The organism is Psychrobacter sp. D2 (genome assembly GCF_013608135.1).
GTDB classification, from domain to species: Bacteria; Pseudomonadota; Gammaproteobacteria; order Pseudomonadales; family Moraxellaceae; genus Psychrobacter; species Psychrobacter cryohalolentis.
Window position 1 is genome coordinate 1 of the sequence record NZ_JACDXZ010000005.1, and the last position, 57671, is coordinate 57671.

Annotated in this window: 40 protein-coding genes and 2 pseudogenes (1 of these 42 running past the window's edge); 23 read left to right on the forward strand and 19 right to left on the reverse strand. The window is 43.2% G+C overall.

Annotated elements, in window-relative coordinates; all coding sequences use genetic code 11:
- Nucleotides 1-68: 68 nt before the first annotated feature.
- The 3 genes from H0262_RS07930 to H0262_RS07940 form a co-directional block, all read right to left on the reverse strand.
- Nucleotides 69-1288 (reverse strand): IS3 family transposase gene (locus H0262_RS07930; protein ID WP_181209883.1). Its coding sequence is split into 2 segments (ribosomal slippage): nucleotides 69-949 and nucleotides 949-1288, totalling 1221 coding nucleotides; the frame shifts between segments, so codons are not numbered across the junction.
- A 107-nt stretch (nucleotides 1289-1395) separates the two neighbouring features.
- On the reverse strand, nucleotides 1396-2577 hold the full coding sequence (locus H0262_RS07935; RefSeq protein WP_181210365.1) for an aspartate aminotransferase family protein: 1182 nt from the start codon (nucleotides 2575-2577) through the stop codon (nucleotides 1396-1398).
- A gap of 56 nt (nucleotides 2578-2633) precedes the next feature.
- The gene (locus tag H0262_RS07940; RefSeq protein WP_011513735.1) at nucleotides 2634-2831 is read right to left on the reverse strand and encodes a DNA gyrase inhibitor YacG; all 198 of its coding nucleotides are present in this window, start codon (nucleotides 2829-2831) and stop codon (nucleotides 2634-2636) included.
- A gap of 210 nt (nucleotides 2832-3041) precedes the next feature.
- Between H0262_RS07940 and H0262_RS07945 the strand changes: the two genes are divergently transcribed.
- Nucleotides 3042-3707 (forward strand): methyltransferase domain-containing protein, encoded by a 666-nt coding sequence (locus H0262_RS07945; protein WP_181210366.1) that lies wholly within the window; start codon nucleotides 3042-3044, stop codon nucleotides 3705-3707.
- A 159-nt stretch (nucleotides 3708-3866) separates the two neighbouring features.
- Here the strand turns inward: H0262_RS07945 and H0262_RS07950 are convergent, their stop codons facing one another.
- Both H0262_RS07950 and purD read right to left on the reverse strand, forming a co-directional pair.
- The gene (locus H0262_RS07950; RefSeq protein ID WP_181210367.1) at nucleotides 3867-5261 is read right to left on the reverse strand and encodes an AarF/ABC1/UbiB kinase family protein; all 1395 of its coding nucleotides are present in this window, start codon (nucleotides 5259-5261) and stop codon (nucleotides 3867-3869) included.
- Between the two features lie 298 nt (nucleotides 5262-5559).
- Complete coding sequence (gene purD / locus H0262_RS07955; RefSeq protein WP_181210489.1) at nucleotides 5560-6885, reverse strand: phosphoribosylamine--glycine ligase; 1326 nt, start codon at nucleotides 6883-6885, stop codon at nucleotides 5560-5562.
- A gap of 447 nt (nucleotides 6886-7332) precedes the next feature.
- Here purD and H0262_RS07960 point away from each other — a divergent pair, with 447 nt between their 5' ends.
- Nucleotides 7333-12192 (forward strand): NAD-glutamate dehydrogenase, encoded by a 4860-nt coding sequence (locus H0262_RS07960; RefSeq protein WP_181210368.1) that lies wholly within the window; start codon nucleotides 7333-7335, stop codon nucleotides 12190-12192.
- 164 nt (nucleotides 12193-12356) lie between these two features.
- On the opposite strand, the gene H0262_RS07965 is transcribed toward H0262_RS07960, so the two are convergent.
- From H0262_RS07965 to H0262_RS07990, 6 genes are all read right to left on the reverse strand, one after another.
- Nucleotides 12357-16268, reverse strand: a complete 3912-nt coding sequence (locus tag H0262_RS07965) for an AAA family ATPase (protein WP_181210369.1) — start codon at nucleotides 16266-16268, stop codon at nucleotides 12357-12359.
- 66 nt (nucleotides 16269-16334) lie between these two features.
- Entirely contained in the window at nucleotides 16335-17888 is a 1554-nt protein-coding gene (locus H0262_RS07970) for an exonuclease SbcCD subunit D C-terminal domain-containing protein (RefSeq protein WP_181210370.1), read from the reverse strand.
- Nucleotides 17889-18025: 137 nt separating this feature from the next.
- Entirely contained in the window at nucleotides 18026-19597 is a 1572-nt protein-coding gene (gene cysG, locus H0262_RS07975) for a siroheme synthase CysG (protein WP_181210371.1), read from the reverse strand.
- 240 nt (nucleotides 19598-19837) lie between these two features.
- On the reverse strand, nucleotides 19838-20476 hold the full coding sequence (locus H0262_RS07980) for a phosphoadenosine phosphosulfate reductase family protein (RefSeq protein WP_149491658.1): 639 nt from the start codon (nucleotides 20474-20476) through the stop codon (nucleotides 19838-19840).
- An 82-nt stretch (nucleotides 20477-20558) separates the two neighbouring features.
- Entirely contained in the window at nucleotides 20559-21155 is a 597-nt protein-coding gene (locus H0262_RS07985; RefSeq protein WP_181210372.1) for a DUF934 domain-containing protein, read from the reverse strand.
- Entirely contained in the window at nucleotides 21148-22833 is a 1686-nt protein-coding gene (locus H0262_RS07990) for a nitrite/sulfite reductase (RefSeq protein WP_181210373.1), read from the reverse strand. The genes H0262_RS07985 and H0262_RS07990 overlap by 8 nt, the downstream gene beginning before the upstream one ends.
- Before the next feature lie 351 nt (nucleotides 22834-23184).
- On the opposite strand from H0262_RS07990, the gene sat reads away from it, so the two are divergent.
- Nucleotides 23185-24438, forward strand: a complete 1254-nt coding sequence (gene sat / locus H0262_RS07995; RefSeq protein ID WP_181210374.1) for a sulfate adenylyltransferase — start codon at nucleotides 23185-23187, stop codon at nucleotides 24436-24438.
- Nucleotides 24439-24534: 96 nt separating this feature from the next.
- Here the strand turns inward: sat and H0262_RS08000 are convergent, their stop codons facing one another.
- A complete protein-coding gene (locus tag H0262_RS08000) occupies nucleotides 24535-25053 on the reverse strand; it encodes a hypothetical protein (protein ID WP_181210375.1) in 519 nt (172 codons plus the stop codon).
- Between the two features lie 583 nt (nucleotides 25054-25636).
- Here H0262_RS08000 and H0262_RS08005 point away from each other — a divergent pair.
- The 5 genes from H0262_RS08005 (at nucleotide 25637) to H0262_RS08025 (ending at nucleotide 31078) form a co-directional block, all read left to right on the forward strand.
- Nucleotides 25637-26806 (forward strand): sulfate ABC transporter substrate-binding protein, encoded by a 1170-nt coding sequence (locus H0262_RS08005; RefSeq protein WP_041772259.1) that lies wholly within the window; start codon nucleotides 25637-25639, stop codon nucleotides 26804-26806.
- A gap of 286 nt (nucleotides 26807-27092) precedes the next feature.
- On the forward strand, nucleotides 27093-28190 hold the full coding sequence (locus H0262_RS08010; RefSeq protein WP_011513721.1) for a sulfate ABC transporter substrate-binding protein: 1098 nt from the start codon (nucleotides 27093-27095) through the stop codon (nucleotides 28188-28190).
- A gap of 266 nt (nucleotides 28191-28456) precedes the next feature.
- A complete protein-coding gene (cysT, locus tag H0262_RS08015) occupies nucleotides 28457-29341 on the forward strand; it encodes a sulfate ABC transporter permease subunit CysT (RefSeq protein ID WP_011513720.1) in 885 nt (294 codons plus the stop codon).
- Nucleotides 29341-30273, forward strand: coding sequence for a sulfate ABC transporter permease subunit CysW (gene cysW, locus H0262_RS08020; RefSeq protein WP_011513719.1), 933 nt, complete (start codon nucleotides 29341-29343; stop codon nucleotides 30271-30273). The genes cysT and cysW overlap by 1 nt, the downstream gene beginning before the upstream one ends.
- An 82-nt stretch (nucleotides 30274-30355) precedes the next feature.
- Nucleotides 30356-31078, forward strand: coding sequence for a sulfate/molybdate ABC transporter ATP-binding protein (locus H0262_RS08025; RefSeq protein WP_181210376.1), 723 nt, complete (start codon nucleotides 30356-30358; stop codon nucleotides 31076-31078).
- A gap of 115 nt (nucleotides 31079-31193) precedes the next feature.
- Here H0262_RS08025 and H0262_RS08030 read toward each other — a convergent pair whose 3' ends face one another.
- Entirely contained in the window at nucleotides 31194-31517 is a 324-nt protein-coding gene (locus H0262_RS08030) for a helix-turn-helix transcriptional regulator (protein WP_011513717.1), read from the reverse strand.
- Between the two features lie 288 nt (nucleotides 31518-31805).
- Between H0262_RS08030 and H0262_RS08035 the strand changes: the two genes are divergently transcribed.
- From H0262_RS08035 to bfr (H0262_RS08045), 3 genes are all read left to right on the forward strand, one after another.
- Nucleotides 31806-31997 (forward strand): bacterioferritin-associated ferredoxin, encoded by a 192-nt coding sequence (locus H0262_RS08035; protein ID WP_181210377.1) that lies wholly within the window; start codon nucleotides 31806-31808, stop codon nucleotides 31995-31997.
- A gap of 422 nt (nucleotides 31998-32419) precedes the next feature.
- Nucleotides 32420-32908, forward strand: a complete 489-nt coding sequence (gene bfr / locus H0262_RS08040) for a bacterioferritin (protein WP_011513715.1) — start codon at nucleotides 32420-32422, stop codon at nucleotides 32906-32908.
- Nucleotides 32909-32970: 62 nt separating this feature from the next.
- Nucleotides 32971-33444 carry a bacterioferritin gene (gene bfr, locus H0262_RS08045; protein WP_020443555.1) on the forward strand — a complete coding sequence of 158 codons (474 nt, stop codon included), beginning with the start codon at nucleotides 32971-32973 and terminating at the stop codon, nucleotides 33442-33444.
- A 120-nt stretch (nucleotides 33445-33564) separates the two neighbouring features.
- Here the strand turns inward: bfr (H0262_RS08045) and H0262_RS08050 are convergent, their stop codons facing one another.
- The gene (locus tag H0262_RS08050) at nucleotides 33565-34941 is read right to left on the reverse strand and encodes a DHA2 family efflux MFS transporter permease subunit (RefSeq protein WP_181210378.1); all 1377 of its coding nucleotides are present in this window, start codon (nucleotides 34939-34941) and stop codon (nucleotides 33565-33567) included.
- Nucleotides 34942-35326: 385 nt separating this feature from the next.
- On the opposite strand from H0262_RS08050, the gene yghU reads away from it, so the two are divergent.
- From yghU to H0262_RS08070, 4 genes are all read left to right on the forward strand, one after another.
- Nucleotides 35327-36169: a glutathione-dependent disulfide-bond oxidoreductase gene (yghU, locus tag H0262_RS08055; RefSeq protein ID WP_181210379.1), complete on the forward strand. Its 843-nt coding sequence runs from the start codon at nucleotides 35327-35329 to the stop codon at nucleotides 36167-36169.
- Between the two features lie 462 nt (nucleotides 36170-36631).
- Nucleotides 36632-37711 (forward strand): DUF1176 domain-containing protein, encoded by a 1080-nt coding sequence (locus H0262_RS08060; protein WP_259275434.1) that lies wholly within the window; start codon nucleotides 36632-36634, stop codon nucleotides 37709-37711.
- Between the two features lie 651 nt (nucleotides 37712-38362).
- Nucleotides 38363-40027 carry a DEAD/DEAH box helicase gene (locus H0262_RS08065; RefSeq protein ID WP_020443552.1) on the forward strand — a complete coding sequence of 555 codons (1665 nt, stop codon included), beginning with the start codon at nucleotides 38363-38365 and terminating at the stop codon, nucleotides 40025-40027.
- A gap of 281 nt (nucleotides 40028-40308) precedes the next feature.
- Nucleotides 40309-41553, forward strand: coding sequence for a DUF819 domain-containing protein (locus H0262_RS08070; protein WP_020443551.1), 1245 nt, complete (start codon nucleotides 40309-40311; stop codon nucleotides 41551-41553).
- 11 nt (nucleotides 41554-41564) lie between these two features.
- Here the strand turns inward: H0262_RS08070 and H0262_RS08075 are convergent, their stop codons facing one another.
- The gene (locus tag H0262_RS08075) at nucleotides 41565-42965 is read right to left on the reverse strand and encodes a PLP-dependent aminotransferase family protein (RefSeq protein WP_181210381.1); all 1401 of its coding nucleotides are present in this window, start codon (nucleotides 42963-42965) and stop codon (nucleotides 41565-41567) included.
- 175 nt (nucleotides 42966-43140) lie between these two features.
- Here H0262_RS08075 and H0262_RS08080 point away from each other — a divergent pair, with 175 nt between their 5' ends.
- The 6 genes from H0262_RS08080 to H0262_RS08105 all read left to right on the forward strand — a co-directional run bounded on the left by H0262_RS08080 (nucleotide 43141) and on the right by H0262_RS08105 (nucleotide 51508).
- Entirely contained in the window at nucleotides 43141-44091 is a 951-nt protein-coding gene (locus H0262_RS08080; RefSeq protein WP_181210382.1) for an EamA family transporter, read from the forward strand.
- 362 nt (nucleotides 44092-44453) lie between these two features.
- Complete coding sequence (locus H0262_RS08085; RefSeq protein ID WP_181210383.1) at nucleotides 44454-46217, forward strand: hydantoinase B/oxoprolinase family protein; 1764 nt, start codon at nucleotides 44454-44456, stop codon at nucleotides 46215-46217.
- A 40-nt stretch (nucleotides 46218-46257) separates the two neighbouring features.
- On the forward strand, nucleotides 46258-48339 hold the full coding sequence (locus H0262_RS08090) for a hydantoinase/oxoprolinase family protein (protein WP_181210384.1): 2082 nt from the start codon (nucleotides 46258-46260) through the stop codon (nucleotides 48337-48339).
- A gap of 168 nt (nucleotides 48340-48507) precedes the next feature.
- A complete protein-coding gene (locus H0262_RS08095) occupies nucleotides 48508-49578 on the forward strand; it encodes an AraC family transcriptional regulator (RefSeq protein WP_181210385.1) in 1071 nt (356 codons plus the stop codon).
- Between the two features lie 85 nt (nucleotides 49579-49663).
- Nucleotides 49664-50656, forward strand: a complete 993-nt coding sequence (gene rhuM / locus H0262_RS08100; RefSeq protein ID WP_181210386.1) for a RhuM family protein — start codon at nucleotides 49664-49666, stop codon at nucleotides 50654-50656.
- A gap of 96 nt (nucleotides 50657-50752) precedes the next feature.
- A complete protein-coding gene (locus tag H0262_RS08105; RefSeq protein ID WP_181210387.1) occupies nucleotides 50753-51508 on the forward strand; it encodes a zinc-dependent peptidase in 756 nt (251 codons plus the stop codon).
- 126 nt (nucleotides 51509-51634) lie between these two features.
- Here the strand turns inward: H0262_RS08105 and H0262_RS08110 are convergent, their stop codons facing one another.
- Nucleotides 51635-52309 (reverse strand): hypothetical protein, encoded by a 675-nt coding sequence (locus H0262_RS08110; RefSeq protein ID WP_181210388.1) that lies wholly within the window; start codon nucleotides 52307-52309, stop codon nucleotides 51635-51637.
- Nucleotides 52310-52533: 224 nt separating this feature from the next.
- Between H0262_RS08110 and H0262_RS08115 the strand changes: the two genes are divergently transcribed.
- Entirely contained in the window at nucleotides 52534-53007 is a 474-nt protein-coding gene (locus H0262_RS08115) for a hypothetical protein (RefSeq protein WP_181210389.1), read from the forward strand.
- A gap of 806 nt (nucleotides 53008-53813) precedes the next feature.
- A pseudogene (locus H0262_RS08120) lies at nucleotides 53814-54918 on the forward strand (IS3 family transposase).
- Nucleotides 54919-55208: 290 nt separating this feature from the next.
- Here H0262_RS08120 and H0262_RS08125 read toward each other — a convergent pair.
- From H0262_RS08125 to H0262_RS08135, 3 genes and pseudogenes are all read right to left on the reverse strand, one after another.
- Nucleotides 55209-56342: an SGNH/GDSL hydrolase family protein gene (locus H0262_RS08125; RefSeq protein WP_181210390.1), complete on the reverse strand. Its 1134-nt coding sequence runs from the start codon at nucleotides 56340-56342 to the stop codon at nucleotides 55209-55211.
- 200 nt (nucleotides 56343-56542) lie between these two features.
- Nucleotides 56543-56662 (reverse strand): annotated as a pseudogene (locus H0262_RS08130) (IS3 family transposase); the annotation flags it as partial.
- A 95-nt stretch (nucleotides 56663-56757) separates the two neighbouring features.
- Nucleotides 56758-57671: the 3' portion of a BCCT family transporter gene (locus H0262_RS08135; protein WP_181210391.1), read on the reverse strand. Its footprint extends 685 nt past the window's final position; 914 of the gene's 1599 nt are visible here — the last part of the coding sequence; its start codon lies off the right edge, out of view; it ends in the stop codon at nucleotides 56758-56760.

Here is a 57671-nt window from a genome sequence, read left to right on the forward strand (position 1 = left end):
TGTCTCGTCCTAAAATATATTGATAGTTTTTGCTAAGCCAGATACCCTGAATATCTGGCTTTTTTGTATTAAGCAGGAGATAAATAACCGTCATGTACCTCAGCAGGTGTTCTCATATTTAAACTTAAATGCGGTCTGATATGGTTATAGACATAAACAGACTCATCGATCAGCTGTTTAAGCTCACTCATCGTATTGCACTCATACAACAAGAACTCATTCTTTAAAATCCCATTAACGCGCTCAGCCAATGCATTTTGATAACAATCATAGCCATCGGTCATAGACGGTGTGATGTTATTTGCTCTAAGCACCTCTTGATACTCTGATGCACAGTACTGTAGACCTCTATCAGAGTGATGAATCGCTTTATGAGTATAACGCCGCCTTTGAGCTGCCATCTTAAGCGCTTTTACAACCTCAGTCGCTGGCATACTCTCACTTAAATGATATCCCATAATCTGTCTTGAATACCCATCCGTCACTAAAGATAGGTAGTGCGTCCCTTGTTTGGATGTGACATAAGTAATATCAGCCACCAAGGTTTGTTCAGGCTTGATAGGCGCAGGGGCATCTTTCGTTAGATTGGGATGCTTTTTCATCCAGTGCTTACTAAAGGTCGTCTTTGTATAGCTACGTTTGGGCTTAACCAACAAGCGGTGTGCTCTTAGATAATCAAAGAAGCCATCACGGCCAATCTTTATGCCATGAGCCATCAGCTTAGGCTTAATGAGCCAATATAACTTCCGACCTCCTATGCGAGGCATGAGCATTCGATACGCTTGCACCCAGTCTTTGATGACAGTAAACTTGCTTGCTTTGTCATGCTGCCGAATACGATGTTGATATACCGCTTGCGGACTAACACTAAGCAAACGACATCCTTGAGCTAAACTTATTTGTTTGTCTGTTTTGAGTTTCCAAAGGATGCCGTAGAAGACTTTTTTCTAGCATTTTCTCCATAGTCATTTTCAAATACTTCGACTACTTTACTTAAAATAAGGTTATGTGCTTTAGCATCAGCCAGTTCACGCTCTAAACGTTTGATGGTTTGGGCAGGGGTTTCTTTATGCGGCATAGTCTGGCTCTTAAGGGGATGGATCCAGTCTAATTTACCATGCTTTCGCAGCCACACCAAAACGGTACTGCGTCCTTGTATGCCATAAATTGCTTGCGCTTGTTTATAGGTCATGTCGCCTTTTTCTATACTGTCAACGACGGCTAATTTAAAGCCTAAGGTGTAATCTTTTTGAGTGCGCTTAACCTTTACAGTGTCTAACTTGTCCATGAATAAGCTCCTTTTTCGTAAACTTATTTCAGGACGGGACATAATAATGAAAAAAGCCTATAGATAATTTGTCTATAGGCTTTTTTATGTTTTTGTTAAATAGACGTTTAAAACGAGGGTTTTAGTAAATTAACCAAGCGTTCAACCACTTGTAAGCTTTCATCACGGCTCATATTAAGTGGTGGTAGCAAACGAATCACATGACCGCCTGTGACATTGATGATAAGTTTCTGCTCATCACGAGCACGATCGACAAGCTTGCTACAGTCCATGTCTTCAGGCAGGGCAATGCCAATCATCATCCCAGCGCCGCGACTGCTGACGCCATATTGTCCAAATGCATCAACCATGCTATCACGAATAAATTGTCCCTCGTTGACGGCGTTTTGCATGATATCACTGTTCGCCAATACGTCATATACGCTATGTACCACACGACTGGCTAACGGTGTGCCGCCATAGGTTGAGCCATGACTACCAGCTCCAAATAAGCCATTAGCGCGACCACGTACCATACAGGCACCGACAGGGAAGCCATTACCTAAGCCTTTAGCCGTCGTTAATACATCAGGGCGTGCGCTGCTATGCTGATAAGCAAAATACTTACCTGTTCGTCCATTGCCGGTCTGTACTTCATCAAGCATGAACAGCCAATTATGTGTATCGCATACGGCTTGTATCTGCTCAAGGTAAGTAAAGCCGTTAGCTGCCGTATTAAGACCACCTTCACCTTGAATAGGCTCTACGAATACCGCGCAAATATCCTCATAGTCATGAGCTGCTTGTTCAATGGCGGCAATATCCCCAAATGGCACACGGATAAAATCATTATCTAAAGTGTAAAAGCCTTCGCGCGCTTTGGGGTTGGCAGTTGCTGATAATGATAATAAGGTACGACCATGGAAAGATTGCTCCATCACAATGACTTTGGGACGCTTAAACCCTTGCTGATGTGCGTATAGACGCGCCAATTTTAGTGCTGCTTCATTTGCTTCAGCGCCACTATTGGCAAAAAATACACTGTCCATTTGCGCGGCATTACATAATGCTTCACCAGCACGCTCTTGCCAGTCTATACCAAATAAATTACTGGTATGAACCAATGTTGCTGCCTGCTGTTGAATAGCTTCGGTTACTTGTGGATGGCAATGTCCTAAACCACATACCGCGATACCAGTCAATGCGTCTAGATAAGGCGTCTCATCTTGAGTATAGAGCCAGCTTCCTGAGCCGCGGGTAAAACTGATAGGTTGACGAAGATAAGTGGGCATCAGGTAAGTAGCAGACATGTACAGCATCCTTGGAATCATAAAGTGATAAAAGTAAGAGGATAAAGGGCTTAATACTATAGCTCATCAGAAAACGGCGTGGACTCAGCAGGCAATGTATAGTCTTCGTTTGCCCATGCGCCAAGATCGATCAGTTTACAGTGATGACTACAAAATGGCTTATATTTATTATCTTGCCATGTGGTTTGCTTACCGCATTCTGGACAAGGATACGTTTTAGGTGAAAGGCTGGCGTTAGAAGTAGATTCGGTCATAATAAAAGTAGAGAGATCCTTGGTTTTATCAACAAAGTATCCTCAAAAAGTAAGCAGTAATTGATTTTCAAATCATTGCTATATTAATCTGATTGAGAAAGCTATCTGTCGATGAGTAATCGATATCGCGATATTACTATTGGGTTGCATTGACTATATAATAGCATGCAGCCGAATAATGACAAATGACAAATACTTTAAGGACAGCAAATGACTGACAACCTTGAGCTTTCACATCAGCAAGAGCGGGCATTTCAACCTCAACGACTCTCAGCACCACGTGATTTTTTGATGCCAGATGCAACACTTACACCTAAATCATCACTCGTTTTAGAGATTGGCGCAGGGAAGGGCAAGCATGCCTTAAGCTTTGCCATGCAAAATTCTGATAAGCATCTGATTGCGATTGAGCGTACTCGCAATAAGTTTGAGGCATTTGAAAAATTGGCAGCGCAGCAGAATTCTGCCAATTTGACCGCTATTCATGCTGATGCAATTGCATGGATCGTACATGCAATTGCGCCAAATAGTATCGATAGTATCTATATCTTATATCCCAATCCTGAGCAGCACAATCCCAATCAACAATGGCTTAATATGCCGTTTTTTGAGTTTTTACTGTCACGTTTACAGGTAGACGGGGAGATAATATTGGCAACCAACATCGAAACATATATGGACAATGCTGAGCATCAAGCAAATGAGGTATGGTGTTTGCCCAATACGCGTAGTCAGGTTGCAAGCAGCAGTCAGCGTACACATTTTGAAGTTAAATACTTAGCACGGCAAGAAACCTGTTGGGAGTTGAGCATGAAGAAACCTGAAGGTTATCAAACCAGATTCGATAAGTGGATGATAGCTGATGTGAGTATTTAAGATAATAGCCTAAGTAAAAAATAAAAGAATTACATTTGCTATAAAATGCTAAGGTTAAGTTAAAACTATAAAATAGCCTAAGCAATTAAAATCATAATAAATAAAACCGCCCCAAAAAGGCGGTTCAAAAATCCGTTGAGTACGTACGTTAAGATAAGTTTATAAAAACGGTTTTACTAAGTTATTAGAATCCGTACGAGCATCAAGCACAGTCAAAAAAGTATAAGCACCGATAAATTTCCGACTGATAAACATAAACTCTTTAGGTGGTAGATTGAACTCGAAAGACTGCATCGCTTGTGTCGCATTATTTGAGAGGCGAGTATGCAGCTTACTGTTAGCCCAAATATAGCGCTGTTGCTCATCTAGACAATTAGCAGGCATATCAGTGTTTATCACAGGATCACTAAAAGGTTCAGTTGCCAACAAGAACAATGAGGCGATATCTGAACGTACTTTATCACTCATGGTATCAAAAAAGTCATAACCAGTCATGGCACTCATCATAGATTGATGATTATGATAATAACCGGCACGTAATAAATTATGAGCAATCGTCAATAAGTTACTATCGAACTGCCGAATCGCGCCAAAATCTAATAAGACCAGTTTATCAATTTCAGTTTCGTCGCGTGCGACACGGACAAGGTAATTACCAAAGTTTGGATCCGTTTGCATCTCACCCCAAATGAAAATCTCTTGTATCATGATTTCGATAGCCGCCTGACCGATGGCGTTTCGACGCTCAAGAGGGAGTAGTTGCAATGCGTCAGAAACCACACTGATACCCGGCTCATAAGACATACAAAGTAAGCGCTTGGTCGAATAATGGCGATTGATTTTCGGCACTACATAACGTGCATCGTCAATCAAACGGTTATAGAACCGCTCTGTTGTGTCAGCTTCCGCCTCATAGTCGACTTCATGATGTAATAAATCACGTATCTCTTCAAACCATGCATCGAGTGAACGGGTTTGTGGAACGATATTACTAACCTTTAATAGGCTCTTAAAGAGAGCCAAATCAGAGTTGATCGCATCAGCCACACCCGGATATTGAATCTTTAATACCACTTGCTCACCCGTGGCTATAACGGTTGCACGATGAACTTGGGCGAGGGATGCTGTACCAATAGGGACAGGGTCAACCTGAAGATCCTGCAGCTTATTACCCAATAAATCCTGTAAATTCTGCTCGATTTTTGGCCATGCAAGTGTTGCTGTATCATCATTAAGCGTTTGTAAGGCACGGGTAATCTCAGGTGGTAAGATATGCTCACCATAAATCGCCAGCATTTGACCAATTTTCACGACAGAGCCTTTTAATTTACCAAGCTCTTCTGCCAAATAATGCGCCTGTTCTTCCATAAAAATCTGGTTACGTGCTGTACGTGCTTCTTTATTGAGAAACATACCAGACACACTATTACCTGCCCAACGACGACCTATGTTCAATGAGGTTTTGGCAATCGACATACGACGATCAAACCCCGAGGTTTTTAAATTATCGATAGACTGCTTGTTATTAGAAGACCTAGAGGTATTGTTTGCCATAGATATCGTCATTTCATCGAGTTGGTATTGATTTGTGGGTGATGTACCTACAATACAAGGGAGATGTGCTATGAGTGTACAGAATTGTATCATATAAAGAAGGCAGGTTTTGCAGCTTAGCCAAGCGACATTATTTACTTTGTAATTTAGGCTAGCATACTGAAATTCTTAAGCATTTTTTGCCTGTTAGTTTTAGCAGCCTTTAAAAACTATAACCCATCAAAAAATTCAACCTAGCATCACGCTAGGTCGAATTTATCAAAAGTCGCTATAGGTAGGTGCTACTTATCACTACTATTTAAATGCTTTCACGGGCAATAGCATGATGACCGATATCACGGCGATAATGAGCACCATCAAAACTAATGGCAGCAGTGACTGTTAATGCTGCTTGCTGTGCGTCTGAGATGCTATCTGCTAATGCAGTCACACATAATACGCGACCGCCATTGGTCACGACTTCTTTCTCATTGCTAGGAGCATTTTCATGAGAAAAAGCCGTGCCAGCATGAAAGACTTTTACCGAATTTTGATTGTCATTATTTAATTCTGGCAAGCCTGCAATCACATCACCTTTCGATGAAGTTTCAGGGTAGCCTTTTGAGGCGACAACAATACCAAGGGCAGGGCGCTCATCCCAATTGGCTTCTCTCGGTAATTTACCTTCGAGTCCTTGTGCAACCAAATCAACCATCGACGATTGTAAACGCATCAAAATAGGCTGCGTTTCCGGATCGCCAAAACGGCAGTTAAACTCAATCACATACGGGTCGCCCGCATCATCAATCATGAGTCCAGCATATAAAAATCCGGTATAAGGATGACCGGCAGCTTTCATCGCATCTACAACAGGCTGAATCACTTGTGCCATGACTTTATCATGAACCTCTTGAGTGACAACTGGCGCAGGAGAATATGCACCCATTCCGCCTGTGTTTGGACCCGTATCACCTTCAAAAGCACGCTTATGGTCTTGGCTGGTTGCCATTGGCAGGATATTCTCACCATCGACCATACAGATAAAGCTGGCTTCCTCGCCTTGCAAAAATTGCTCAATCACCACGCGGCTACCGGCATCGCCAAATTTATTATCTGCCAACATATCGTCAATGGCTTCATGCGCCTGTTCGATCGTCTCAGCAACAATGACCCCTTTACCGGCAGCAAGACCATCCGCTTTAATGACAATAGGTGCGCCTTGCTCATCGATATAAGCCTTTGCCGCTACTGCGTCGGTAAAGCCCTGATAAGCTGCCGTTGGGATATTGTTTTGCTCCATGAATTCCTTGGCAAAAGTCTTTGAGCCTTCTAACTGCGCGCAATACGCTGTTGGACCCCAAGCTTTGATGCCAGCAGCACGACAAGCATCGACAATGCCTGTTACCAACGGTGCTTCTGGACCAACGATGACCATGTCGATAGCTTTATTCTGACAAAACTTGATAACAGCGCTGTGCTCATCTGCATCAGTGGCGTCTTCCAAAGTGACGTTTTGGCATTTGGGTTCAAGGGCGGTGCCAGCATTACCGGGCGCGATATAGATATTTTTTACATTATTATCTTTTGCGCACTGCCATGCTAGTGCGTGTTCACGACCACCTGAACCAATCACCAAAATATTCATCATACCTCTTGCCCTTAGCATTAAAATTCATAATAAGTGAGTTAATAGCGAGCCAGCAAAATACTGTCCAATATTCTGCGCTATTCTAACAAAAAAACGCCGCCCTTGTCATGACTATGTGTCATAGCTATGCGCCTGTCTGTCTATATTCAGCCGTATCAGATCACAATCGTCTCATTAGTAAATGTTATCGACATCTTACTGATTCATGAAATGATGTTGTACGCTTTAGCTATGACAGCAGGTGCGTTACAATTCCACCTGAGAGATAGCCTTGAGTGAAATTATTTACTCATAGACCTGTTAAACCTCACAAAATAGTTCATATAGCGGGAGTCAGACAAACCATGATTGCTAATGATCAATAAGTTCACACTTAATTATTCACAATACATAAGACATAACACCTAAATAAGAAGCTTATAAAAAAGCGCAAGGACAAAGGATATGCCAAACTCTCTAAATATCGCAAAAGAGCGGATCAGCCAGATAAGCGATATTGCCACCAGTTATGTACAAGCGGACAAATCATTATTTGACCACTTTATTCATAGCTACTATCAGCCATTGCATCAAGAGACTGCAAAGGACATCAGTAATGCTGATTTGGCTGGGATGGCGCTGCATCATTTTACGCTATTAAAAGCCTATGATCGTAGCCATCCGCAGCTTGCCATATTAAACCCCATTGCAGAAGAGCAGCATTTTCACAGCTCACATACCGTTATCCAAATCGTTGCCTATGACCGACCATTTTTGGTCGACACGCTATTGATGAGTCTTGAAGAGCAAGGCATCGATGTGCATCGTACTTATCATATCATCGTCAATGTCGAACGCGATGAAAATGGCGCGATCACTAAAGTTGAAAGCGCTCAAGAAAGTGGCACCTCACACATGTCTTTGATTCATTGTGAAATCTCTTATCAAGACAATGATGAATTGGCGGCATTAAAACAGATGCTGCTGGCAAAAGTAGACACCCTTGATGTCGTCGTTGATGACTGGCAGCAGATACGTGCCAAGCTAACCGATATAAAAGCGGAACTTGCTACAAAAACACTGCCGGAAGTATTTTACTCTCAACAAGAGATTCAAGCATTTTTAGATTGGGTCTTGGACGATCACTTTATCTTTTTGGGATATCGAGAGTACCGCTTAGAAGACGGGCACAGAATCGAGGTTAATAGTGTTGGCAATATAGCCAACCAAGACGACCGTAGTGATTTGGATTTATTTTCTATTGGCAATAGTGGGCTTGGGCTATTACGTGGCGGTAGTGAAGACCAGCTTTCAAAAAGCTTTGACGAGCTGCCAAGCAATCTAAAAAGACTGCTAACAGCGCCGCAAGTATTGGTATTGTCAAAATCAAGCCGAGTATCGCCAGTACACCGTCCAGTTTATATGGATTTTTTGGGCATTCATAAGTTTGATGATAATGGCAAGCTCATCGGTGAGCATCGTTTTATTGGTCTTTTTACAGCGCAAGCTTATCAACTAAGCGTACAACAAATTCCATTATTACGCGAAAAATCCAATAAAATCATGGCGATGGCAAAACTACCACGTGATGGTCATGCGTATCATAAAATGATGCATATCATTAATACCTTGCCGCGCGATGACTTGTTTCAAGCCAGCATTGAAGATCTTTACCCGACAGTACTAGGAATTAGCCAACTACAGGACAAAAAAAGCCTGCGCTTATTTTGCCGTATCGATCATTACCAGCGTTTTGTTTCCTGCTTGGTCTATATTCCGCGTGATAAATTCAATACCGAACTTCGCATCAAGGTACAGAACGTCCTAAAAGAAGCCTATGGTGGTACATCTTCAGGCTTTACAACGGAGTTTAACGAATCTGAACATGCCCGCGTCCATGTACATGTCCGTACAGTACCAGGTCAAGTGCATGAGGTGGATACCGCTGCGCTCCAAGCCAAGCTATCTTTTTTGATGCAGTCGTGGAGTGATAACTATCAAAAAATGCTGCTGGATAATGTCGGTGAGCAGCATGCTAATGCTTTGACGCGCAGATTTTTAAGTTATATCCCCGCCGCTTACCAAGAGCGATTCGATGCACGTACTGCCGTTGAAGATACCAAGCGTTTGGCTGGACTTAGCGATGAGCAGCCGATGATTTGGCACTTATATCAATCGACAGGTGACGCAAGCAATCAGTTGCACTTAAAGCTATATGGTCGTCAAAAAGCAGTTATCTTATCTAAAGTCTTACCCGTACTAGAGAACTTCGGGGTATCAGTTATCTCAGCGCAGACCTATGAGTTTGATTTACCTGAGCAACCTATTTGGATGCAGGAGTATGAGCTGGTCTTAGAGCACGTTGATACCATTGATATGCAAGTGGTGCGTGCACAGTTTGAGGACAGCTTAAAGCAAATTTGGGCAGGACAGGTTGAGAGTGATTCGCTTAACGAACTGGTATTGACCACCAAATTAGATACTTATGATGTGGTGGTACTGCGCGCCTTGTCACGCTATATGATGCAAGCGAAAGCACCATTCTCAAACGTCTATATTCAACAAACTATGGTCAAAAACAGTGACATCAGTGTCGCATTAGGCAGTTTATTTGATGCAAGAATGAATCCTAACTATAGTGAAGAGGAACGTGCCAGCAAAACCAGCCAGATTCGAGCACAGATTACCACCGCATTAGCAGGTGTCAGTAGCTTGGATGAAGACCGTATCTTCCGCTGGTACTTGGATTTAATTAACGCTATGGTACGTACCAACTTTTATCAAAGAGAGGCGAATGGGCAGCGTAAAGATCGTTTGTCCTTTAAATTTTTGGCAGCAGATATTCCAAATCTACCCAAGCCTAAACCAATGTTTGAGATATTTGTCTATTCACCACGCGTTGAAGCAGTGCATTTGCGTGGCGGTAAAGTCGCTCGCGGCGGGCTGCGTTGGTCTGATCGTATGGAAGATTTCCGTACTGAAGTACTTGGTCTGGTTAAAGCACAAATGGTCAAAAACGCCGTTATCGTACCGGTTGGCTCAAAAGGCGGCTTTATCGTTAAAACCAAAACGATGGCGGATGGTCGTGATGTGTTCCAAGCTGAAGGTATTGCCTGCTATCAAACATTTCTTCGCGGTATGCTTGATGTGACCGACAATATCGTCGATGGTGCGATTGTCCCGCCAGCCAATACCGTACGTCATGATGAAGATGATCCGTATTTGGTGGTCGCTGCCGATAAAGGTACGGCAACCTTTTCTGATATCGCTAATGCTTTGTCTGCTGAATATAACTTTTGGCTAGATGATGCCTTTGCTTCTGGTGGCTCGGTTGGTTATGACCACAAAGCGATGGGCATTACCGCCCGCGGTGGTTGGGAGTCGGTCAAGCGCCACTTCCGTATGCGCGGCATGGACATCCAAAATCGTGATGACTTTACCGTCGTGGGCATTGGTGACATGAGCGGTGATGTTTTTGGTAACGGTATGCTCAGATCAACCCATACCAAACTGGTTGCTGCCTTTAACCATCTGCATATTTTCATTGACCCAAATCCAGATACAGCAGCGTCTTTTGCAGAACGCGAGCGCTTATTTGATCTACCTCGCTCATCGTGGGAAGATTATAACCAGTCTCTCATTAGCCAAGGCGGTGGTATCTTCTCACGTCAAGACAAGACCATTGCTATCAGCCCTGAAATGAAAGCGGTTTTTGATATCTCAGATGACAGCTTAGCACCCAATGACTTTATCAGCGCGTTGCTAAAATCGCCAGTAGATCTCATTTGGAATGGTGGTATCGGTACTTATGTGAAAAGTAGTGAGGAGAGTCATGCTGACGTAGGTGATCGTGCCAATGATGCCGTACGTGTCAACGGTGGCGAATTACGTGCGGCTATCGTCGGTGAAGGGGGTAACCTAGGCCTCACGCAGCGAGGTCGTATCGAATATGCCCAAACTGGTGGACGTATTTATACTGATGCTATCGATAACTCAGGCGGCGTCAACTGCTCAGATCATGAAGTCAATATCAAAATCTTACTTGGCAAAGTGGTTGAGCAAGGTGATATGACGTTGAAGCAGCGTAATGAGCTTCTTGAAAGCATGACCGAGACCATTAGCGAATTGGTGCTGCGTCAAAACTATCTGCAACCGCAAGCAATTGAGCTGAGTCAAATCCGAGCAGCTGCAAACTTAAGCGATCATCAGCGCTTTATTCAGATGTTAGAAGCAGAAGGGCGTCTAGATCGAGCGATTGAGTATCTGCCATCAGATGAAGAGATTGCTAAACGCCAAAAATCTGGCACAGGTCTGACCAATCCTGAGCTAGCCGTTGTGATGGCTTACGGAAAAATGTGGGTTTATGACAACTTACTGCTCTCAGATTTACCGGATGCGCCGTATTTCGTTAATGAATTACGCAAGTATTTCCCCGATGAGCTGGCATCGCGCTTCTTTGATGAGATGACTGAGCATCGTTTACACCGTGAAATCATCAGTACGTATATGACCAATAGTGTGGTCAACCGTCTGGGTATCGAAGCATTATTCCGTCTGCATGAAGAAACAGGACAAACGCTTGCCACTATCGTGCGCGGCTATGCCATTGCGCGTGATGTGTTCCATGTCTCAAAAGCATGGGAGCTGCTTGAAGCACTTGACAATAAAGTCGATGCCACTTTGCTGCTTGAGCTTGAACTGCGTCTGCGCGATGCACTCGAAAACGGAGTAGTCTGGTTTATTAATGCCTTTGGACAAGATTTGCAAGTGGCTGATATGATTAGCCGTTTTGAAGACAGTGTCGAAAAGCTAACCAAATCAGGCGGATTTATTGAACAGCAATTTTCACAATACTTGCAAGCCGATACCACAAGCTTGATAGAAGATGGCCTTTCTATCAATGATGCATCGATGTTTGCAATGTTGCCATACCATGTTGATGCCCTTGATGCTGCCCTCTTAGCAGAGCAATACGAACGTCCGGTTGATGAGATTGCCACTTTATACTTTGAGGCCTATCACGTTTTGCAGCTTGATTGGATGATTGATAATATTGCTATCTTGCCGCAGCAAGACCACTGGGATCGCCGTGCCCGTCATGCGCTTGCCAATGACGTATCGCGCAGCTTACGTATGCTGATGGAGACGTTATTGACTCAACCTGATGCCATTCAAGCCTTCAGTGATTGGAAGTCGCGTCATGCTAGCCAGCTTGCAGGCGTTACTGCTGAAATGGACAAACTTGATAGCAATAATGATAGCCAAATCAGCCTCTCAACGTTATCCGTCTTGATGAGTGAGTTAAGTGGTTTAGTGACCAAATAGCGAATCGAGTAAGTAAATAGATAGTTTGATTATAAAAAACCACCGTTATTCGTTAACGGTGGTTTTTTTTATGTTGTTATGCTAAATAGCCTTGCCAGTATCATTTGATAAATGCCTTTAAACGCACTTCTTTATCATATGTCGTCATCAATCCTGCTAACCTATCATACTTTATCACTCATAACGCGTCGACATCCTTGCCCACTGATTTGACTAAAGCCGCCAGAGATTTTTTCAACCTTTATTTGGGTCAAAATGCGATCTTTTAACGCCTGTACGTGAGAGATAATACCAATCAATTTTCCTTCTTGTTGCAAGCCTGTCAAGGTATCTAGAGCAATATCTAACGACTCTTCATCAAGCGTGCCAAAACCTTCATCCAAAAATAGCGAATCCACACGGATGTTGTGACTGGCCATTTGCGATAGTCCAAGAGCGAGCGCGAGACTGATAATGAAGCCTTCACCACCAGATAAGTTTTTGGTGCTGCGAATATCGCCGCCTTGATAGTTATCAATCACATTAAGCTCAAGCGGATTGCTGTCATCATGAATCAGCAAATAGCGGTCACTCATCTTTTGTAGTTGGCTATTGGCATGGCTAATCATCACTTCAAAGGTTAAGCCTTGAGCAAAGGTGCGATATTTCTTACCATCGGCTGAACCAATTAAAGTATGCAGCTGCTGCCAAACTTGTAACTTCTCTTTTTGTGCATTAATGGCTATAAGCTGCGTTGCTTGTTGACCTTTTTGGTTTTCATTGTCCTTGAGCTTTTGAACAATAGCACCAATCTGTTGGCTGAGCTGATCAATCTCCATCTGAATATGCTGATGTTGGGTAGCAATCGTTTCTTGGCTGACATTCGTCATAGCAAGAGATAGGTTCTGCTCTAATGATTGTTGGGTGCTATCTATCTGTGACTGTGCCTGCTGCAAGGCGCTGTCAATCGCAAGCTTACGAGTATGTAAAGCATCACGCTCTTCTTTAGGCAGGCGCGCACGGGTAAAAGCGTCTTCATCCACAAATTGCGCCGCTGCTAGATGCTCCATAAATACCGCTTGTTGCGTATTAAGGGCTGTCATAGCAGACTGCAATTCTGCCAATAGCTGTCGTTGCCTGTTTTGCAATTGCGCTAATACTTGCTGCGTGCTGTCTAGCTGTCTTTGAGCATTTGCTTGTTTGGCTTTTGCGTCATCCACTGTGCGGCGCAGTAGAGTGTCTTCTGACTCTGGGTTCTTATCTGAAAAAAGCTTTGTTCTTTTGCTCTTGAGCAGCTCAAGATCTATATTTTTGTCCGCTATCAAGTGCTCGAGGTTCTGTAGAGCGCTTTCATCCGTGCAAAGCTGTGTTTGCTTAGTATCAATTTGAGCGCTCACTGTACTTAATGTATTGGTTAGCTGTTGCTGGCTGTTTTTTTGCTCGTTAAAATATTTTTTTAGCTGACTTAGCATGCTGCGCTGTTGACGTAATCTATCAATATGACGCTCATAGTCGCTGCTATCTAATACGGTTTTCTTATGAATACTAGCGTCCAATTGCTTAATTGCACTTTGAATGTCTGCTTTTTTAAAATCAATACTTAAGTATTCTGCGTAGTTATCCGCCGGATACTTATCTGCCAAAGTTAGAATACTGCTAGTAATAGGGGTTAATGCCGAAAAGTTGGTGGCTATTTTATCTTCAATGGTCTCTATTTTCTGCGAGTGTAGCTTGGTATCCATCGTCAGGTTATTGATCTTACTCATAAGTGCCTGATGCTGCTTTTCATCATTCTCTATAGCAATACTTAGCGTTGATATGCTTGCCGTCAGATCATCATATTGAAATAATAAGTCTTTAAGACACTGCTTTTGCTCGAGTAGCTTTTGTTTGACACTGTTTAGTAAAGGTAATGGGCGTTCAATATCATTATCAGATTTATTTATATTCACACTCAACTTATGAAGAGGATGGATAATCCCTGCAATCGCTTTTGAATGATCTTTATTGGTATCTAATAGTGAGAGCAGGCTTTCTTGAATATCTTTGCCCAACATCTCGCATTGCTGCTGCAAAGGGGCTAACTGCTGCTGTTGGTTGCTAATGGTTTCATTTTTAGTAGCATGGTCGATATGATGTTTAGATAACGCTTGTCCGAGACGCTCAATGAGTATCTCAAGCTCAGCTATTTTCTGCTGGGTCTGCTGTGTTAGTGGCAACGCTTGTTTATTGTCAAGTTGGCTATCTAATAGCGGATGATGCTTACCATAAGGGTGCTCATGCGCGCCACACAGTGGGCAGGGTGTACCGTCTTTGAGCTCCACGATGTAATCTTCAAGCCTTGCAACTTTTTGCAGTAAATGAAGGTGCGTCTGTTTGTCTTGTTTTTTAAGCTTAGTGTTCTGAATGTCGGCGCGATGAGTGGCAACTAAATCTTCTAAGACCATCAGCTCTTGCTTCAATACCGGTAGCGTGAGATTGATTTTATGGATTTGACTGATCAGCTCAGACCGCTGTGTAATCTTAAAGCTCACCTGCTCAATTTGTATGAGGATTGGATCAATTTGCTCTTGCTCACTACGCATACTGGCAAGGGGCTGCTTTTGAGTGATGATTGCTTGCTGCTGTTGTAGCTTTAGCAGTTGCTCGCGCCGCTTCACTATCAATAAAATATCAGTATCTTGCTGTTTGGATAGTATCTCAACATCAGCTTGTAGCTGGCGGGCATGGCTATGTTGATTAGTCCTAGTGGCTGAAAGCTCAGAGTTATCTTCTAGTAGCGCCCTTAATCGTTGACAGCTACTATCAAAGATTGTCATATCGGTATCAAGGTCACTCATCTCTGGTTGGTCGCTAAAGTACTGGTCAATATTATTTAGCTGAGTTTTGGTGCGATTGGCAGTTTGCTGATGACTTTGGATGGCTTGGCTTAATATCTGTACATTGCCTGCCAATAATTCTTTGTGCTGGTTGTATTCCACTAAGGATTGAGACTGCTGCCTTATATTGCTGTCTAATTCGCGTACCTGTGCGATGAGGGGCAAATTTATTTGAAGGTTGTCTGATGCTTGCTTTTCTAGCGTATTGGCATTGTCTAAATGGCGAGCAGCTTGCGTCAGCGATTCTTGCTGGGCAGGGATTTGACTTAGCAAACTCTGTTGCTCAATATCAAGCTTCTGGACCGTATCACGGCGATAGCTAAGCTCACGAAACTGGCTATCAATCTCTAATGCCTTGTTTGCAATACTTAAACGCTTAGCTTCTGGAATAAAAGCTTGCTGCGCTTGCTGGGCGCTTGCAAACTCGCTCTGATAAACAGACAGATTGCTCTGTAGCTGTTGTATGGTATTTAGCCATTGTAGCTGCTCACTTAATGTCTTAAAGGTTTGTCGCTGCGTGCTTTGCTGCTGATTCAATACTTTTAGCTCGGCTTCCAATAGATTTTCGTTTTCAACACTTAGTAAAGACAAGCCATCAACGCCTGCCTGCAACTTACTGAGCACATCTTCTTCCAAGCGTTTTTTCTCATGAACATTGAGTGAGATTTTGGCATAGATGGCTGTGCCAGTTATTTTCTCTAAAATCGCCGCTCTATCCCCAATATCAGATTTTAAAAACGCGGCAAAACTGCCTTGCGCAAGCATGATGGAGCGGGTAAATTGGCTAAAATCCATGCCAATAAGCGTTTGAATATAAGCAGAGGTTTTGGATTTTTTCTCTTCTAAAATCTTGCCAGACTTGACCTCGCTAATCTCGTGCTTAATCGGTAATAAATTGCCTTTGGCTTTTTTGTGGGCACGATGTTGGTACCATGAACACTGATATCGCTTGGCGTCAATCTCGATAATAACTTCAGCCGAGCACTCTCCTGTACCTTGGGTCATAATCTCATTGGTAGAGCCAGTAATATCACCGAGTCGTGGCGTTTGGCTGTAGAGCGCCAAGCAAATAGCATCCAAAATAGTGGTTTTGCCAGCGCCTGTTTGCCCAGTAATGGCAAAGATACCTTCGTTAAGAAAAGCGGCGTCACTAAAATCAATGTGCCATTCGCCTTTTAAGGAGTTGAGGTTTTTAAGTCTTAGTTCAATTAGGCGCATGGCAGGGTCTTATTTTTATAGATATCAATGATAATTTGCGGTTATCAGGCTTATGAGTTTTAGCTATTATTCAGCTTGAGTATCTGTATGATGCAGGTCATAAACGATCTGACCATAAGCCTCTCGCAAGGTCAATCTTTGCTCATCGGGGATGTTATGAGTGGCTAGACAACGCTCAAATACTTCTTGTTCATTTAAGTCTTGTAGCGTCTCAGAGATTTGTTGCTGATTAAGTACTTTGTTATAAGTGCGCGTATTTTTTATTTTTAACACCTCACACGGCAAGCCTTCTACCATCAATTGAATACTTTCACGCAATTCGCTAATCACCTCATCACCAGTGTAGATAATCTCTAACCAGACCGATTCTGTATCAGACAGAGCTTCAATAACCTTATCAACTTTTTGATTAATAGTCTCCAAATCACCTGATACTTGCGCCAAGTTTTGGAACTTTGGAATAGGGAGTGAGGTAACTTGCATCTGACGTGAAGTATCATGATGCAGTGGCGTGGCGGGTAAAGCGAAAGGAGTGCTTAGAACAACCTCTGCTTGTTTAGATATTTCTTCAATACCCGTTTCACTATGCTGATCACTTTCTATAGACTCGACATCAGCAAATAGGTCATCCATAAAACTTGCCGCCTGATTGACTGCTTTTTTAGCAGTTTTTCCTACGTTTTTGTCAATATCTACAGTGATATTGGAAGGCTGCTGAGAAACACCCTCAGACAAATTTTCTGCTGTTAAGTCTATATTGTTTAACGCTGTGCCAAACTGTATGAGCAATACTTGCTTTTGCTGGCGCGCCTCACCAAAGCCCATTGCAATGGGTGATCCTGAATATCGAATGGTTTCACGCCCACCGACGCGCTGCGGCACATGTAAATGCCCAAGCGCCACGTAATCAAAGCTTTCACTGAACATATCAGCGGAGACTTTACCAAGCGAGCCAACATATAGCTCACGAACACCATCATCATCAGTAGTGGTGCCGCCGGCAGCAAACAGATGCCCTGTGGCAATAATAGGAATATGGCGCTTATGCGATTTTAATAATTCAGCTTGTTTGGCGTTGGCAATCTCTGCGACTTCATCATAGTGCGCGCAGATACCAGCGATGACATTGGCGTCTTTGCTTTGAGCTGACTCGCCAGCCTGACTGCTACGCACATCACGATCACGCAGATAAGGGACAGCGGCGATAATGCAATGCGGTGTACCGGCTGCATCATCTAACACCATCACCTCATCATTTAAGTCATCACAAGCCGTACCAACAACATGGACGTTTAAAAACTTAAGGACATTGCTTGGGGCATCTAGAAATGTTGGCGAGTCATGGTTGCCAGCGACGATGACGACATGCTGACAGCATGACTTTGAAACCTTGCCTAAAAACTCATAATACAGCGCTTGGGCTTTATTACTCGGGGTCATGGTATCAAAGATATCACCAGCGACAATAAGTACATCCACTTGCTGCGCACTAATAGTGTTTTGTAGCCAATTTAAAAAGGCGGCAAATTCATCATAGCGCAGACGTCCATAAAGCCTGCGTCCCAAATGCCAGTCAGAAGTGTGCAGGATAGTAAGAGGCGTAACAGCAGATACAGGCATAATGAGGCTTAGTGGTGAATAAAAAGACAGCCATTATTCTAGCAAGGATTGGAGAAGTTTGCTCTGTTGCAATCAGAAAAAAGCCCTACCACTAGATTGGCAGGGCTTTAAATCAAAAGGGGCTTTTAGGGCGCTTTCTAATCAATCACTAACTGCTCAAGACCACCATCTTCTGTTGCCAAATTAGCAATCATAGATAGCGCATGCGCTTGTTGGCTAGTATTTGGTTTTGGCGTCGTAGCAGTGCCGCCGCGTAACCAGTTATTATCGTTTTCCGAGGTCTTTTCATTATTATACCAAGCCAAATCATGATGTAAGCTTACGACATCACCCATGATGAGTAGAGCAGGCGTAGGTAGTTGATGTTGTGCTTGTAATTCAACGATGCTGGCAAGTGTACCCGTTAATACTTGCTGATTGGGTATACTGGCGTTAGAGACGATGGCAATCGGGGTCTCTGCACTACGCCCGGCATCAATCAAACCTTCCGTCAAGCGCGGTAGCGAATGCAGACCCATATAGAATACGACTGTTTCATCAGTATTCAAAAAGCTTTTAAAGTTATTATTAGGCGAGCCTGCCTTTAAAAACCCTGTCACAAAACGTACTGACTGCGAATGGTCACGGTGGGTTAGCGGAATACCAGCATAGCTAGCAGCGGCATTGGCAGCGGTAATGCCTGGCACTACTTGATAAGGGACATTGTGAGAGCGCAGACTTTCAATCTCTTCACCGCCACGCCCAAAGATAAAGGGGTCACCGCCTTTTAGACGCACCACACGCCGACCTTCTTTTGCGCTATTGACCAGTAGCTCATTGATGCCCAATTGTGCAACGGCATGATTACTGCGTTTCTTGCCCACAAATACTTTATCGGCATCGCGGCGGCACAAATCCAATATTTGCGGTGACACCAGCGCATCATAATAGACAATATCCGCTTGCTGCATCAAGCGTAGTGCTTTAAAGGTTAAAAGCTCTGGGTCACCGGGACCGGCACCAACGATATAGACTTCGCCCATCGTATTTTGGGCTTCTGTTGATTCATCTGTAGCATTTTTTGCAGTGATATTTGCCGCTGTGTTATCCAGATCAGTTTGCAATTGGGCAATGGCTTCGTTTTCATTACCGGAAAACATCAATTGACTGACTTTACCTTCAAATACTCGCTCCCAAAACTGCCGACGCCCAGTCAATGTTGGAATTTTGGCTTTAACGTCACCACGAAACTCGCCAGCCAGCTTGGCAAGTTTACCATAGCCTTGCGGAATCAAGGTCTCAAGGCGTGCGCGCAATAAACGTGCGAGTACCGGTGCCTTACCGTTGGACGAGATACCAATCACGATGGGATTACGATCAACGATAGCTGGGAAGATAAAATCGCATAAATGCGGCGTATCGACGACGTTTACCGGAATGTTGAGTTCAGTGGCATCAGCATGGATTTGGTGATTGAGCATCTCATCATCAGTCGCCGCGATAATAACGCGCGAGTCTGTCATATAGGTTTTATTATAATTCTCATAAATCAGCGCGTGCTTACTATCACTGAGCAAGGCTTGTATCTCATGGCTAATGCTTGGCGCAAGGACAGTGATACACGCGCCAGCACGGCTCAGCAAATCAGCTTTGCGTAATGCCACATCACCGCCGCCAACAATCAGTACTTTACGATCTTCTAATTTAAAAAATAGGGGAAAGGTATTCATAGTATGACCAGTCATTCAATTGAATATATACTGCTATTATGAGTTATCAGTTGCGCAGGCTCACGTAATGTATTGGCATTAGTATATTCGTTTTTGAGATATTAAAAGTAGTTTTTGTTGAGAAAGGGAATAGCAGTATAAAATTATGATACTAAAAAAATCCCGCTTAACTCGGTATAAACCGGTTAAGCGGGATTTTTATGCATTGTATTTATTAAATCACAATTCTGTATTTAGCAATTACAACTGCGTATGCAAGCCACATTCGCGGTGCTCTTCTACTTTAGTCGGATCGAAGTAATCGAACTCATTCGGTAGGTTATGTTCTTCAAGATAAACATCCAAATCGCTATCTGTCTTATCAAATAACGGTGCGACTTTTAACACACCGTCTTTAGATAGGCTAAGCACATCAAGACCTTGACGGAATTCGGTTTGATCTTTACGAATAGCATTGAACCAAACATCAGGCTTTAGCTCATCTAAAGCGCGGCGGAATGGCTCAAGCTTCACTTGATCGGTGAACTCATCATGTAGTGGGTTATCAATACCAGGGATGCCTTCCATCGTCACGTCACGATGGGCAGCAGTTTGCTTAGGAATATAGGTGATCACGTTTAAATTTAAATCACGAATGACTTTATTGGCAAACTGGTAAGTGGCGTCAGTATTATAGCCAGAATCTACCCACAATACGGTGATGTCAGGGCGCAGCGATGCGACCAAATGCAAAATCGCTGACTCGTAAGGACGGAAGTTAGTGGTAATGATTGGATTTTTCGCTTGGCTTAATGCCCATTCTACGATTTGTTCTGGCGTTTGACCTTGCAAGTCTTGGTTGGCTTGATCGATATCTAGATTTGGGTGTAATTGGCTCATGGTAGATTCCTTGATGAAAGCTCATGTAAAAATGATTTGAGTGAAAAGTAACTAATATAAGTGCTTATGATTTATTCTAAAACTAAGTGCCTGCAAACATCGGTAATGCGCTAGCATCGCGTCCATCGTAGCTGCTGGCAAGCGCATTAAATGCTTGACTGATATCAGAGATAGATTTCATATCATGCTCACTGAGCACAAAGCTATCTGCGCCCGCGCGTAAAAGGTAAGCAATTTGGTCACGGCCAAACTTGCCAGCCATACGAATCTCACCCTCGTAGCCTATTTGACGCAGGGTTTGCGCATAACTAAAACCACGTCCGTCGGTAAATGCTGGTACATGGATCACAATCAAATCTTGTTGTAATAAAAACTCTGACAAACCAACCAATGTATCAGTGTCATTATTTGACGTAACCCAAACGCCAACACGGCTGGCATGTTCGGTCAATAGCTCGTTCAGCTGCTGTAATAGCCCGCCAGCAAGCTTGCCTTCAGCATTCAATAAGTCAGTGAGCGGCAATACGATATCGAATTTTTCTTGTTTATGTAATAGCTCAAGCAGCGATATATGGCTAAGAGCAATGCCATCTGGTAGCTCATCGGTATTAAGCGCCAACCACGTATCACTTTGACCGATATCAATACCTTTGCTGTTTAACACATGATGATTACCCATAGACCTTCTCCTTAAAAGGTGCCACGCCAACGCGATTGACCAAGTCACTAAAAGCTTCTACATCGTTCTCATTGCCCACGCGCTGCTCTAAATAGACGTCCAGTATTTTTTGTAGGGTAATCGCCACATCTTCGGCTGGTACTGCTTTACCCAATATTTTACCGACTTTGGCATCGTTACTAGAGTTACCGCCAAGGCTGATTTGATACCAATGCTCACCCTTTTTATCGACACCAAGAATACCGATATCACCCGTATGATGATGCGCACAAGCATTCATGCAGCCAGACATATTGAGGCGAATCTCACCCAAGTCATAAAGATAGTCAAGGTCATCGAACTGCTTTTCGATTTGTTCAGCGATATTATGAGTCGTGGCATTGGCGAGTGAGCAGTAGTCCCAACCTGGGCAAACAATCATATCGGTTAGCGTGTTTATATTGGCACGTGCTAAATGCAGATCCGCCAACTGTTCCCATAGCTCATATAGTTGATTGGTTTGCACATCAGAGAATACGAGATTTTGCTGATAAGTACCGCGCAATTCACCAAAGCTATATTTGTCTGACAGATCCGCGAGAGCATCCATTTGTGATTCGCTGACATCACCAGATGGTACGTAGGTTCCGTCGACCAAGCCTGCCTTTAGCGAAATGACGACAGCGCGATAGCCTGCTATTTTATGCGCGACTGTATTTTGGTTATACCAATCAGCAAAATCTTTATTCGCATTGAGTTGCTGTTGCAAGTCAGACTGTACTTGTAAGGCATCAAAACCAACATAATCAGGCTCACTAAAGAAGCCAATAGCAGTGTCAAAATTGGCATCGGTCAGCGTTAGTGGACCATCTTTGGTATGAGCTTCCCACTCAGCATCGACCAATTTCGCAAAGGCAGGACCGCCCATGCTCTCGACCAATATTTTGATACGCGCTTTGTATTTATTATCGCGGCGACCATGCAGGTTATAAACGCGCAAAATAGCGTCTAGATAGCTAAGCAGATGCTGACGTGGCAAGAATTCGTTAATCACCTTACCAATCACTGGTGTACGGCCAAGACCGCCACCCACCAATACTTCAAAACCAATCTCGCCTGCATCATTGGTTTTTACATGCAATCCCACATCATGTACTTGCGTCGCCGCGCGGTCATTGGCAGTACCAACGACAGCAATCTTAAATTTACGCGGTAAAAAAGCAAATTCAGGATGAAAGGTAGACCACTGACGGATAATTTCGCAATAAGGACGTGGATCCGCAATCTCTTCTTGATGAATACCCGCATAAGGATCGGTAGTCGTATTGCGAATACAGTTGCCCGACGTTTGAATGGCATGCATCTGTACTGATGCCAGCTCCGCCAATATGTCTGGCACGTCTTCAAGTTTTGGCCAATTCAACTGGATATTGGTACGGGTAGTAAAGTGCCCGTAACCCTTATCGTATTTACGGGTAATCTCTGCCAATTTACGCAGTTGATAGCTGGCTAGTAGACCGTAAGGAATCGCAATACGTAACATCGGCGCATAACGCTGAATATAAAGGCCGTTTTGCAACCGCAGCGGCAAAAATTGCTCTTCTGGCAGTTCACCCGCCAAAAACCGTTCGGTTTGGTCGCGAAACTGAGCGACTCGTTCTTCTACCAAGGTTTGGTCAGCGTAGTTATATTGATACATGACGTAATCTCAATTTTGTTTTTAGTCTTAAAAGCAGCGACGAAAATGATTTGCGTGTGTAATATATTTTGTTGTCGATCGCAATGTGTACCGTTCAGCTTTACATCATATAAGCTTGTACTTCAAAACATAAATTCCTTTAAGACATATACATATCCAAACACAGCATAAATTTTCATAACGAAAGTTAGGTAGCCTATGCTTATCAAATTTAACCCCTAAAATTTAATATCTGGTAATGCACGACTTTAACTGACGATCGTTAGCATCTTATTCATAAAGTTACCTTTTAAGCCATTCACTTGCTGTTATTCAACTCTTTTTTCTATACATTGAGGTTTTAAAATTACTATGACATCTACTATTGCTAATCAAAAGCCATCACAACTCGTTCCTCCACATGGCAGCGATGTACTCAAACCACTATTACTAAACGGTGACGCTCGCAGCGAAGCGCTGACACTTGCCAGCACATTACCGACCATTACCTTAAGCTCTCGTGAGCGCGGCGATTTAATTATGTTCGGTATTGGTGGCTTTACACCACTGAACGGCTTTATGAATCAAGCGGATTGGCAAGGTGTCGTTGACAACATGCGCTTGCAAAGTGGCGACAACGCAGGCTTGTTTTGGCCGATTCCTATTACCTTGTCAGCACCTAAAGCCACTGCCGATAGTTTAAATCAAGGTGACAAAGTTGCATTGGTCGCTCAAGATGGCGAAATCATGGGTATCTTAACGGTAGAAGAAACCTATACCATCGATAAAGCGCATGAGTGCCAGCAAGTCTTTACGACGACTGATAGCGAGCATCCAGGCGTACAGCAAGTATTGAGTCAAGATGACGTCAATATCGCCGGTAGCGTAGAAGTATTGAGCGAAGGCGAGTTCCCAACACTATATCCAGAGATTTATAAAACGCCTGCTGAAACGCGTGAAATATTGGACGCTAAAGGCTGGAAAACAGTTGCGGCATTCCAAACGCGTAACCCAATGCACCGCTCGCACGAATATCTTGCCAAGATTGCCATCGAGATTTGTGACGGCGTATTGATTCACTCATTATTAGGCGCATTGAAGCCCGGTGATATCCCAGCAGACATCCGTCAAGAAGCGATCAAAACTTTGATTGATAATTACTTTAGACAAGACACTGTGATCCAAGCCGGTTATCCGCTAGACATGCGCTATGCAGGCCCACGTGAAGCGTTGTTACATGCGCTATTTCGTCAAAACTATGGCTGTAGCCATCTGATTGTGGGCCGTGATCATGCAGGTGTTGGTGATTATTATGGTGCTTTTGATGCGCAGACCATCTTTGATCACGTGGGTAAAGACGACCTCATTACTCAACCATTGAAAATTGGATGGACGTTCTGGTGTAACGCTTGTAATGCGATGGCGTCAGACAAAACTTGCCCGCATGACGCTTCTGAGCATGTCAAAGTATCTGGAACAAAGCTACGTAAAGCGCTCTCAGAAGACCTTGATGTACCAGAGAACTTTAGCCGTCCAGAAGTGTTGCAGATTTTGCGTGATTATTATGCTGGTATTGCTTTTGATGAGCGTGCTGAGGTTAAATTGGTCGGGGCTTCTGCAGTATAAAAATTTATATTAAATGTGAACTATTAACAATAAAAAAGGGTCAGATGATAAGTCTGACCCTTTTTTTGTTATTTGAACGTTTTGAACATCTCGTGGTTAGCTGAGCTCTAAACCACCTGCCAACTTTTGATAGTCACCAACCAATGTGCCACCGCCAGAGCAAAAGTAGTTAAGCGCGTATTTATCTTGGCTATCAATAGTCAATTTATCATCTTTAAATTGAAAAAAAGCCGTACTGTCATTGACCTTGCTCTGAAAAATAATGCCGTGTGCATCATCTTGACCCATCAATGTTGCTTTGCCATCAAAATAGCAGGTCGGTTTTTTGACATCGCTGCGCGCACGTATCTTAATGTCAATCTGCTTATCACCGTCTGCTTTTACCATCACGGCTACCCAGTCATCGCCTTGCGTACGCTTAGCATAACCCTCAGAAGCATAGTCACCAACGATGACTTTTACAGCAGGCGAGAGTGTCGCTGCAGGTTGCGTAACGCTGTGAGTATCCACATTGGCTTTTATAGTGTTATTACAACCACTCAAAGCAAGCAGCGCTGCACTCGTCAAAGAGAGGGCGGCAAAAAAACGCGAGTAACAAGAGAAAGAAGTAATCATTAAGTTGCCTTGGGTAAGTGAGTAAGTGATAAAAATTGCTTTGCAAAATGGATGTTTTTGATTGAATTAAACAGTTTTAGGTAGCAGTCGTTTATTTGCAGCGATTATAGTTGATCCACTTTTAAAAGAGTACGGAACTACTGGGGTTCATTATTCGCAGCCTCTGTCTGCGTAGGCACAGCAAGCAAGAAAAATTAATCCCAGTAGTGATTGATAATATTTGTATTTCTTTTATTAAGGACTGACTATACAGCGCCAGCGAGAATACAGCTTACACAAATATTCGTCTACTGAGCAAGCAATACGATAACTTACGTAAAAGCGACGGCTTATCTTTATATTCCAAAAGCAGCTCCTAAAAATATCCATTATAGAATAACTCATAATAGCGCTACTAATCATCGTGCTTATGCCAAGTTCACCACTCGATAAGCGTATTCGTCACTAAGCGTTTGTTATCTATACTGCTAGCATATCTCTCATCAACAAAAAAACCAATGTATCTCCCAAAATTCTTACCATCACTGCCTTTGTTATCCTTATTTATAGAATTAATAAAATAGTAAGGTCCACAAGTGGCAGCATGACATTATCGAGAGCGTCTATGCAAACGACCAATATAGCCAAGAATCAGCCTTTGCGTCATACCTCAATGACTGATAATCAAGTGATTCAAAATAAAGCACCACGTACCTTGATAATGGGTGGTGTGCTGACAATGGCGGTATTCATGACGGGCTGTAGCCCTACTGAATCTAAGCAAAGTGAGACCCAAAACGGCGCCCAAAAATCAGCAGCGCCGTCACAAGATATTGATTTGTTGAATGTCTCTTACGATGTCTCACGCGATTTTTATAAAGACTATAATACCTTATTTGCCAAAGGCTACCAAAAAGAGCATCCCAACAGCAAAGTACATATCAATCAGTCACATGGTGGCTCGAGTAAGCAAGCCCTGTCGGTTGCTAATGGTCTACAAGCGGATGTGGTGACCTTTAACCAAGAAAGCGATATGAATCTATTGGTCGAAAAAGGCTTGGTTGCTGCTGACTGGCAGAAAGCGCTACCAAACGGCGCGGTCCCTTATACCAGTACCATGGTTCTATTGGTACGCAGCGGCAATCCAAAGGGTATTAAAGACTGGCAAGATTTGGCACGTAGTGACGTAGCTATAGTAATACCAAATCCGAAAACCAGTGGTACGGCGCGTTATGCCTTTTTAGGTGCCTACGGTTATGGTCTGCATCATTTTAAAGAAACGGTCGAAACCTCTACCAAAACAGATACCTTTATCAAACAACTTTTGGCAAACGTCGTCACTTATGACAATGGCGCACGTGCAGCAACGACCAGCTTTACCCAACGCGGTCTAGGGGACGTGCTTATCACGACCGAAAACGAGGCGCATTTGGCTGCCAAGCAATTTGCCAAAGGGCAAGTCGATATCGTCTATCCAAGTTATTCAGTGTTGATTGCCAATCCTGTTGCAGTGGTGAATGCGGTGACTGACAAAGCGGGCAAAACAGAAGCGGCAAACACCTATCTAAAAAGCTTATGGGACACGCCAGCGCAAGAACTGATGGCACAGATGTACATGCGTCCTAGTAATGAGCAAGTACTTGCCGCCCATAAAGGTACTTTGCTTGATATTGAGACGTTTGAGCCAGTCAGTGTCTTTGGTCCTTGGACACAGATTATGGAGACGTTTTTTGTTGATGGCGGGCGTTTTGATAAGCTGGCAAGCGTGCAGTAAAGGTAACCAAAAAGGTAATCAAGTTGTTCAGTTATAAGCCATTTGATTCAGACATTCATGCTTAGATGAAAGGCTGAATTAAATGGCTGAATTATTAGCGGATAGCCAATGATCATTAAAAATATTTAACCTATGCATTACTGATAAATTTAAGTTATTGATAATCTTATATTTCTCATTTCTTTATTCCATTTTGGCAATAACATACACATATTCATCATTAAACATAATAAGATAGCACTGTTAGCATACTTACATTACTTATCAGACATTTTTTGAGGCAGCCATGACATCATATACCGCAGGTTATAAAAATAAGACACTTAGCGCCCTAAGTATCGCCGGTGTGGCGCTCACTTTAGGCATTGCAGGCTGTAGCAACAACGAAAAAACTGAGCCAGCTGCCAATGCAGAGGGTACGCCAGCAGCAACAGAAGGGCAGGACATCGAAATATTGAACGTCTCCTACGATGTCGCCCGTGATTTTTATAAAGACTACAATCCATTATTTGTTGATCATTACAAAAGCGAGCACCCAAACAGCAATATTCTTATCAAGCAGTCGCATGGTGGTTCGAGTAAACAAGCCCTGTCGGTCGCGAATGGTCTACAAGCCGATGTCGCAACTATGAACCAAGGCTCTGATATTGAGCTGCTTGAGAAAAAAGGCTTGGTTGAGTCAGATTGGGAAAGCAAATTCCCAGACAATGCCGTACCTTTTACCAGCACCATCGTCTTCTTAGTGCGCAAAGACAATCCAAAGGGCATCAATGATTGGGCAGATTTGACCAAAGAGGGTGTTGAGATTGTCATGGCAAACCCAAAAGTGACGGGTAACGGTCGCTATGCCTTCTTAGGTGCTTATGGTTATGGCTTACATGCTTTTAATAAAGATGAAGCACAAGCGGAAAAATACGTCAAAGACATGCTAAAAAACGTCAAAGTCTATGAAAGTGGCGGACGTGCGGCGACTACGACATTTGTACAGCGTGGTATCGGCGATGTCTTGGTAACGTTTGAGAACGAAGCCAACCTTGCAGCAAAAGATTTTGGCGTCGGTCAAGTCGATATTGTTTATCCAAAATACTCAATCAAATCTGAAAGCCCAGTTGCTATCGTAAAAACCGTCACTGATAAAAAAGGCACCACAGATGCCGCCAAAGCTTATCTTGATTTCTTATGGAGCGATGCGGCCCAGCAATTAGCAGCTGACTTATACTTACGCCCAAGTGTGAAGAGTGTTCTTGATAAAAACAGTGATAAATTGCCACCTATCGACACCTTCCGTCCGAATGACGCTTTTGGCACTTGGGATGAGATCATGAGCACGTATTTCAGTGATGGTGGTTTGTTTGATAAGTTAGCGGTTAATGCGCCTCAGTAACAACGGTAGTACTGTGAGTAACCGACGATAAAAGCCGTTACTTATTCAAGAATTTATTTGAGTACAGCGACTGCATTATTTGACTATTAATCAGTAACGCACGACATCATGAAATTATGTCAATCTCATAAAGGACATGGCCGACAACGCTATGTCCTTTATACCATGAGCATATTCATAATCTCTTTTTATCATGCTTTTTTCTTTATATCGATACGATAGAGTGCTTACGATAAGTACCATCAGCTAGGCAATAGGACACTATTATGAGTGCAACAACACCTTCTACCATCAAACCCGTGCCGAAAAAAGGCTGGTTAACACGCTTGCGTCAGCGCAATGTGCTACCAGGGTTTGGGTTAAGTATGGGCATCACTGTCTTTAGTTTGTCACTGTTGGTAGTACTGCCGTTTGCCATGATGGCCTATACCACAACCCAAATGGGCTGGACGGGATTTTGGGAGACTATTAGCCAACCACAAGTCACGGCAGCGATCAAACTCAGCTTATGGATGTCATTTTTGGCGATGCTAACCAATATGGTGTTTGGCACATTGGTTGCATGGGTGCTCGTACGCTATGAATTTTGGGGCAAATCCTTAATAAACGCCTTAGTAGATTTACCCTTTGCACTACCGACAGCGGTTACGGGTATCTCTCTTGCGACTTTGTATGCACCTAATGGCCTTATCGGGCAATGGTTTGCCAAATTTGATATTCAAGTGGCCTTTACACCGATAGGTATTTGGTTGGCTTTGGTGGTCGTCAGTTTCCCCTTTATTGTTCGTGCTGTACAGCCCGTACTTGCGGAGTTATCGGTTGAGTTCGAAGAGGCGTCTGCGGTATTGGGTGCCAATCGCTTGACAACATTTCGCAAGGTGATTTTACCAGAGCTGTTGCCTGCATTATTGATGGGTGCTGGCATGATGTTTGCCCGTGCGACTGGCGAGTATGGCTCGGTTATTTTTATCGCAGGTAATATTCCGATGCAGTCTGAGATTTTGCCATTAATCATTATCAGTAAGCTTGAGCAGTTTGATGTTCAAGGCGCGTCAGCCGTTGCATTATTCATGCTGCTTATCTCCTTTGTGATTTTATTGACCATTAATATCGTACAGTGGAAGCTGTCGCGCCGTGTAGGAGCTCGCTAATGCAAATCTCTAATAGCTACGACTACCAAAGCAACCCAGCAACCAAAGATACGCCATGGGTACGCCGCACCTTTATTATCATTGCGGTTTTATTCATGGTTATTATGTTGGTAGTGCCGCTGCTAGCTGTGTTTTATGAAGCTTTTAAGGGCGGCTGGGAATTATATATTGCCTCTCTCGTTGATCCTGAAGCCTTGCAGGCGATTAGGCTAACCTTGATTACTGCTGCGATTGTCTTACCGATTAATATGGTGATGGGTATTGCCATTGCATGGCTAGTGACCCGTTATCATTTCAAAGGTAAGCAGTTGGTGACGACGTTGCTTGATTTACCATTCTCAGTGTCGCCCGTTGTAGCCGGTTTGATGTTTGTTCTGTTGTTTGGACTTAATTCTACGATTGGTGGCTGGCTTGAGAGCATGGGTTTTCAGGTAATTTATGCCGTACCCGGTATTATTTTAGCAACGTTATTTGTCACCTTTCCTTTTGTGGCGCGTGAGTTAATACCGCTGATGCAAACGCAGGGCGATAGTGAAGAGCAGGCAGCATTAACGTTAGGCGCGACGGGTTGGCAAACGTTTTGGCATGTGACACTGCCCAATATCAAATGGGCGCTGCTATATGGTTTGATTTTGACCAATGCACGGGCGATGGGGGAGTTTGGTGCGGTAAGTGTGGTCTCAGGCCATATCCGCGGAGAAACCAACACTATGCCGCTACTGGTTGAGATTGCCTATAACGACTATAACTTTACCGCCGCGTTTGCCTTATCGAGCTTACTTGCCGCGCTTGCTTTGGTCACGTTACTTATTCAGCAAATCATGACCAAGCTACAAGATCACAAATTTGCCAAGTCTGAACGTTTGATAAGTGCGCCTGAACTACCAGTCAGTGCTAATGATACTGTTACAGAATCGGCAGGCAAATCATAACGGTTCATAGAAGCCACTATTGCTATACGCCATACTATTGAAACTATCTGCTACGATAAAAGAAATAATAAGAGACACCATTATGAGCATCGAGATTCGTAACGTTAATAAAAAATTTGGTAACTTCACTGCCTTAGATAATATCAATATCACAGTACCTACCGGCAAATTGACGACTTTATTAGGTCCTTCAGGCTGCGGTAAAACCACTTTGCTGCGTATCATTGCCGGTCTTGAGTATGCAGACTCTGGGCAGATATTATTTGATGAGCTAGACGTCACCAATACACCGGTACAAAAGCGCCATATCGGTTTTATGTTTCAGCACTATGCGTTATTTCGACATAAAAATGTTGCTGACAATGTAGGCTTTGGTCTGACATTACTACCAAAAAACGAGCGCCCCAGTAAAGCGGATATTGATAAGCGCGTGGCTGAGCTATTAGATTTGGTACAGCTGCCACAAGTGGCAAACGCTTACCCGCATCAGCTATCAGGCGGCCAGCGGCAGCGTATTGCGCTGGCTCGTGCACTCGCAGTTAAGCCAAAACTACTGCTATTAGATGAGCCATTTGGGGCGCTGGATGCCAAGGTGCGTAAAGAGCTGCGAACTTGGCTAAAAGACATACATCATGAGCTTGGTATCACCAGCATCATGGTGACTCATGACCAAGAAGAGGCAAGGGCGGTATCTGATGAGATTGTGGTCATGAACCATGGTCGCGTCGAGCAAGTGGGCACTTCAGAGGCGCTGATTCATCATCCAGCCAATGCCTTTGTCAGTGATTTCTTAGACTTGGTTTAAAGTTCAATCAAGAGTTTTAGCAATAGCGCATAAAAAAGACCTCATAATGAGGTCTTTTTTATGCGGCTAATATAAGCCAAAGTTATCTAAGCAAAACTTTCACTGCCTACTAGCATTAGGCTAGTTTTAGCATGGCTCTTTCTTTGATTGATATCTGCTTATAGGTAGTGTCCAAGATGTCTTGACACCATTCTGGCAAGTCATTTGCGACCTCGTACCACATCCAGGTTCCATCACGAACACAATTTAGGATGCCCAGTTTTTTTAAGTGGTTGAGATGGCGCGATATCGTTGGCTGTGGTTGATCAAGTATCTCTACTAACTCACCGACGCAGCGTGATTCTTTATTATATAGGATTTGGAAAATCTTCAAGCGCGTAGGGTCAGATAATACTTTAAACAACTCAAGTGGTTGTATCATAGAATTATTATTAGACATGGGTCAATTCCAATGTATATTTAGTTAATAGGAGGACAATATAACAGCAGTTATCCTTAAAATCGATTAAAAAATGAGCAAATTTACAGTTCGTCGCCATTTTGCTACCTTTGATACCGTCGGTTTACATGGATTGCTATATTCAGTTACATGGATTGATTAAGATCAACATAACCATAAATCTGTCACTAACTTGACTGAAAAAGTCACCAAACACTATTGTAAATGCTAATAATTATCGTTATTATAGCGAATAACACGTTAGTCAATCACAGTAGGAAACCATTTATGTACGTCTGTATCTGTAATGATGTCAAAGAAAAGCAAATAAAAGCTGCTATCGCTTCTGGTATCGATACGTTAGATGGCTTAAAAGACATGTTAGATGTCGCCACCTGCTGCGGCTGCTGTGAGCCTATGGTAAATGATTATCTAGAGGAGCATCATGCTAAGCTCGAAGTATTGGCTTATGCTGTTTAAGCGCTAAATAATTATAAGGCTTTATGCTCTAGCTTGTGCATCCTAATCGTGTATAAGCCTTGATAAAACAGGATTATATTCACTATTATGCATTTACTATTTTAGCATTATACCTAAAGAGTAGGTTGCAAGCGTCCATATAACTCCACTGATACTCCACATCAAAACTAGATCTAGCTACTTCTATTGGGAGTTTGCTATCGCACCTGTTGCTGATACGCTAATACAAATAGTGGTTGGTTATGATTCTCAGTTCATATCGTTACAAGCGTTAAGCTCTCTCTATGCTACTATATCCTTCTTAATATGTAAGGGCCTTCGTTGATTTTAATCTTTACTGATTGGTCTACTAATGGCACTTTATATATATGCAAAATTATGAATGTATATAACAAACAATGATACATACAGGAGTGTAAGTGATGATTGGCAACCCTAAAGTGATTGATTATTTAAACTTTTTGTTAGGTGGTGAGCTTGCAGCTCGTGATCAGTATTTTATCCACTCTGAGATGTATGCAGAATGGCATTACGGTAAATTGTATGATCGTATTAGCCATGAGATGGAAGATGAGACCTTACATGCACAGGCAATTATTCGTCGTATTTTGATGTTAGGCGGCACGCCTAAAATGAGCGTCGACGCGATTAATATTGGTACTACTGTACCTGAGATGCTACAGCTCGATTTAAATTTAGAATATCAGGTACAAAAACATCTTAAAGACGGTATCGCAATGTGTGAAGAAGCGCATGACTATGTCACACGCGAGATGTTGGTCGTGCAGCTCAAAGACACGGAAGAGGATCATGCCCATTGGCTTGAGCAGCAGCTACGCTTGATTGATATGATTGGTCTGCCAAATTATTTGCAAAGTCAGATGGCTGAAGTCTCTTCAAATCTTGTTTGATAGTAACGGATAATAATCGCTATATAGTTAAATCAAATATCCAATAGATAGGGAGAGAGAATATGAATGGGGATAAAGACATTATCCGCGCGCTGAATAAAGTGCTGGGTCAGTCGTTGATAGCCATCAACCAGTATTTTTTACATGCACGTATTGCTCGCCATTGGGGCTTAGAATCATTAAACGAAAATTTCTATAAACAGTCTATCGCAGAGATGAAATGGTCTGATGATTTGATTGCACGGATTTTATTGCTAGGTGGTTTACCCAATTTGCAAGATTATGGCAAGATGTTCATCGCTGAAGATGTGCCTGAAATGATTGACTGCAATTTGCGCTTAGAAAAGCAAAAGTTTAGCATTATTACCGATGCGATTACTTTGTGTGAAACGCAGCAAGATTATGTATCACGTCAGCTATTGGTTACTCTAAAAGACGGTAATGAAGAGTATCAAGACTGGCTTGAGACGCAAGAAGACTTAATGAAAGATGTCGGTATTCAAAACTATATCCAATCGCAGATGAATGACGATTAGATATTAGCAACTCTCATTGAGTCACAATAAGCCAGCCTATGTTTTGCTCATAATCCAAGCATAGGCTGGCTTTTTTTGGTCTATTTTTATATTTCAAATACAACCTTTCAATACTCACTTTTAATATAAACCACGACCGTCCTCGGGTTTTAAGCGTAAAAAATGCAATCCTGAGAGAATGGTAAAGACACCCAATATCCAATAGGTGGTTTGAAAGGCGGTCAATGTATCCATTTGTAGGCGCTCACGTAGCAGAGTGAGCAACGCAGCGCCAAAGGCAATACCAAAGCTGATGGCGAGTTGTTGGTTGACAGCCATCAGGCTATTGCCGCTACTGGTTTGAGTACCATGCAGGTCGCCAATAGTAATGGTGTTCATCGCACTGAACTGCATAGAGTTACATGCGCCCATGACAGTTAAAATAGGTATAAACCACATCCACTGCGCCGCATCATTAAACTGCGCCAAGATGATAATCAAGATACCCATAAAAGTCGTGTTGTACACTAATACCGTGCGATAGCTATAACGCTGGATAATCTTACTCACCCAAGGCTTGATGCCGATAGCACCTACGGCGATAGGGGCAAGTAGCCAGCCAGCTTGCGAGGGAGAGTACTCGAACACCACCTGCAAAAGCAACGGCAGCAAAAATGGCACAGCGCTAATGCCAAATCTGGTAAATAAATTACCCGTGATACCAATGCGAAAGGTGCGGATATCAAACAAACTCAATGGAAATAGCGGAGCTGTACGACATTTGGCGTGCCAAATATAAGCACCGAGCAATACACTTGCCAGCAGCCCAAGTAGCAGACCATAAACTCCACGCCCGACTTGTGCACCAAATTCTACCGCCAAGGTAAAACCACAAGCGGCAGCGGCAAACAACAAAAACCCTGTCCAATCTAGACGCTTGGTATCCTCAAATAACGCTGGTACCAGTTTTTTGCCCATGATAAAACCAAAAACACCCATGGGTATGTTGATTAAAAATATCCAGTGCCAACTGGTGTACTGTACGATATAGCCACCCAATACCGGTCCAACCAATGGCGCAACCAAAGCGGGGATTACCGCAAAGTTCATCACCGTTAAGAGCTTATTGCGCGGATAAGACTTGACCAAAATTAAGCGTGCAACCGGCGTCATCATCGCGCCGCCGATAGCTTGTACGATACGAGAGCCTATCAAAAAGTCCAAGGTCGGAGAAGCGGCACATAATAGCGAGCCGATACAGAATATGATAATGGCGGACAAGAACACGCGGCGTGTGCCATATTTATCGGCTAAAAATCCGCTAATAGGAATAAAAATCGCCAAAGTAAGTGCATAGCTGATGACTGCCCATTGCATTTGTAGTGGCGATTCGCCCAACGCTTGTGCCATCTGTGGTAGGGACGTGTTTAGAATAGTAGCGTCTAAAATTTGCATAAATAACGCTACCGCCAGTACATAAGGTAGGTATTTATCTTGCGTTGGAGTCAGGGCTACCATTTTGCTTTCACCATATCTTAAAACCGTGGCTCGTGGAAACTCACCTTAATCGACAGTAAATTTTCAACAAAGCCATTATATTATGCGTAGTATAAAAATAACTGCCGAGTAGTTAAAGAGCAGCATAGTAACCATTCAAAAGGACTGATCTAAATAGTTGCTATCTACAAGAAATAGTTTAGCTAAAAGAAATGGCTTAATAAATTTTTAAAATATCTGTCATTATCTTATATCCTAAATACTACTTCACTTAAACATCTCTACCATATAAATTACAAGACAGGACTTTAATAGCATGATCAGTCCCCGTTATAGTAGAAGGTATATGGTAGAAACCACCATTTCTAAAATATGACAATCAATACAACAAAAAATAGGTCACATTATGAGTCAGGATAACAATTCTACGAACGATCAGATAGAGAGCTATACACCGCCCAAAATTTGGACACAAGATAAAGAAAACGGCGGCAAATTTGCAAGTATCAACAGTCCAACCGCTGGTGCACGACAAGATAAGGCACTGCCAGTAGGCGATGCGCCATTACAGCTATATTCATTGAATACGCCTAATGGTGTTAAGATAAATATCTTATTAGAAGAGCTTGCTGAGCTTGATATCAAGGAAGCCGCATACAATGCTTATCTGATCGATATCTCAAAAGGCGATCAGTTTGGCTCGGGCTTCGTCGCTATTAACCCAAACTCGAAGATACCGGCTTTGGTCGACCATAGTCCTAGCGAGGCTGGCGAGCCGTTAGCTATCTTCGAGTCTGGCGCTATATTAATGTACTTAGCGGAGAAATTTGGCAAATTCATTCCGATGCAGCAAGGTAAGGCACGGGTAGAATGCTTGTCTTGGCTAATGTGGCAGATGGGCAGTGCGCCTTTCTTAGGTGGCGGTTTTGGGCATTTTTACGCCTATGCCCCAGAGCCAATGGAGTATCCTATCAATCGCTATACCATGGAGGTCAAACGCCAGCTTGACGTCCTTGACCGCCACTTAAAAGACAATACATATATAGGCGGAGATGAGGAGTCTGATTATAATATCGCCGATATGATTATTTGGGCATGGTATGGTCAATTGGCACTTGGCAAGCTCTATGAGGCGGCAGAATTCTTACAAGTGGATGAGTATCAACATTTACAGCGCTGGGCGAAAAAAATTGCTGAACGTCCAGCCGTTAAACGCGCGGTGAACTTAGTCCTTGAGCCTATTGCTTAGACCAATTGCCACGATAATTCATCTAAGTGGCTCATTTATCTATCCGTAAATGTTTGATATAAAAGGTAAAAAATAAAATAATTCTGTATGTTGACGAACAAAAAGGTTAATAAGCACCTATCTTATTAACCTTTTTCTGTTTTAAATATTCATTATTCCAAATATATATATAGATATAAGCATTTGAGCTATACTTTGTTAATTACATAATGGTACATTAGTACAACAGATAGAAACATGGATGCGTTAAGATAGCAGCCTCCACCCAAAAAGGGTAGGCGCTTAAACCTCTTCTATTGATGAATGATGATTATGAAGGAGAATGATATGCTTAGGAATAGACCAACCCTCTTATTGAGTGCAAATGGTGCTAGTAGCCAGAGTGGTGTTGTCAAACCTAAATACTCAAACAACTCTCATATCAAAGCGCCGTCTAAAAAAACAAAAAAGATAACAAAAACCATGTCAAAAAGAATTTTATTACCCCTCCTTACTGCTATCAGTACCACGTTATACAGCGCCGCAGCTAGTGCTGATACGCCTATAGATTTTACCAGCCAAGATTGGCAAGTGGTCTGTGACAACACACGTACTTGCCGACTGGCGGGTTATCAAGCAGACAATGATAACGAATTGCCAGTGTCTTTATTGTTGATACGCCGTGCAGGTGCCAATGCCACGGTTGATGCTCGGGTTAAGCTTGGCGGTGCAAGAGAAAATTCTGCCAAAGCCTTGATGCAATTGGGTAACCGTCACCGGATATCTTTATTTATTAATGATAGAGATTATGGCGAAGCCAAGCCTTTTTCAGGTGCGGCTGGCTATGCTGAGCTCACCTCACCGCAAGTCACAGCGCTGTTAGAGGCACTGACCAAATCAAGCAAGATAGAGCTGGTTATCCGTAATACGCGTTGGCGCTTGTCCGATAAAGGGGCGAGTGCGGTCATGCTAAAAGCGGATGAAGCACAAGGTCGAGTGGGCACAGCCAGTGCTTTTGTTCGTACAGAGGGCGCCAGCAAATCTAACAGTAGTGTGTTATCGCCTAAGTCAATACCAGCGATACGGATGGTGATGCCCAATCCAAAAGCCACCTCTGGTAATAAGAAAAAATTCGTCATGCGCTCATCTCAGTTATCAGATCTGATGAAAGGCACCATAAAAGATATCAGTAGCGACTGCCCAAGCCTATATGACAAATCGTCATGGAACGTCAATCGCCTAAACAGCAAGCAGCTGTTGGTACAGCATAATTGCTGGACAGGTGCTTATAATGCAGGTAAGGGTGTCTGGGTAATCAATGATACCAAACCATACGAGCCAAAGCTGATCACAAACAACGCTACCGATTACGACAAGGGTCAGATCACTTCTGTCCAAAAAGGTCGGGGTCTTGGCGACTGTATCTCTAAAACCGAATGGTTGTGGACGGGTAAGGATTTTGAGAAAAGTCATGAGAGTAGCACTGGTCTGTGCCGTATGATTGAAGCGGGCGGTGCTTGGCAGATGCCCCTATACGTCACTGATGTGAAACTATCCCGTTAATATCAATGGCTACAATGCCTCATTGCTTGCTTTTCTTTTAAAGCGGTAATGATCATTTATTCGATATTCTTTAGCGTAAATGCGGCGCGCATGATAAAAATATTTAATGCAAAAATACCTATATTATTAATCATGTATAGCGCACCAACTCCTGTATTATAGCTATTTTCTACAATAATCGTAAAAACAGCTACTGATTACGATTTTGTTGTGTTATACTGCGTCGCCACGTTAGCATAGTCTAATGTGAATTATGAGATTGATAACATCGCCTGCGATTTTGGGTCTAGGATGACCGAAAGTAATTGTTGCCGATGATTTTGTGTACTTAAATAATCCTATTATTTTTGACTCATATCTTATCTACGGACCCTTTGTAGGGGCTAGATTGGTTGTTATTTACCTTTATCTGCTTTGGAATAAGCATTGATATCGAGTTTTTAGCAGACAAAGATGAGACACTCGGCACTACCACCAAAATACGTCAGACAGCACGAACGCCTTTATATAATTTTGACAAGCCTTATGGGTTTGGCATGTAATTATCATTATTTTGATAATCAGATTATATGGGTAGCGTGGTGAACGGTTATCAGTGGTATGCATCAAGTTTGCTGAATTTACAGCAGCTTATACTTACCAAGGATACTCATGACTGACATCTTATCTGCAATCGCTGCTGAAAACGGCATTATCGAAAGCACTGACACCCCAAACACTGACACAAATACTCAAGCGGCTGCTACTGACGCTGTTGATGAAAACCAAGTTACTTTTACTGATCTTGGCATCGCTAAGCCTATTCTAACTGCACTTGATCGCAGTGGTTATACCAACCCAACGCCTATCCAAGCACAGGCGATTCCTTTTGCTCTAGCAGGTCGTGACCTTCTATTGTCAGCGCAAACAGGTAGTGGTAAAACAGCAGCATTCGTTATTCCTGTTCTTGACCGTTTGAGCCGTGCTACTAGCTTTGACAAACTAACCAAAGCACTTATCCTAACACCAACGCGTGAACTTGCTCAGCAAGTACATGACAGCGTACGCACTTATTCTAAAGATATGCGCGGTCTGTTCTGTGTACCATTAGTTGGCGGCGCACCATACAACGGTCAGATTACTGCTTTGAAAAAAGGCGTTCAAGTTATCGTTGCGACCCCTGGTCGTCTACTTGACCATATCAATGCTGGTCGCGTTGACTTATCAAGCCTAGAAATCTTGGTACTTGATGAAGCTGACCGTATGCTGGACATGGGTTTTGCTGATGATATCAGTGATATCCTACGTGCAGCACCAACGGATCGCCAAACAATCATGTGTTCTGCAACTTGGGATGGCCCAGTAGGTAAAATTGCTGCCAGCTTCACTAAGAACCCTGAGCGTGTATCAATCAAAGTAGAGTCTGCACACATCGAAGAAAAAGTGTACTACTGTGATGATTTTGATCACAAAAATCGTTTGCTTGATAAAATCGTTTGCCAGCAAGATATGGAACAGATCATTATCTTTGCTGCTACCAAACGTAGCACTGAAAAACTGGCCAAACAGCTACAAGAAGCAGGTCATAAAGCCAGCTTCCTACATGGTGACTTGCCACAAAGCAAGCGTAACCGTATCGTTCAAGACTTGCGTAATGGTAAAGTCAAAATCCTAGTAGCGACTGACGTTGCTGCTCGTGGTCTAGACATCCCAGCAATCTCGCACGTAATCAACTATGACTTACCGCGCCAAACGGAAGATTACGTTCATCGTATCGGTCGTTGTGGTCGTGCTGGTCGTACTGGTATCGCTATCAGCTTATGTAGCATGGATGACCGTCCACAGCTAAACGCTATCAACCGTTATTTAGATCGCAAAATGGAAGTATGTATCATCGAAGGCATGGAGCCTAAGAAGACTTATGTACCTAGCGAAAACAAAGGTAATGGCCGTGGTCGCGGCCGTGGTCGTTCAAACGGCGGCGGTAATGGTCAAGGTCGTGGTCGCGCGGGCGGTGGCTATCAAGGTAACCCCGCTAATGCTCGTGGTCGCTCAAGTGACAGCGCTCCAACCGGTCAACGCGCAAGCAATGACAGCGGTTATCAAGGTAAGCCACGTGACGCGTCAGGCAAACCAAATGAGCGTTCAGGTGGCAAGCCGTATCAAGGCAAGCGTACTGGTGCTCCTAGTCGCGGTGATAGCACTGGCGTTCCACGTGGCGAGCGTGCTGCAACGGGTCGTGGTCGTCCAAGTGGCAGCCAAGGTCGCCCAGCTGGTCGTTCAGACAGCCGTGGTCAAGGTCGTCCAACTGGCGGCAACCGTGGTAACAACTCGTAATAGCCTTGTTTTAAACGATTAATGATTTTTGATAATCATGCCTTAATCGTCTAAAGATATTTCAAAAAAAGCCAGATACTTGTTATCTGGCTTTTTTGTGTCCAATAGTTTGATATTAACCACCACGTAGAGATATGACCCAAGTATATGAAGGTATTTAAAAACTCTGGCTTATTCAAAGCTTTTAAAATTAAGCTTTGTACTCGATAGTTACTTGCGCGTTTTTTTTGCCTTGTCTATACTGACAAACTTTTACTCATCGTGTGCTGTGGAGCCAGTTGATGCCGGATATTTCTTATTTAGCTATTGAAAGCTTGCCATTAGCGTTTGGCATCATTATGGCGATTATTGGTTTGGTATTTTATACCCAAGCATTGCCTGGTAAGTTTTGGCAACGGTTTTATGCGGTGTTACCGGGTATCGTGCTGTGCTGTTTTATACCTGCGACGCTAAATAGTCTAGGCGTCTTCGCTGACGGTATTGGCTCGCAGATTTATGGTTTTACTGCTACCTATCTGTTGCCAGCCAGTTTGCTGTTAATGACCTTGTCGATGGATGTACCGAAGATATTGGGTCTAGGCTGGAAAGCGATTGCGATGTTCTTCGCTGCTAGTATCGCTATTGTCATTAGTGGTCCTATTAGCTTGGGTATCGCTAAATGGGTGTCGCCTGAGATGTTTACCGATGATACGCTATGGCGCGGCTTTTCAGCGGTGGCGGGTAGTTGGATAGGAGGAGCTGCTAACCAAGCAGCGATGAAAGAGTTGTTTGGCGTCAGTGATGATCTGTTTGGGATGATGATATTGGTCGATACCACCAATGCTTCACTGTGGTTATTGGCTATCTTAGTATTGGCAAAACACAGTGAAAAGATTGACAAGTTTTTACGGGCGGATAGCAGTAGCATTGATAAGGTCGTCAAAGCCGTTGAGAGCTATGAGCGTGACAATGCTCGTCCAGCGACTTTAAATGACTTGATGGTGATGTTTGGCTTATGCTTTGCTATGGTAGGTGTCGCACACTTTATTGGTGGGCAGATTGCAGGTTTTTTTGCGCCTTATAGCTGGGCGGTACAGTACAGCTTTGCCAGCTCGTTTTTTTGGATGGTAGTGATCATCACGTTAATCGGCGTGGTCTTCTCTTTCACTAAAATACGCAGACTTGATCATATTGGTGCTTCAAAAATTGGTACCGTCTTTATCTTCATATTGATTGCTGCTATTGGTATGCAAATCAATCTCGCCGGTATCGTCTCACAATGGCGACTGCTACTAATTGGTTTGCTTTGGATGAGCATTCACGTCGTGATTATTTTTGCGGTCGCTAGGATAATTCGTGCGCCGTTTTTCTTTTTGGCGGTCGGCTCCAATGCCAATACTGGCGGCGCGTCATCGGCACCGATTGTTGCCACGGCATTTCACCCATCACTAGCGCCAGTTGGGGTATTTTTGGGTATTTTAGGCTATGCCGTGGGTACCTTTGGCGGTTATATCAGTACGCAGATGATGCGGCTGGTGGTGGGGTAATAGCATTTTTATCAGTATTGACAGCTTTTATCCAAATAATCACCCAACCACCTCAAAAACTCATCTCCAGTTGTTGATACATTTAGGCGCAGATGGTTTGAGGCGCGCGCATCTGGATAAAACAATTGCCCCGGTGCGACCAGCCAGCCTTCTTTGTAGGCATCTAGTGCCAGCTGGCTCGTATCCTGCCCCGTATCTACCCAAACAAAGAGACCTGCTTGTGTATGCTCAGGGTAGATAAGTCCTATCTTTGGTAATGCGTTGCGCATTCTTTCATGAGCGCTATATAAATGCTGCTGCACTTTTTTAATCTGCCGACGATACTCACCATGCGTCCATAAATGATGGCAAACTCGTTCACCAAATTCTGGCGTATTTGAATTGCTTAAGGTTTTCATACGTAATACATCATCAATATGCTTATCAGGACAGACCAACATGCCGACACGCCAGCCGGACGCCATCGACTTTGAAAACCCTGTTGCATAAAAAACCCGTTCAAACTGGTCAAGACTGGCATAACGCAATACTTGACCACCTGGTACGAATGCAGCGTATAAATCGTCCTCAAAAATATAAGCGTCGTACTCATGAATAAGATTGAGCACTTGGTGCGCTCGCGCAGGATGCAGGTTATAAGAAGTCGGATTATGTAGCACACTGTTGGTTAAATATAGCTTAGGACGATGCGTGGCAAATAGCCTTTGCATGTGCTCGATATTAGGCCCTTGATGGTCACGTTCTACAGAGACGACGTTTAAACCCTGTTGTTGCAGGCAACTCGATAGCCAATACCAGCCCGGCCCATCAACGACCACTGTATCCCCAGCTTGAGTAAGAAGCCGCGCCACCATGGTCACGGCTTGCGACACTCCTGCTGTAGTAATCACATGGTCAGCATTAGTTTGCATGCCTAGCGTATGTAGGTGTTGAACCAGCGGTAGATAGCCGTGAACATTGCCATAATCATAGATAAAGCTATCGGCTTGCTGGGTGACCTGCCGTATGGCCCATTCCATCTTATCATTACGTATCCAGTCTCTCGGTAATGTTCCCACCCCTGGCGAGCGATGATGCGGAATATCACTAAAGACCTGCTGTACCAGCCAGCGCGTGTCTATTACTGGGTGCTTAACGACCACTCTTTTATCATCATTTGGCTGAACTACTTTTACTTGCGTATTGACATAATAGCCCGAGCTGGGTTTGGCGATTAATACGTTGGTAGCCACCAACTGCTCATAAGCTTGTACCACTGTAAAGGTTGATATATTTAATAGTTTCGCTAACTTTCGCACCGAGGGAACACGCTGATTGGCCAAGTAAATCTGCCAGTCAATACGCTGCTGTAACCATTCAGCGACGGCGGCAGTCTTGGTTAAATTTGGATTGAGCGTATAGGTTTCGACCATAATGAATGTGCTTATCTCTTCAATATAATGATTAATTGTAACGTTAAGAGTAACTATACACTTTGTTCACCATTAGTAAAACTGTATCGGGTCTGTTATGGGTATTTAGACTATAGTTGATTCTTAAGATTCAAACATTAATAACAACTAATAATAGCTATTCTAGGATAAGCATATGACCCTTCTACACATCGCTCTAGCTGTATTGGTTGCCTTTATTTGGGGTGTAAACTTTACCTTTATTGCCTGGGCGCTTGAAAGCTTTCCGCCACTAATGTTAACTGCGCTACGTTTTTTCTTTACTGCCGTGCCGTTGGTTTTATTCCTCAAGCCGCCTAAATTCAACCGTACGCTATTTATTTATGCGATAGGCACCTTTGTCATGCAGTATGCTTTTGTATTCACCGCCATGCATTTGGGTGCATCGGCAGGATTGACAGCGCTGTTGTTGCAAGTTCAGATCTTTATTACCGTATTACTGGCTTTTGTCATACTGGGTGAAGCAGTGAGTCGCATGCAGATCATCGGTATGGTAGTCGGTGTGCTAGGACTGGGTGTCATTGCGTTAAACCTTGGCGGTGATATGCCCTTGGTTGGCTTTATCTGCATCTTGATTGCAGCCATAGGCTGGAGCTTTGGAAATATTGCTTCAAAACAGGCCTCAACGCAGCAGAGTACCAGTAATATTTCTACTGCCTTGCCTGTCAATAGCAACAACAAAGCTTCAAATAAGACATCGGCACTGTCGGCGCTAGCACTGGTGGTATGGGGCGGTCTGATCGCCTGTGTGATTTTGACGTTATCTTCTCTACTATTCGAAACTGAAGCATGGCAATTCGCGACGTTCACGCAGGCATCCTTCAAGTCTTGGCTATCGCTTGGTTTTATAGTCTATATCTCAACCCTGATTGGCTTTGGACTGTGGGCACATCTGCTGGCGCAAAATACTGCCTCCAAGGTTATGCCCTTTGCTCTACTGGTGCCCATATTCGGTATGGCGACCTCAGTGCTGTTCACAGGAGAGGTGGTGACATGGTGGAAGATGCTGGCGATGATGCTCATCTTATCTGGATTGATATTGGCTAATGTGAAGATGGGCCTAGGCAGGAAGCCTGCTCACGCATAGTAATAAATAACTTATAGCTTCCTATAGGGTTAGTAAGAATAGACAAAAAGAGCAGTGCATCACATATGAAGCATTGCTCTTTTTTTTATTCTGAACGCTTTATATCCCACTATAATAAGATGAAAACAGGCCACTTATTGATACAGCTGTACACTCACAGTCAAAAACTCTGCACGCACAGTCAATCTATTTTGCCAAAACCTCGCTATAGTGAAAAAGCTTGATCATTAGGATAGATGATAAGCCAGATAAAGCGCGCGCTGAAGGGTAAGGATAAATGGTCATATAGACCGGTATATTCTCTTATTTCTCTTATATAAATGCGCTTCTTCTGACCCAAATTTCTCGACAAGGAGTCTTTCATGAGCAACGCTCACCCCTCTATAGATCCTATTACCTTGTCTGTCGTACGTGGTGCCCTAGAAACGGCGCAGCGTGAGATGACAACCACCTTAGAAAAAACCGCCCGTTCGAGTGTCTTTAACTTAGCCCATGACTATAGCAATGCGCTGTTTGATCATTTGCCTGAGATGATTTTGCAAGGGCAAGATATTCCCATTCATTTAGGCTCACTCATGCCCGCCATGAAAGCCGTCGCCGAATATTATGGTGATGACATTCATGAAGGCGACGTCATTTATCATAACGATCCTGTGATGATGGGCAGCCATATCCTAGATTGCTGTATGTATAAGCCGGTATTTTATAAAGGTGAGCTGGTCTTTTGGACAGTCTGTAAAGGTCATGTCACTGATATCGGTGGCCCTGTACCAGCAGGATATAACCCTGACGCCAAAGAGATATATGCCGAAGGCTTACGCATTCCGCCCATTAAGATTTGGGAAAAAGGCGTCAGACGTCGTGATGTGATTAACCTCATACACAGTAATATGCGTTCACGCCGTAATCAAGAAGGCGATCTCAATGCTCAATATGGGGCGTGTGCCGTCGGCGAGCGTAATATGATTGCGCTGCTAGACAAATACGGTGTTGAAACAGTACGCGGTGCGATTGAAGAGCTAAAAAACATGGCTGACCACCATATGCGCTCATTAATCTCCTCTATCCCAGATGGCGATTATCATGGCGAGGCGGTGTTAGAAGACTCAGGTCATGGCTTGGGTGATATGACCATCAGCGCTGATATCGTTATCAAAGACAGCGACGTGCATATTAAAATCACCAGTCCGCCGCAAGTCCCTTACTTTATCAACTCTTATGCTGGTAACTCGATGTCAGGGGTATTACTTGGGCTGATGATGTTTGCCCAAGTAGAGCCGCCGTATAACGAAGGCTTATATCGCTGTGTGACCGTTGATTTGGGCGAGCATGGCACCTTATGTAATGCCAAAGAACCGGCGCCGCATGTCAACTGTACGACCACGCCGATGGAAACTTTAACTGATGCGGTACGTATGGCATTTGAAGCAGCAGCACCTGAGCGCGTTACCGCCTCTTGGGGACATTCATCAGGGATTAATATCGCTGGTATCGACCCAAAGACTGGCGAGCAATACGTCACCATGATTTTGGCGTCTATTATTTCAGGCGCAGGTGCCACCCAGCAAATGGATGGCTGGCATGCTTGTGGGCGATTGAGCTGCTTTGGGGCGCTAAGCTCGGGAGATATTGAGCTGTTAGAGTACCAGTATCCTATCTTAATTCATAAGTATGGCTTGGCAGAAGACAGTGGCGGCGCTGGCGAGTACCGCGGCGGTTGTGGTACGGTTTGGGAAGTTGAGCCATTAGACCATACCATGACGGTTATTGCCTTTGGCGAAGGTCGTCAGCATCCTACTATGGGCGCCGGCGGTGCGGAACAAATCTCACCTGAGCTCAAAGTTGGGCGTCTAGAGATACTACATAAAGACGGACAAACGGACTTATATAGAAAAAACACCGTTACGGAAATCACGCCGGGTGAACGCGCGCGCAATACCAATCCGGGTGGTGGCGGCTACGGCAGCTCATTTGATCGCGATATTCAAGCGGTCATCAAGGATGTAAAAGAAAGGATTATCTCAATCTCTGCGGCAAAGATTGAATACGGCGTGGTAATTGACCCAGAAACTCTAGCGTTCAATAAAGCTGAGACTGAGTACTTACGCCGCCAGATAACCGCATAAAACACACATTGAACTTTCATGATTGAGTTAAGGATGACTTATGAACAACGATTTTCGTATTGGCGTTGATGCTGGCGGGACTTTTACAGATTTTGTCTTGGCAGAAAAAACCGGTGACATTCATCTGTTTAAAGCTCCATCGACCCCAGAGGATGGCACCTTAGCCATTGCCAATGGTTTACAGCAAATTGCCAACAAATTTAACCGTCCTATCGAGGACATCATTCAAGCCTGCGATTTGTGTATTAATGGTACGACGGTTGCACTGAACGCACTGATTCAGATGACGGGCGTGAAAGTGGGCTTGCTATGTACCAAAGGGCATGAAGACAGTATCGAGATACGCTTAGGGCACAAAGAAGAAGGGCATCGCTATGATGCCAGTTACCCGCCAGCGCCGCAGATTGCTACGCGTGACCGCCGCTTTCCTATCCGTGGTCGTATCTTGGCAGACGGCACCGAACACGAGCCGTTACATGAGCAAGATATCCTCGATGCGATTGAAGTGTTAAAACAGCAAGACGTGCAAGCGGTTGCCATCTCTTTTGTGTGGTCTATCCGCAATACTCAGCATGAACAGCGTGCCAAAGAGCTGATTGAGCAGCATATGCCGGGGGTGTTTGTCTGCTGCGGTAGTGAAGTATATCCGCAGATTAAGGAATATACGCGTACCTCAACGACACTGGTTAATGCCTATTTGAGCCCGGTTATGGCGTCTTATGTACATAAGATTGATGATTACTTTAAGGCACTCGGCGCTGAGCAGCCCGTTCGTTACTTTCAGTCAAATGGCGGGCTTGCGGTCGGTAACATCATGCGCGAACGCGCGGTTAATGCCATCAACTCAGGACCCGCATCAGCACCGCAAGCCGGTTTATATATTGCCAGCGCCTTTGGTATTGATAATATTATTACCGTCGATATGGGTGGTACGTCTTTTGACATCACCATGGCCAAATCTGGCCGAACCAGCCTAAACCGTGATATTGATTTTTTACGCAATCGTATTGGTGTACCGATGATTCATGTCGAAACGCTGGGCGCAGGTGGCGGCTCTATTGGTCATGTAAATAATTTTGGTATGTTGGAGGTCGGTCCACAAAGTGCTGGCGCGACCCCAGGTCCTGCCTCTTATGGTAAAGGCGGTGAGTTGCCAACGGTGACCGATGCCAATCTGGTTTTAGGCTATCTTGAGCCGGATGCGGTGCTTGGCGGCTGTGTTACCTTGGATAAAGACAAAGCGCTACAAGCGGTACAAAAACATATCGCCGATCCACTAAAGATTGACTTGGCACATGCAGCCTTTGGTATCAGTGCCATCGTCAACCAGAATATGGCAAACGGTATTCGCCGTATTACCATTGAAAAAGGCTATGACCCTCGCGACTTTGCGCTTATCTGTGCCGGCGGTGCTGCTGGCATGCATATTGTCGACTTGGCAGAAGAGATGGGTATTGGCACTATTTTGATACCAAAGATTGCCTCTTGTCTCTGCGCCTTTGGTCAAATCATCTCTGATATCAAATATAATTATCTGGCCACGAAAATGATGATTATTGCGCCAGATTCAGAGCTACAGTCACTCAATGCCACCTTACATGAGCTAGAAAGTTTGGGCGTGCAAAAGCTGCTAGAAGATGGCTTTGCAGAAGATGATATCATCATCGAGCGCACTATGGAGATGCGCTACGTCGGGCAGGTGCATGAGTGTAACGTACTGATACCGAATGGTAAGCTCGATGCTGATAGTGTCAACACCATCTTAGAGTTGTTCCATCATCGCCATCGTGAGCTTTATACCTATGATGAGCGTGATAGTCACGTCGAGCTGGTCAACATTGAAGTGTCGGTAATTGGTAAGATCAGTAAGCCAAAGCTACCGAGCCTTGTGCCGCAGCAAGGGGATATCAGTAATGCTAAAACGGGTAGCCGCGAGATGCTGTTTGATCAGTCCTATGACTGGATTGATACGCCTATCTATGACGGTGAGAAATTCGGTGCTGGTGCATTGGTCACAGGCCCTGCGCTTATCCAAGAGCCAACCACTACTGTGGTCATTAAAAATGGCTGGCAAGCAGAGCTGCATGAGACTGGGACTTATAAGCTGACGCGAGCAGCATAAAGCAAGTCTATAAAAGCAGGTTATAAAGAAAAACTAACTCAAGGATTTAGGCATTAAAGAGCACTTAATGCCTAAATCCTTTTTTATTTTATGATATACAAGAGGATTATTGATGAATAACTGATAGGATATCAGTACAGTTGTATACCATATATTGAGTGTTCAAGGATGAATGCAAATCAAAAGCCAAATCGTTATCAAAATACCTCTCATCAAACCTTACATTTGCAGGCAGGTCAGACAAACGACATCGCTGCACATGATTTATCAATGAATAAAAATCTTCTAAGCCCCTCAGGGTTAGAGATGCCAGCAACGGATCGCATACAAACCTTAGGTGCCTTCGATTGGCAACATACCATCAATGAGACTTACTTTGATCTTGATGTCAGTTTTCGGCAACCGAATAAGTTTTCTGGTTTTTTGCAACATGCTAAGCTTCTAGAGATAGGTGTTTCGCACTATCATGCTAATACTGTGCACTATAATCGCGGCAGACATAGCTCTGGCTATATTGATGACAGTATTTTAATGACTTTTCCTATGACAGGCGACGTTCGTTTTACCCAAAAAGGACGGCAGCTGACCTCTAAACTCGATCAATTCTTTATTGAACTGTCCAGCTTACCTTATGAGTTTTATCATCTGCACGAAGCATCACTGTATGTGATTAAAGTGCCGCTCGCATTACTTACGCTGCAAATGGGTGCCATAGAGCGGCAGTTTACACGCAGCTTAACTGTTGATGAAGGTGCTGGCAGGTTGCTAGTATTTCAAATTGGTCAAATACTGGCGCTTATTCATAACAATCAGCTGGGTGATTTAGAGATAAAAATCCTAGAGCAGCAGCTGCTTAACCTTATTGTATTGACATTGAGTACCCCGAAAGAGGTAATGATGAGTACCAGCTCATCCATACAGTCGGTGCATCTAAAGCGCATCGAGCATTACGTCTATCTGCACCTAGAAAACCCCGCTTTAACCCCAGCGATGGTCGCTGCTACTTGTCATATATCGGTCAGATACTTGCATAAACTGTTTGCTGAGTTGCCCTATAGTTTTTCGGAATGGGTAAAAGAGCTACGTTTAAAGCAGGCCAACCATATTTTAAAAACCAAAAGTTACGTAACCATCGATGAAGTGGCGCATAGAGTCGATTATGGTGACCAAGGTTACTTTGCACGCATTTATAAGCAGCATTTCGGTTATACGCCGCGAGATACTCCAGGTACAGGATAGTCATTGTTATGTACTCTGTCATGCAGTCGCTGTATGATTTATGAATTGAGCATAAGCGCGTATATTAAGTTAAGGAAAAACCAAGATGACTGATGCGACGAATGATAAAACAGCAAAAGTAGAGATTTATGAAAGCGCTGATGGAGAGGCGCAGGTAGACGTTCGCTTCGAGCAAGAGACTGTTTGGCTCACGCAAGCACAAATGACCGAGTTGTTTGGTCGTGACCAGTCAGTGATTTCACGTCATATTGCCAATGCTATAAACGATGAAGAGATTGCTGAAAAAAGCAATATGCAAAAAATGCATATTGCAAATTCTGATCGCCCTGTGACTTTTTATGACTTAGATGTGGTTATCTCAGTAGGCTATCGCATCAAGTCCCCTCAAGGTGTGCAGTTTAGACGCTGGGCAACCCAGCGCCTACGTGAATACTTGGTCCAAGGCTATACGCTCAATCAAGAGCGCTTTGATAAAAACTCAAGCGAGCTACAACAAGCATTAAATTTGATCAGAAAAACCGCGCAAAGTCCCGAGCTTAAAACCGATGAAGGTCGCGGCTTGGTTGAGATTATCAGCCGTTATACACAGACATTCTTATGGTTACAGCGCTATGATGAAGGTTTGCTTGATAATCCTGCAGGAGAAGATGGCGGTATCTTACCCAGTCCGACTGAGGCAATGGCAGCACTGACGGATTTGAAAGCGCAGCTGATAGCAAGGGGCGAGGCGACTGAGTTATTTGCCAAGCCTCGCGGTGATGGGTTGGACAGCGTATTGGGTAATTTAGAGCAGACGGTGTTTGGCGAGCCTGCATACCCGACCATCGAGAGTAAAGCGGCGCATCTGCTGTACTTTATGGTCAAAAATCATCCTTTTACCGATGGCAATAAACGCAGCGGCGCTTTTTTGTTTGTAGATTTTCTGCATCGTAATAATCGACTGCTCAATGATAAAGGTGACATGGTTATTAATAACACGGGGCTTGCCGCATTAACGTTATTGGTCGCTGAATCTGACCCCAACCAAAAAGAAACCTTGATTAAACTGATTATGAATATGTTGTCGTTAGAATCTTGATAAATAGGCTTATTGTCAGCACCACTTAACCCCATAAAACGCATAACGCCAATAATAAAAAGTACAGTCTAACGACAAAACTAAAGGAAATTCAATATGTTTAGCATGATAAAAGACTGGCGCGAGCAGCGTATCTTAGATAACAGCGAGTTTACCCGTGGTGACTGGCTGCAAGCGGCTCAGCGTATTGTCATACTTGATAGGTTGAACGAAGAGGAGCTAACACGTCTCTTTGAGCTGGCGACGTTGTTTTTGGCGGATAAGTCAATTACTGGCGCGCAGGGTTTTGAGATTACCGATGCGGTTAGGCAGTCTATCGCCTTACAAGCTTGCCTGCCTATTTTAAACCTAAGCCTTGAATGGTACGCTGGCTGGTCGGCCATTATTATTTATCCGGGTTCTTACAAAAGCGAAACCACCACCGTGGATGAGTTGGGGGTTGTCCATGAGGGCAGTCAGCACCGTAGCGGCGAAGCGTGGCTGCGTGGTCCTGTTATTCTGTCATGGAAGGATGCTAAACACTCAGGCGAGCGCGATGGTCACAACGTGGTCATTCATGAGTTTGTGCATAAACTTGATATGCTAAATGGTCGTGCTAATGGCTTTCCGCCGCTGCAACCGGATATGGATCCTGCGCGCTGGACTGAAATTATGACGCGAGATTTTGAGGATTTTCAAAGCCATCATAAATCAGGTCTCGACCGTTATGGCGCGACCAATCCTGCGGAATTTTTCGCGGTACTGAGTGAAGTATTTTTTGAGACGCCGCAAAAGCTGATTGATGCTTATCCTGATATTTACGAGATAATGGTGAAGTTTTTTCGGCAATCGCCACTTGAGCCAAGACCGTAAGATTTATGTATATCAAAAAGTAAATATATAATAGTTGAAGTAAACAAAAAGGGCGGTGCACCATAAACGATGCATTGCCCTAATATCATAAAATATTTCTAATGAATCAAACGCTTAATCTTTTTATTACACTGTCCATCTATCGTTGACGATACCAATCAAGTAGCGTTTCCCTTGATAGTCATCAAATACTAAGCGCATACCACGCCAATCCATACCATCATATTCAGCTGTCCCTTTATAATGAAAATCTACCACATCTGATTTTGGATAAGCCTCATTGACGTTATTAACCATATTGCCGCGAGATTCAAACTCGTTGATAGTTATACGCGCATTATTATATTTTTTAGCATCAATCCAAGTTCTTAGATATTCTGGTAGTGGTACCACCAATGCCTCGCCAGTACCGTCTTTTTCGCCCCAAGTGAAACGAATTTTTGATTGTTGTAAATACTGAGCATACTGCTCGCGGCTAAAGACTTTATCCGTATCAGTCCTTACGTAGGCATACATCGAAAAACGTACGCCACGAGTTGGGTGAATATCATCTGTGATTCTAGAAAAATCATTATTGGCAAGAGCGCGCTGGATACGCAGTGCTTGCTGTTTGAGCGTTTGCTGGCTCATATCTGAGACTATAGGTACAGATGGGTTGCCAGTTGATTGATTTGGAGTGCTGGCGTTGGATTCAGCAGAAGATTGGCACCCTGTGATTGCTAGCACTAAACCAAAACCCGCCGCGGTTGATAGCTTATAAAGATAAGACTGAAAAATGTTAGAACGAGTAGATGGCATCATAACAATATCCTTATCGCAGCTTATTTAAGTCATTCTAAAACACATACTAGATCCAATGTATATTTACCAATCAATAGTACTAATAACGCATCAAAGTTTATAATGGTGCTGTGTAAACAATGTTTTTTAATAAACTCGATAGACACAATTAAGCAGTAAAGTAGTAGTTTATATGTGATTTAATGAATATAACACTTAAAACGTCATATTTCATGGAGGGTGCCATGCAAAAAATGATATTTTCTATAATGATGCTCACAATAGGGTTTTCTGCTATCACGGCTACTGCTAATCTAACGCAGCCGTTACAGACAGCTTTTGCCATGAAAATCGATACTGTCGTTAAGATGTACCAGCAGGATATGAATAATGAAGGAATGGATAACCCAGTGGTATTACAACAATATGCCAATCCGGATCTGAAGGCTGCCATGCAGCGTGAGCAAGATTACTTTGCTAAAGCGAAAACATCCTGTCATGTGGGTTATGATGTCTTGTGGAATTCTCAAGATCCTGATTATGCACAAGACAAGCAATTTTCAGTGACAACCAGAGGCTTGGTCCAAGTCAGCTTAGCGCATGGCCATGATGTTTATTATGAATTGTCCTGTGATAATTCTGCGTGCCAAGTGGCGGATGTAATCTTAGATGAGGATGGAACATCTTTACGAGCGCATTTGCTTAAAAACTGTCCTTAATTAGAAACCAATATATCGACATCAAATAACTGCTGATAGAAATCAATGGGATGATTAGCAAATAGCATTATACAAAATATGATGTGCCCAAATTATAAAACCGTTGGTTTGTTTTCGCATAATGTATATTATGTTAAACTAAGGCTACCGTACAATAACTTCATGGAATCATGATTAGATAGTAAATTGTTAGTAAGTTTGGTTGATGATCGATTAATTCTCATACGTACTGCCTATTCATAAAATCATCTTCATCAACACTAATACATTTACTAGCTAAGCTGTCTTAAGAAATGTACAGAACTATCACTGATCCTATTGTATTTGTAATCGAGCTTAACGTATTAAACCATGTCGCTAGTTAAACTGTTTGATAAACTTGTTCTACTCATCATTGTTAAGTTTACTATTTTCATACGGCACAATAATCCCTCTGAATAATCTGTCATTCCTAATCATCACCTAATAACCAAATTACTCATCAATCGATTGTTGGTAGCTTAGCCGACTTCCTCATTAATGCGAATGTGCTTGAACTACGTTAGGTACAGAAGTATTCGCCACCAAGTGACAATCAGCTCAAAGTAAAAGCAATAACCCTTCTGGATGCCTATTACTCTATATCATTGATAAGAACGTATACGAGCTCTGAACCGCCCCGACTATATCGGAGGTTGATTTACTTGAGTAAGGCAGCTTCATCTAACAGATTAAGATTATCATAATATAGCTTTCCAAATTCAAAAAGTGATACATAACCAATTCTGCTATACAGTAAGGAATTCAAAGCAGAAGCTGTCAAAAAGATGGCAGATAATAGCGGTAACTTTAGTGTGATTGCTTGGCAGTTAGGAATAGCGATGCAAACGCTATCCAATTGGCAGAACAAAGATAATGAAGGCAAGTTTATTTGTACAGAACAATATGACCCTGAGCTTATGGCAGGTATTCAGGAAATAAAGCAGCTCAAGCGTCAGCTTAAAGTAGCTGAAGAGGAACGAGATATCCTAAAAAAGGCGACGGCGTACTTTGCAAAGTACAGCCAATCAGGTACGTCTTTATCAAAGATAATCAACAGATATTTTACATCACCACTATGTGCCGCGTGTTAAATGTTAAGCCATCAAGCTTTACGACTGGATAAATCGTGATATTAGTGAGCAACAGATACATCGTAAACAGTCTGAGCTACTGGTTAGAGCCGCTCACAGTGAAAATCGCGAGCGTTATGGTGCTGATCGACTGCACGCAAAGCTGATAGAGCATGGGCACAATATTAGCCTGTATATGGTCAGAAGAATTAAAGAAGAACATGGCATTAAATGCCGTCGCCATAAATGTTTCAAAGTCACCACGGACTCCGATCACAATAAGCTTGTCTATCCAAACATACTAAATCAGCAATTGGATGCTAAGCGACCTAATGAATCGTGGGTCAGTGATATTACTTATATCTGGACCAATAAGGGCTGGTTGTATTTAGCTGGAGTCAAAGATTTATACACCAAAGAGCTGGTCGGCTACGCCATTAATAAGCGCATGACAGCAGATTTAGTACGCAAAGCATTGAATATGGCCATCAAGAATAAACGTCCAAGCCAAGGATTGATTGTGCACTCTGACAGAGGCAGCCAGTATTGCAGTCATGCCTATCACAAAACCATCAAGCATCATTTCAAAGGCTCAATGAGGGGTAAAGGCAACTGTTTCGACAACGCACCCATAGAGAGCTTCTGGGGTGTATTAAAGAATGAGTTGATATATCATCAGGACTATAAGACCAGATTTGCCGCCATTACCGATATCATTAAATATATCGAGTTGTACTACAACCAAACGAGAATTCAAAAGGGTTTAGGCTATAAATCGCCAAAACAGGTGTGGTTTGATTATTATCGTCAGGCTGCGTAACTAAAATCTCCCAAGTTTAGTTATACGGATTTGACGGCAGGGGTCAATGTTTGGCATGGTTCTTAGCCAGTTGTGAATGTATTGGTTATTGTAAAATCCTTTGCTACTTTTGCAAGAGGTCTACTCTCTGCATAAACTTGTCTAAAAGCTATCTAAGAGCGGACTTAACGCTATTGACTACATAGCGTTAAGAGGCGGACTTATAATTTTTTCTTAGCTGATATTGTAGATATTGGGGTCTGTGCAATACATAATTACTGTAATAGACTTAAGAAAAAGACAAGAGTTACCTACTGCGTCTTCATTGCCACAGGTTCCAACAATCTTAGTGCTAAATCTGAAATGATCTGATGACCACGCGGTGTCGGATGGAAAGAGTCAGACCATAGCCAAGTTTGTGCTGCATCAGATGTCGCCAAAGTATCCTGCGTACAAAAGACGCCTGAACTGGTCGGTTTTGTATTAACGCATGCCGATTTACTTACATTCACCAAGCCATACTTACTAGGGTTAGCAATAGCATCATTCATAGGCTTCCACATATCCATATAAATTACGTCGGGTAAATCGGCGACGCCATTTTTAAGGATCTGGTTAAAACGTTTAGTCCAGTCAGTTATTTGCTGTGCACTCACCGGTGTGGAACAGTTGGTAGCTTGGTACGCTGCATTAAGATATTGGGTCGCGAAAGGGGTGTTGCTCCAATCGGCAGCAGCACCAACTAATACAAGAGACGCATTATTGTTTACTATCCTCTTAATGTTGTCTAGCTGAGCATTTGCAGCGGCTATAATTTGTTCGTCGGCAATAAGCAATGTTGTGTTCCCAGTGCCAAGACCATTGTCATCGGTACCGAAGCATAAAGCACTGAACTGAGCATATGTGTCATTGGTACCACCATCGACAACGACGAGCTCATTATCAGAAAATTTGCCCTTGGCAGCAATATAGTTTGCTATTTGCTGCTTTACTGGAGCGACCAGTTGATTATTACCAACACCACTTTGACTTGGGAGCATTACTACGCGGGCACCGGATTCAGCATAACCATTACCACCAAGCACCATAGCTGTGCCGACCTGTGTGGTGGCACCAGAGCTTGCGTCCTTATCCATTGTTAGTGAACGATTAGGCTTTAAGCTCAATCCGTAATGCGTAGCAAGGTTCTCAACCCAAACATTCCCAGGGTTGACTGTTGCCTTTCCAGGGTTAGCTGAGCTGCCTGTAGCTGTTTTATATGTGCCAACATCATTGAAACTATCGCCGAATACAGTAATGGACTTTACTGCCATACGGTCCTTGGTATCAACTACTATGTTATTAGACTGGATTGATAGACGGTTATTACTACTACAGCCGATCAAGCTAGCCGCCAAAACGCTTATCGTGAACACATGCCAAATATTACCGCTGAACTTTCTCATAAACTATTCCCTGTTTATATGCTCTCAAAATGGAGCCTTCATCATCATGATGATTTATCCGCATTGTCTATACTGGAGACTAAAGTCATCAGAGCAATAGTCAAATATTAAACTCTCTAAAATTATAGATGCTGATATATCACATAAATTTAATACTTAAAATGCGACTATTCACCTCAATGCAAAAATAACCTCTATCAGGTTTGCGTAGCAATGTCGCGCTGCTTTGCAGTAGCTGAGATATTACCGTTATTACCTGCTCTCTTCTTGACGGCTTCGGCTGTAAATTTTGCGCTATATATTCTTACTTTCTTGGTCATGATAAACTCCGATTAATACGCTTAGTTTACCAAGTTTATCTCTACGGTTTCTTCAGCATAGCTCAAGTAATCTGCCGCTTAAAAAATTATGATTTTTATTTAGATAGGTGAATAACCTGTCCATTTTCATCCAATGCCCTTGGCTGTGACTGTTTGATACCAGAAGCACATACCTCAGGAATCTGGTCAGATGGCACATCACCAAAGTCTTTAACCATCCATCTCATCCATCCAATAATCATTACCATCATAATAAAGACAATAGGAACGCCCGTTATAATTGCACTTGTTTTTATCGTATCTAAATTAGCTCCGATAAAAATCATGGTCAACGGCACTAAAGCCAACATGACACACCAGAAAAGACGGTTTACTGGATGCGGCTCTTCATTCTCTTGTAGTTTTGGCGTTGCAGTAGAAGCCATTGTGAATGCCGCACCATCTAAAGTAGTAGCAAGGAATAAAACAGAGATGGCACAAAATAAAATCATAAATCCACTACTGAATGGTAGCGTTTGTAGTACTGATATAATGGCAGCATTATCTTGACCTGCGCCTAGCATCCCTACAACATCAACCAGTCCCGCTAAATGCCGCTCGATAGTCAAACTACCAATGATACCGAAAAATAAGAAACAACCTGCACTACCACTAACTAAAGTATTGATAATCACTGATCGCAGGGTTCTGCCTTTTGAAACTTTCGCAATGAAAATTCCTGTGAAGGGCGCATAAGTGATCCAATACAACCAATAAAATATGGTCCACGATTGAGGGAATCCAGTTTTACCAATGGGATCTGTAAATAAGCTCATTTGTACAAAGTTCTGAATCATAAGACCAAGAGAGTTTGTAGTATTAGCAATAATAAAAGTGGTCGGTCCTAATACTAAAATCCCTACACATAAGACTAATGCTAATTTTGTGGTGAGATTTGCAATATTCGACATACCTTTTTGCAAACCCACATAAGAGCTTAGTGAATACACAATAGAGATGATAAGGATCA

What these genes read in the sequence shown, in the direction of transcription:
- H0262_RS07935 (WP_181210365.1), bottom strand. Translation starts at nt 2,577, where the DNA reads ATGTCTGCTACTTACCTGATGCCCACTTATCTTCGTCAACCTATCAGT.
- H0262_RS07940 (WP_011513735.1), bottom strand. Translation starts at nt 2,831, where the DNA reads ATGACCGAATCTACTTCTAACGCCAGCCTTTCACCTAAAACGTATCCT.
- H0262_RS07945 (WP_181210366.1), top strand. Translation starts at nt 3,042, where the DNA reads ATGACTGACAACCTTGAGCTTTCACATCAGCAAGAGCGGGCATTTCAA.
- H0262_RS07950 (WP_181210367.1), bottom strand. Translation starts at nt 5,261, where the DNA reads ATGGCAAACAATACCTCTAGGTCTTCTAATAACAAGCAGTCTATCGAT.
- purD (WP_181210489.1), bottom strand. Translation starts at nt 6,885, where the DNA reads ATGAATATTTTGGTGATTGGTTCAGGTGGTCGTGAACACGCACTAGCA.
- H0262_RS07960 (WP_181210368.1), top strand. Translation starts at nt 7,333, where the DNA reads ATGCCAAACTCTCTAAATATCGCAAAAGAGCGGATCAGCCAGATAAGC.
- H0262_RS07965 (WP_181210369.1), bottom strand. Translation starts at nt 16,268, where the DNA reads ATGCGCCTAATTGAACTAAGACTTAAAAACCTCAACTCCTTAAAAGGC.
- H0262_RS07970 (WP_181210370.1), bottom strand. Translation starts at nt 17,888, where the DNA reads ATGCCTGTATCTGCTGTTACGCCTCTTACTATCCTGCACACTTCTGAC.
- cysG (WP_181210371.1), bottom strand. Translation starts at nt 19,597, where the DNA reads ATGAATACCTTTCCCCTATTTTTTAAATTAGAAGATCGTAAAGTACTG.
- H0262_RS07980 (WP_149491658.1), bottom strand. Translation starts at nt 20,476, where the DNA reads ATGAGCCAATTACACCCAAATCTAGATATCGATCAAGCCAACCAAGAC.
- H0262_RS07985 (WP_181210372.1), bottom strand. Translation starts at nt 21,155, where the DNA reads ATGGGTAATCATCATGTGTTAAACAGCAAAGGTATTGATATCGGTCAA.
- H0262_RS07990 (WP_181210373.1), bottom strand. Translation starts at nt 22,833, where the DNA reads ATGTATCAATATAACTACGCTGACCAAACCTTGGTAGAAGAACGAGTC.
- sat (WP_181210374.1), top strand. Translation starts at nt 23,185, where the DNA reads ATGACATCTACTATTGCTAATCAAAAGCCATCACAACTCGTTCCTCCA.
- H0262_RS08000 (WP_181210375.1), bottom strand. Translation starts at nt 25,053, where the DNA reads ATGATTACTTCTTTCTCTTGTTACTCGCGTTTTTTTGCCGCCCTCTCT.
- H0262_RS08005 (WP_041772259.1), top strand. Translation starts at nt 25,637, where the DNA reads ATGACATTATCGAGAGCGTCTATGCAAACGACCAATATAGCCAAGAAT.
- H0262_RS08010 (WP_011513721.1), top strand. Translation starts at nt 27,093, where the DNA reads ATGACATCATATACCGCAGGTTATAAAAATAAGACACTTAGCGCCCTA.
- cysT (WP_011513720.1), top strand. Translation starts at nt 28,457, where the DNA reads ATGAGTGCAACAACACCTTCTACCATCAAACCCGTGCCGAAAAAAGGC.
- cysW (WP_011513719.1), top strand. Translation starts at nt 29,341, where the DNA reads ATGCAAATCTCTAATAGCTACGACTACCAAAGCAACCCAGCAACCAAA.
- H0262_RS08025 (WP_181210376.1), top strand. Translation starts at nt 30,356, where the DNA reads ATGAGCATCGAGATTCGTAACGTTAATAAAAAATTTGGTAACTTCACT.
- H0262_RS08030 (WP_011513717.1), bottom strand. Translation starts at nt 31,517, where the DNA reads ATGTCTAATAATAATTCTATGATACAACCACTTGAGTTGTTTAAAGTA.
- H0262_RS08035 (WP_181210377.1), top strand. Translation starts at nt 31,806, where the DNA reads ATGTACGTCTGTATCTGTAATGATGTCAAAGAAAAGCAAATAAAAGCT.
- bfr (WP_011513715.1), top strand. Translation starts at nt 32,420, where the DNA reads ATGATTGGCAACCCTAAAGTGATTGATTATTTAAACTTTTTGTTAGGT.
- bfr (WP_020443555.1), top strand. Translation starts at nt 32,971, where the DNA reads ATGAATGGGGATAAAGACATTATCCGCGCGCTGAATAAAGTGCTGGGT.
- H0262_RS08050 (WP_181210378.1), bottom strand. Translation starts at nt 34,941, where the DNA reads ATGGTAGCCCTGACTCCAACGCAAGATAAATACCTACCTTATGTACTG.
- yghU (WP_181210379.1), top strand. Translation starts at nt 35,327, where the DNA reads ATGAGTCAGGATAACAATTCTACGAACGATCAGATAGAGAGCTATACA.
- H0262_RS08060 (WP_259275434.1), top strand. Translation starts at nt 36,632, where the DNA reads ATGTCAAAAAGAATTTTATTACCCCTCCTTACTGCTATCAGTACCACG.
- H0262_RS08065 (WP_020443552.1), top strand. Translation starts at nt 38,363, where the DNA reads ATGACTGACATCTTATCTGCAATCGCTGCTGAAAACGGCATTATCGAA.
- H0262_RS08070 (WP_020443551.1), top strand. Translation starts at nt 40,309, where the DNA reads ATGCCGGATATTTCTTATTTAGCTATTGAAAGCTTGCCATTAGCGTTT.
- H0262_RS08075 (WP_181210381.1), bottom strand. Translation starts at nt 42,965, where the DNA reads ATGGTCGAAACCTATACGCTCAATCCAAATTTAACCAAGACTGCCGCC.
- H0262_RS08080 (WP_181210382.1), top strand. Translation starts at nt 43,141, where the DNA reads ATGACCCTTCTACACATCGCTCTAGCTGTATTGGTTGCCTTTATTTGG.
- H0262_RS08085 (WP_181210383.1), top strand. Translation starts at nt 44,454, where the DNA reads ATGAGCAACGCTCACCCCTCTATAGATCCTATTACCTTGTCTGTCGTA.
- H0262_RS08090 (WP_181210384.1), top strand. Translation starts at nt 46,258, where the DNA reads ATGAACAACGATTTTCGTATTGGCGTTGATGCTGGCGGGACTTTTACA.
- H0262_RS08095 (WP_181210385.1), top strand. Translation starts at nt 48,508, where the DNA reads ATGAATGCAAATCAAAAGCCAAATCGTTATCAAAATACCTCTCATCAA.
- rhuM (WP_181210386.1), top strand. Translation starts at nt 49,664, where the DNA reads ATGACTGATGCGACGAATGATAAAACAGCAAAAGTAGAGATTTATGAA.
- H0262_RS08105 (WP_181210387.1), top strand. Translation starts at nt 50,753, where the DNA reads ATGTTTAGCATGATAAAAGACTGGCGCGAGCAGCGTATCTTAGATAAC.
- H0262_RS08110 (WP_181210388.1), bottom strand. Translation starts at nt 52,309, where the DNA reads ATGATGCCATCTACTCGTTCTAACATTTTTCAGTCTTATCTTTATAAG.
- H0262_RS08115 (WP_181210389.1), top strand. Translation starts at nt 52,534, where the DNA reads ATGCAAAAAATGATATTTTCTATAATGATGCTCACAATAGGGTTTTCT.
- H0262_RS08125 (WP_181210390.1), bottom strand. Translation starts at nt 56,342, where the DNA reads ATGAGAAAGTTCAGCGGTAATATTTGGCATGTGTTCACGATAAGCGTT.